Below are 53,054 nucleotides of genomic sequence, written 5' to 3' on the forward strand. Positions count from 1 at the left end.
GCCATGAACAGCTCCTTGATGGGGGCCACCTTGGACATCAGGTCATCACTATGAACCGATTTGGACACTATGAGCCCCATCAGGAAAGCCCCGATCGCGATGGAAAGGCCGAGCGATGAAGATATCAAGGCCATGGTAAAGCACAATCCTACCGATAGGACAAACAATATCTCCATGGAATAGGTGTTACCTATCGCATCGAGCACCCTTGGCACGATGGCTATGCCGACCATTATGGTAAGGCCAAAGAAGATCGCTAGGCCGATGACCATGTTCACTGTGGAACCCAGAGCTGGCGAATCTCCCGCGAGGAGGGGCGCCGCCATCGTTAAGATGATCACCTGGCCAACATCCTCGAACACGGTGATACCTATGATCATGCTGGCTTGGGCTCCATCGATGGCACCATTCTCCTTCAGAACGCTGACGACGACCGCAGTGGATGTTCCGGATATTATCGCGCCAAAGAATATTGCCTGGGTGTTGGGCATTCCGAGGGCCAGACCTACGAGGTAACCGACCACCACCATCAACGTCATCTCCATTGTGACGATGATGATGAGGACCGACCCTGTCCTTTTTAACTTGGCCGCGCTCTGCTCGAGCCCTATCCAGAACATCAAAAGGACGATACCGATGTTGGAAAGGATGACGACCGTCGCCTCCTCCACCCACAGATCTGGAAACATCGTCGGGCCAAGGATGAGGCCTGCGGCAAGATAGCCTAGTATAGGCGGCATCTTTATCCTCGCAAATACAAGCGAACAGATGCCAGAGATAAGCATAAGCAAGGTCATGTCGACGATAATCCTGCTCTCTTCGCTCATCGACAGATGATTAAACAACTCTGATAATTAATGATTGGCCGAGAGATGGGAAAATCGTTGCGTTGATAATATGGACCGGATAGACGTTTTGGACCTGGAACGACAGTCATATAATGTTTGAAAACATCGTGATCAATCGACCATAAGCATCCTCCTGCTACCTTCTTCAGAATTCTAAGCCAGGTTGATATGGGAGAATTATTATCGTTTGAGAATCGAAGCAGCTCAATCTCCATTAACATATCAAGCTTATCACCGCTCTTGCAAAGAGATAAAGTTCCATATAAGGGTCTAGCGGAGTGACAGCCACTAGAACGGACCTTACGCTCATCCAGCATTATTTAAGAATTGGGCATAAAAAATTACCTGCTGGTTTATGAACACATACGGAACCATCTGAGAGATCGGGAGTGAACAGACATCGTGATGATCGACCATCGTTTACCAAAATATTGCTCCATACCTCATCCTCCCAACTTTTTATTTTTTTTCTTTTTATCAATCATCTTGGTCGCTGCGAAAAACTGATGAGACTTCCTGAGCAAACAGTAATTTGGTCATTCCATTCGATTAATATCTAGAATGGCATCTTCATCCTTCTGCCCAAAATCGGGGAAGGAGGCGAATGAGATGGCTGACAAGAAGCAGAAGAAGGCCGACGCCTCAAAGACCGAGAACAAGAAGTAATGTTCCCACTTATTCATGCGGTCCTATGACCGCCCATTTAAATCGTCTTTCTCTCAATCTTTTTATTTTAGGATATCAGGAAAATTCTACATTTCCAGCATATTTTGCACCATGACAATCCGCCAACCTTCCGGCGGCGCATTCCCTCACAGCCTCCTCCACAGAGCCCTTGCAACCTCCCTTGATGCTTATCCCTGCCCTGCTCAGAACCTCATGTGCACGCTTACCTATCGTTCCAGTGATGACGGTACCGATCTCCTTTGAAACCAATGTCTCTGCGGTCTTGACGCCCGGCTCATTCCGTGCGTCAATATGCCTCTCCTCAATGACAGAGAATTTGTCAGGCGACCCCTCGAAGACAATAATGTAAGGGCTTCTTGCAATGGGCCCGACCCTGCTTTTGAGGTCCCTCCCCATACTTGTAACAGCAATTCTGCATTTCTTGTCCATGGCCTTTCCCTCATCATGTTCTAGTGTCAGAGCCCAAATTAATACCTTGCATCCGACCTCACAACTTTTTTGGGATTGTTCTGATTTGAGACATAGGTCATTTCAGCAAAGTCCGCATGTCCTCGATCATCCAATAAACCAAGCCCCATCAGTTATTATGACCAGACGTTTGAACGTTCGATATGGCGCATCTATTGCTCGGTCCTGCCGACCACCCCGCCGCCTGCTGTTCATCAGCTTGCGCTGTTCATCGGCCCAATCCGCATAAGAAACGAGGAGCTCGAGGGCCTTATCTGACGGTTTACGACCTTCGGAAGAAAAGTCCGAACTGGGATCTTTATCAGGCCAGGAATTGGAGTGGGCCCGACCGGATATTAACAACCAGTAACGCCTGTATAACCCGAATAACCCTGCACATCTACAGGTCATGCCACTATCCTCCCGGAAGGGGGCCTCGGGACCGCCCCCGTGAGCCGCATCCGCTCCTTCGTCTCGCGCAGAAGGTCCGAGACGCTCGCGTGCATCCTAGCCATGTCATCGATCGTCATCGCACAGTACCTCCTTGTCTGGGTCTCCGACTCGTGCCCCAAAGCGTCCACCAGGACCGGCATGTTCGCCGGGTCCGCTTGGATCACGAACCTCGCCCCCGACCGCCTCAGCGTATGATTTCCGATCGAGCGGGTTATCCCCGCCCTCCTCGCGGCGTTCGCCACGAGCTTGTCTATCCCCGCGTCCGAGTAGGGGCTCAGCCTCGGGCACTTCCTGTTCCTGCTATAGATCAGGAACTCCTGAGGTATCGTGGCGTTCGGGTTCAGGGACAGCGCCTCCTCGACCATCCTCGTCCTCGTCTCCTCCCATTCCCTCAGAACATCCGTGGTCTCGTTCGCCCATGCCAGCGTCCTCCATTTGCCGCCGTAGCGTCCTTTTCCCCTGACGTCAAGGACCCCTTCCTTGACGTCCCTGACCGTGAGCCTCTTCACCTCGCACCTCCTCATCATGAGGCGGAGCTCGAGGTGGATGACCAGCCGCTCGGGCCCTTCGGCGGCCTCCATCAGGGCGACCGCCTCCTCGAGCGACAGCCAATCAACCCTGACGCGCGAGTCCTTGGGCCACCCAAGGTGCATCTCCTCGACCACGTGGTTGCCATAGGTCCTGAGATAGCCAGACAATATGCCGACGTACCATCTCCGCGTCTTGACCTTGAGGTGCCCGGCATACTCGTTGATTATGTAGTCGATCTCCCTCTCCCCTATCTTCGCGGGCGTATGGTGCAGGCCCGCGTTCTTGAGCGCCTCGGTCATCCTCCACAGCTCGCGCCTGTACTCCTTGATCCCGAGATCGTTGACCCTCCCCCTCCTCGCGAGCTTCTCAAGATGCCCCTCGATCTTTGCATGGACCCATTCCCTCTCATGCTCCGTCAGCATAGGGACCGCTCCCGCCGCATCGAAAACAATAAAAGCCCGCCGCGGGAACAGGAGGAAATACCGGAAGGGGAAGGTCCGGGGAAAGCGCGGCGGGCGGGTTCATAGGCATCACAGATCACGCTTGGGCAGGGGCCTTGAGCTTGGCCATGCAGACCTTTCCGTTGCCGTCGTCGTACAGCTGAACCAGGTCGCCCTCCTCGACGTCCAGGGCGGACATGGCCCTGCCGAGGGAGATCCTGCCGTTCTTCGTGATCTTGGTCACTTGGAGCACTTGGGGCATGTTTTCACCTAGTAGTAATGACTAAGAACTAAATGGTAAAGCAGGTATTTATGGTTATCCATTATGACTAAGGACTATGTAATTAAAATTATTCAAGATATGACTGAGTCCTTATGGATATGTGAACAAGAACCGTGTTCCGTTTGCGGAAATTCCCGATAACATTTCCATTCAGATACTGTACTGTCTTCATCAAAATGGACGCATGGTTAAGTCGGTACTTTACTCAAGATTAGAGAAAAGCAACAAAACAATCCAACCTCGGGTTGATGAAATGGTTGCAACGGGATTAATAAGTGAAACAATTGAGGAGAGACCCCCCAAGCGCAAATGGGTGGAGCTGACGGAGAAGGGGAGGAAGGTCGCGGAGAAGCTCGAGGAGATAGAGGGGATTTTGGGGGGATGATGTGGATTTTTTTGAAATCGTTGCCTTAATTCTCATTACATTGATTGGAGCTTCAATACCCGTCATACTCAATGAGCGATCAAAGAGGAGATGGTCTCAATCAGACAAGATGTGGGATTTGAAGCGTAAATATTCTTCAGAATTGTTATTGAAAATGTCTGAGATGGAATTGGCATTAATTGGAATGCAGCTTTATTTTTCACAAAACAATCAAATGAAAAAAACCTACTCGATTGACCAAGAATTTAGTCAGGCATTAATGAGTTGGTTTGTCATAAACAACAGGTTATTTGGGGGAAATATTAAATTGGAATGTTTAAAAAATGGAACCCCTTCGAAAATAACCGAAAAAGATCTTGATACGCTAAAAATCGAAATATTTTGGTTGTCGTTATTTCGATTCCAGATGTTAACACATGAAGCATTGATTCCAATAACTATGATTAGGGGGATACTAATAGATGATAAAATCACTGACCATTTTTACGAATTTCAAAAAACAATTCAACATTACATAAATCAAGATTCACACACCCCATCAAATTACGAAGATGTTATTAAAACACTTTCATCAATAGTTAATGAATATAATCATTCTATGAAATTAGAGCTTGAGCGAACGAAAGATCCTGGATGGAACTCGATATGGAGAAGACAATTAGATGGCATAATTAAGGTAGGGTAGTGATGAGTGGTGGGGAAAATGAAGGTCACAGCCAAAGTAAAAAAGCTCGATGAAAATCTAGCATATCGAAGCACGCACATTCGTGTTGGAAGCGAAAAAACGATCATATCTCCAATTTGTGCAACTACAAAGGGCGTTCCTGCAAGCGAAGTAACGGAGATTTATCGGAATTATACAAAAGACGGTCTAACCAGAGCTGTCAATAATTTCGATGAAGAAAAAAGGCTGAACTCAGAATTAAAATCAAAAAAAACTGATAATTTGAACATATGTTTTGTTGACTACAACGATTCCGCCGAGCTAGAAAAGGAGGAATTTGAACTCCTGATGGACCTGCAATACCAGAACAGCGATATCGCTATGACCCCCATCTGGAGCGGCCTTATCAAAACCAAACAAGAAAGCGACGCGCTCCTTGAGACTGTTTTAGCATGGAACAAGAAGGCCATCGAAATAATCGAGACGCTGAACAACAAATCTATCATGGGAACGCTGTCAATGGGCATGCCGAGGACAATGATCGGCGATGTAATCAACTCATATGTGGACCAGGGCGTGACATTGTTTGCGATCGATGCAAGGAATAAGTTCGTAGATGGTCACGATACATGGATGAGGGATGTTGTCAGGAAAATTAAGGACTACAAAATGTTCGATGAAACCTGTTTGTATATGGTGAACCCAAGGGCCGGGAACTTTTCCCACAACGCAGAGATAGTCCTAGCCAGGGATTTTCTCAGTTCAGGGTACGGTTTCGACATATTGGGCGGGGGCCATATTCCCAATAAAGGAATCGGTTTGGCCAAGAACAAGATGAAAGAACCTTTCTGCAGAAGATTCGATGAAAAGACCTATGGTTATATTAAAGTGCCAGAGAAAGAGGCTGCCGAATCCTTAAAAGTCTCACCATCGCAGGTAAAGGACGAGATGAAGAAATATAACATGACAAGGCAGGCGGATGAAGCATTCAAAATTGCCGAGATGTTATTGAATGAATCGACCCTTGAATCATATCTTAAAACCAAGGATATGGTCAAAGGAAAACATTTGGAACATATGAAAAAGTACAAAAAAGAGTTGTTCGAGGATAAGAAAAAAAGGTCTGAATGGTTCGTTTGATCAACCTTTTAACCGCTTCAAGAGATCTTCCGAGCAATAGAATGTACTTTGTTCCAGATCTTCTGCTATCTGGAGCCTCTCCGAAGAACTGATTATACCCTTGTTGCACAAATGCAACAAGAAGCCGATAGTTCCAGTACATGAAATGATCACATTACCAACGAATTCTTGAAAGACGGGGTCTTTCTCAATCTTTTTCAAGGATTTCCTCATCAGGTTGTCGTCTGTGATATAATAATATCTCTGCGGTCCATTGGCATACCGTGATGCTGTCAAGATTAGAGCCGACAATTCACCAGAATGAAGCCCTGGATAGCGTGCGGACAGATAAGCGAGAAGTTCATTTTCTTTCTCATTCAATTCGATGGGTCTTACAAGCCCCGACTTTCTTCTCAAGCCCTTCATCGACGAGGGCGTCCTCTTTATTTCATCAGATACTACTTCCGTCGTTATGAAATCATATGATTTCTCGCACCTTTCAAATAAATCCAATGATGAGATGTCGTAAATGAATGACGAGATAATCGTTGCATCCAGTATCTTTACTGTTCTATTCTCCACTTGATTTTTCTCCTTTTCAATAATTTTTCAAAATCATTTAAATCCAGACCAGCCATCTCTGATGCCTTTGAATAGCTGATCTTCCCCTTCAACAGCATCTTGATCGAATATTCGATACGATCTTTCTTCAAATCATCCCACTTAGCAGATTCCGAAGTGTATTTTGGATAGAACGTGTAGATGTAAGTCATTATCTCGTTGTCACTGAGGTCGTTCAAGAATAACTTGAAGTCTTGGATGACATCTTTCAATTCTTGTTTTGGTTTGATGTTCTTGAAAATTTCTTGCCCTTTCCTAGTGAGGATATAAACTCCACCTTCAGAATTGGTGACGAGATTCAGTCTTTGCAGGTCTTGGAGAATGTAATCAATCTTGTCGCTGTATGGCCCAAGGAGATTCGGTTCGAAACGAAATAGGTCTTGCAGATTTGGGAATACGTTGGTAACGAGGAACAATATCTTATGGAGCTTTAATTTGCTGCGTAATGGACTTTGAAGTGAACCTATGCAATATAGGACGATCTTTTCCTCGTCATTCAATTGGTCCCAAAGCTGCGCCATCATTTGTCTCCAAAGACCGAATTATAATATTTTTATCCGATGATGGGATATTCTATCTTATCGATAAGAGGTTAACGAAATTGACCCAAGGCAGACTCCTTCAATCGACACAAACGATCAATGTTTTTCCAGACACGCTTTGCAACCTGAAATTTTATAGCACATCGTAGAACCGAAACAACCTCCGATCTGCCGAAGGACCTCGGAGTTGTTGGAGCTCTTGAGCTCCAACATGATTGTCTCAAGCCGCCTGAGGACATAACAGTCCTTGGCCGCGGGGCCCATGTCGTTCGTGATGTCATCTATCAGCGCCTCAAGCACCTTCTCCAACCTTATATCGTCCATACCTCTCCCCCGTATGGTGCCGTCGCGAGCCGCCGGGGCGAATAAATCGGTGACGGGGGGACGGGGGCGAAAGTGGAGGGGGATGAGAACGCAAATGTTTATTGTCAAATGTGGAAGGAAAAGGTATTGAAAGGGTTTGACGGCCTAGATCCGTCAGCCCACTTTGCGCCCGATCCTAGCTACCAGGCTCAGCACGACCATGAGCATCAGCAGACCCCAGAGCGGACCGAGCCAAGCATAGAAGGCGTCGGCCATCGTCTCTTTGTCCTCGAACAATACCGTGACAGCAGCTGACGCATCGCCCTCGCCGTATTGGTTGATGGCCGACACCTTATAGCTATAATTCGTCCCAGCGACGAGGCTATCGTTGTCTGTGTATGTCAGGACCGCGCCCAAGGTGGCCAAGAGCGCATACGCGGAGCCGTTGACACTGCGATACACTTTATAGCCGGTCACAGGACTGCCGCCATCGTCAGCGGGCGGGGACCATGTCAGGACGATTGCGTGGGACGATATGATCGCGGTGAGGCCTAGGGGAGCACTTGGCGGGTCAGGATCCTCGGGAGCTGCCGTGTAGTTATAGTACGGCCGATAGCCATACTCCTCGCAGTAGATGTAACCCCAGAGGTCGTCATTGGTCAAGTCGGAGTTATCAAACTCGCCGAATACCACTTCATGATTCGGACCATGCATCACCATCTCGATGCCGTTGCATCCCTCGCTCGACCGTTGAGCGACCTGTTCGATTGACATGATCACTCCATCGCACTCCCACCCATGGACCGCATCCCATTGCCATTGCTCTACTCTTCCCACAGGGTCCTCTGCCGACGTGCCGTTCACGAGCCACAGATGGATGTTATAGTTCTCGATGTACCCCGCCGAATCGTAATTGTACAGTGCGGAGCCGTCGCAGATCGTGTCCGCCATCCATGTGCTCGAATTCGAGTAGTAGATATGCTGCCATACCGTGTTACCGGAGGTGTAATTGGCCACGGTGACGTGAGGCCTTCCACTATCATCTAGCATCAGGTTTAGGTTCCACATCTTTGTCTGGGTGCCGGGGATGTCCTGAATACAGTAGGTTCTGAGCTCAGTGGCGTCTGCGACGGTCCCCAGATTAGTGCCGCCGAACGAGTATATGTTACCATCAGCATTGTATCGTATTATCGTCCAATAATCAGTGTAGCCTAGTGTTGGGTCCCTCCGATCACCGCAGATCCAGAAATCAAGATTATTGCCAGTGTATCTTGGTACGACCGAGAATATATAGAACAGATCTGTGCCCATATCGATGAACTCATGGGATGTCCATGTCAGACCGCGGTCCGAGGACTTGAACATGATCCAGTTACGTCCCGCAGTTCCATGGTTTGATCTGAGCAGGAGGTAAAGCACATCGTGGACGTCGTCCCAGTATGGCATGGGGTAGGTCGTTCCGATCGAACCGTCGACATCGGGTCCCAGCGTCCAGGTGCTGATGTCCCCACCGGCCCCACTGTACATGTAGATCGTATTAGAGTCGTGCGATCCGAAGAACGCATGGATCCTCCCATTGTCGTCTATGGCGATCTTGACCGCTCCATGACCGTCCCCAGATCCCTCGCCGATCTTGACCGGGGACGACCATGCCCGAGTCTTCATATCGTATGTGACGATGTAAGCGCTCAGATCTACCCCGTCCTTATAGCCATTAAAGGCATAGAAGACCTTACCTTGGTAATACACGGCCTGACCCAGCCTGCCCGGTCCCCCGGTCGTGAGCCATGAGCCTTGTTTCAGGCCCGTGATCTCGGTAGGCGTGTACACATTCAAGGTATACCGTTGGACAACGCTCGCGGTCTCGTTGCTAGCCGTGACGTTGACATAGAATTGCCCGCTCGCGTTCGGAGTGCCACTGAGGACCCCTGTTGTAGAATTGATCGTCAGCCATGTAGCATTAGATGCCAGTGCATAGGTGTCTGCACCGGGACAGGATGCCGTATACGAATAGGTCGTACCTGTGACCGCAGTAAGGACAGGATAGCTGGCGAATTCTGAGCCCAAGGCGGCATCGGATAACACGACCGGGAAGTCGCCCTTGTAGACGATGATGTCGTCGTACCAGACCGTGCCATAGTTGACGCTTGAACTACCATCGCCCAGCATCAGCTTGGTGGCAACATTATCATAGGTATATCTCCCAGGGTAGCTGGCTGTCCATGACCCTCCATCCATGCGATACTTCCAATAGTTGGCGCCAGAGCGGTTCGCCTCGAAGTGGTGCCACGCGTTGGCCGCGACCGATGTCCACAGGTTGGCATACGAACTCGTGGTCCTGTTGTATGTCCTTACCGTCGTCCCATCGATCTCCAGCCAGGGCCCGATTGCATTGCCGGAGTTATCCGCAAAAGAAAACACTCTTATCGCCGAGACAGTACCGGTGAAACGGAACCATATGGAGATGTTTGTGTATCCATCAAGCGCGGAGGCCCATGTGTATACTGGGTAAGCATATGCCGAAGCACTAGGCACACTAACCTTGAGCGAGTTTGGTGAGCTGTGATACTGCGCTGAGTCCAATCCCACCGTGCCAGAGCTCTCAAACTCGGTCCAACCCGTGGTCGGCCATGTCCCCTCATCGAAATCTGCATAGAGGTGCACCGTGCCCGCCGCCGATACTTGTGACGGCACCAAAACCATCAGAGCCGCGATGAGCATCATGGCGATGAGGCCGATGCTAATTGTCCTGTGTATCGAAACCTTGAATCTCATCTCTTTCCCTCCTTTGGGGGAATGAAAAACCGGAAGGGGTTTCGGGGTCCGGCCCATCTCAGGTCGCCTCCCTTTCAGACCTGCCATTTCTCGAACAGCTTGAAGATGACCGAGACCACTGCCAGCGTGACCATCAGGCCCATGATCGCAGGTATCCAGGCGCTGATGACACCGCGCGGGGCGTCCGAGCTTATCGGCAGCTCGTAGGTGTAAGAGTCGAGGACCGTGGTACCTGACTTGAGCTGGACGGTCAGAGTCGCATCGGACTCCGTCAGCGTGGCGATCTGCAGCGACGAGAACGACGCATTTGCGTACTGCTCGGTCAGGACGGTGCGGACGACGCTCAGCGTGGAGACCTTCGAGACGGAGGTGCCATTGCCATCGACGATGGTGATGGTCACCGTGTAGGTCCCCGAGGCCGCCGCGCCGGTGCCGTTGACCAGCAGCGCGTAGACCTCAAAGTTCCATGTCTCGGCGTCCAGCGCCAGGTAGTCTGGCGTGCTGACGTGGAACTTCCAGTCGGTCGCCGAGGTGACCGCGCTGCCCCCGTCGTTCAGGAGCCACACATGGTCTGCCGCCACCACCTCGGCGGAAGCCGGAGCTGCGAGACAGAGGGCCATGGCCACCACTGACATCATCATCGTCATGTAGGCCATGATCTTCTTGTGCATCCAGACCGCCCCGCTCAGTCTCCGCCCATCTTCCTGGTCATCTTGAAGATCAATCCTATGATCACGGTGAACATGGCAAGCTCGATGATCATCGGCAGCCAGCTCTCAAGGCTCGACGCGACGTCCGTCACGAGCGGAGAGAACCCGATACCGAGAGCAGCAATGCCTGGCGCTATCCCATTTACCTTCTCGATCCCCCGGAGGTCGACAATCTCGACCTCCTTCGCCCTTGCTTCGGCTTTGTGCTTGAACAGGTGGAACATCTATTCACCTGTCACAGGTATCGATGTCATGATTTTTCTGCAGGGACCGTCCTCCTTATATACTAGTTCGGGGGGCGGGGGCTTCTCAGCCCTTATTGTTCATCCTATCTACTTACTGTCCTTCGGACAAATTTAGAATAAAGCTCAAACGTCGCCTCCGGAGGAAGTGCTCAGGCCCGCGCAGACCTGCCGGGCGAGACCGTCCGTGAGCTGATACTCGTAGGCTATGCGGTCCCTTGACCATGTCCCACGAGAGCTGAGCAGCTTTGCCCGCTCGGCCTCTGGGAGCTTCAGGATCTTCTCGACGATGGACCTAGGGTCCACGTCCTGATGCTTCGCCCTCTCCTTCTCCACCTGGTCGATGTAGCGCTGCACCCGCTCTATGCCCCGCTTTGTCTTGATCTTCACATATGCCTCCCTGATCGCGGGTGGTAGTGGCTTGAAGTAATAGATGTGCTGCAGGTCGAAATAGGGCTCCGACTTCTTTCCGTAGCGTGGGATGACAGGCACGTGCCATAGCGATCGGCCCCTGCGGAAGTTAGGTGCCTCCGATATGACGAGGGTCTTGAAACGGCGGCGGAGAGCCGAATCGAGCAGCTCGAGGGCCGGTAGGTTAAAGATGACGTGCAGGTTGCGGTCCCTCATCTGCTGGCTCGCCTTGATGATCGCTTTGTTCATCTCCGTGTTGAAGTCCCTGCTGAACGCGGCCTCGCCCGCCTCGTCCAGCACGATGGAGCCATACCTAGGGGCGTCGTCGATGAGGCGGAGCAGCTCCTCGGGGTCGTAGATGACGTGCTCCTGCAGGACAAAGAGCTCCCTCCCCACCTTCATCGCATTGTGTATGCTGAGCGAGGACTTGCCGGTGCCCTCAGCCCCCTCGTTGCAGGTCCACCAGTCCCAGTCGTCCCGGATGACCTTGCGGACGAAGTTCGAGTGCCGGTCAAGGAAGTCCTCATGCTCGTCCCGGGGAGGCCTTTCGGGGCAGAGCGCGCGCACGTTCAGCTCATAGAGGTCCGTCGCCATCATCATCCTCCTCGGTCATCCTAGACACTGCCGGCTCCTTGTAGAGCAGCTTCATCTTCGACAGCACGTCCGTCAATATCTGCTTCTTGCGGAGACCGCGCTCCTTGTTCTTCCTGTGGCTCGCCATCTGAGATGGAGGAGTGTCCTTTGGGGGCATGATCTCGCATGCCTTCCGCCATTCAAGCAGACACGGCTCCTCCTTCGACATGTCTGCTGTCCAGACGCGTATCCTGGCCTTTTTGTCCGTAGGGATGCTGACCCAGAGGGAGTCGATGACGTCCTCGAACTCGGCCAGGAGGCCCTGGTCGCTCGCCTCCTTGTCCGAGAGCATGAGGCCCTGAATGATCATCTGCTCATAGGACTGCTGCGCCCTGAGACGCTCCATCGGGACGTCGTCAGCCATGGTATCCCCTCCCCTTCCTCGCCCTAAGTGTGGTCAGCAGCTCGTCCACCCAGGCCCTGAACTGTGGGACATAGATGGTGCCCTGCTGCTCGAGCTGTCGCCAAGGGATGACATCCGGCTTTGGGGCCGGGAGAAGGCGGTCGCCCGCCCTCCTCCTGCTTACCCAGATGTCGATGATCTTGTAGGCGTCCTCGTCCTCCTGGCGATCGAGATAGGCCTGGCATCTGCGCTCGAGCACGTCCATGATCGGCTCGGAGACGAGGATGCGGCCCTGCCCTTCAGCTGCCATCCGCCGCTCCCTCCTGGGCCTTTTTTACTTCCTCGATGAAGTTCGGCGGCGCCACCAATGAGGACTTTCTCAGCTGCTCCTTCCGGATATGCGGGTTGGCGAGCGCCACGGTCTGCGTCTGCGTCAGCAGTTTGGCCTGCCGCCTGTCGAGCTCACCCTGCGTCTCCTCGAGGGGGATCGGCCCTGACACGTACTGCTCGTCGGTCGTGGCCATCTTGTCGTGATCGATGAGGTATCTCCTCGGCCGCTCATGGACGACCAGCTTGGTCATCCCGCGCTTGACCGCCTTCTCCTCGGGAGAGAGCTTGAGCAGCACCATGCTCAGCTGTGGGTTGAGCGGGTTTATCCACCATCTCGTATGGAGCCAGAGCTTCAGCTCCTTCCTCTCGGGGGAGCGGTAGACACGGTCCCACCACCTCATGAAGGCGTTGCCGTCGTACCAATATGCGCGGCCCTCAGGATATTCCTTCATATGCACATGCTTGACATAGTCTGGGAACAGGGACTTCCAGACCATTTCATAGAAGGCGAATATCGCGGCGATGATCAGCACCACCACTGCTATGATGATGACATAGTACCGCTCGAACCAATCGACGAGCAGGTCCTGGTCGGTCAGGAGATGGAACATGGACTGCAGCCACCAGGTGCCCCTGTACCAGTCCAGGGCGAAGTCGTAGTTGGCATGCTGGATGATCTCGACCCATCCCGCGAAGTAGAGCAGGAGGAACAGCGGCACGTAGATGTGCAGGCGCGGGAGGATGGTCGTCAGGATGCCGTAGATCCTGGGATGGGCCTCGGAGAAGAACTTGTCCCTGCGGGGCCTCTCTCTGTGGCCCTCCTTGCGCTTCATCAGCCCGAGGTCCTCTAGGGATTCTTCTATCCTGTCCTTGTCCGGGACCATCGTCTCGACCGTCCTGGGTGCAGGTCCCGGCTCAGGCATAGGCGCGGGACCGGGTGATGCAGGAGAGGTATGAGCGGGAGGTTCTGCGGGCGGGCCAGGGGGCGGTGATGGGTCCACGACGGCCACGGTCTCCACTGGCCGCTCCTGCTCGGGAATTTCTTTCTTTTTCTTGGTGGATCTCTTGCTCTTTCGCTGCTCGGTCATCATACCGCCTCCGCTGGTTCCTTGTTGCGCTCGGTGAGCTCCTTCCTTCCGCTCGCCTCCAGGGTGTCCTCACGTGTGGTCACGCGCTCAGCGGGCCTGTTGCAGCCTATCGCCTCGATCGTGCTGTCCACCGACTGCTCCTTGATCTCCACTATCATCTCGTCATCGATGAGGAACTGCTCGTAATCATTGACTATGCGGTCATACCTGGCGGCCTCCTCCTTCGTCAGCTCGCTCACGTAGACGGGCACGTAGAAGTTGCCCTTGCTGCGGAAGCAGGCGCACCTGACCCTCAGTACCCTGCCGAGGCTGTCGTCGCAGAGCTCCTTGGGGATGATGGCCCATCGATAGCTGCTGAAGCGGGAGAACTGGAAGAACACCTGCACGCAGTCGCGGCCCCAGATGATGCCGCGGACCCTCGCCCACTTGATGGGCCTCGTGTCCTTGTTCCCCGTGCAATATAGCCAACGGACGGACGAGCCCCTCAGGTTCGCCTTGGCGACGAGCTTGTTCTTCTTCATGATGTTGCCGTGGAGGTCCTGCTGGCGCCAGATGATGAGCATAGAGCGCCTGTGCAGGAACTCTACTATCCACTGGATAGGCTTCCAGAGAAGCGCCATGACCATTATCACTACGATGAGCGGAATCATCAGCTCGAGCATGTCCATGCCATCACTTCCTGCCGAAGAAGCCTAATGCCTTGTCCATGAACCGCTCCAATGTGGCCCCGCTCGCCTCGATGATCTTCGGGATGAAGATCACCGCCATCAGGAGGTTGATGAGCGGGAGCAGCATGATGATCATGAACCCCCACATCCATTGGGCGATCGCTATGAAGTCCATGTCACTGCACCTTCCCGATGGCGCCGCTGATCTGCCCCGCCAGCTCCGACCCTTGCTTAGCGGCCCGGTCGAACCTTCCCTGGGCGATGGACAGGCCTATGGACCACAGCCTGAGGGGGAACCAGATGCCGAGGAAGAAGATGACCAGGATGATCATGATCGCCAGGACGCCGAGCGCTATGGAACCGTATTCCACGATCGCATCGGCGAGCCAATTGAGCGCATCCCATAGCCCCTCTCCGATGGATATGAGGAATTCCCCGACCGCCTCGAAGAAGTCCCTGACCTTGTCGAGAGCGTTCTCGAGCCATCCCGGCAGATCGCCGTTGTCGATGAGCTTTCCGCCCTTTGCCACATCAGCCACTATCATCGCGGTGCCCATCCCGGCGATCACCGCCCCGACCGGAGCGAGGAAGCCGGTGGCGATCATCGCGCCACCGACGATGACCATGCACACGCCAATGATGGTGCCATACCAGTTAGCCCTGTCCTCCTGAACCGGCTGCATCGCGGGAGGGAGGTCCGACGGGTTCATGCTCGGCGTAGTGACCGGGACTATGGACGGCTGGTATGAGTTCCATAACCTGGCATATACGGTATGCTGCACTCCCTCTATGAGAATGTCCGTTCTGTCATAGCCATAGTCCATCATCGTCCCGCTCGGGGAATCGGAGAATACCCAGTTGACCCTCTTGTCCTCGTGGACCGTGATCGTGACCACCAGGGGCGACCAGTCGCCAGCGGCGATGGTCGAGTTCGAGCAGGCAAGGATGTAGTCGTTCCATACCCTGGTGACAGAGGTCCAGAACGTCACGAGGGACGAATAGACGTATCTCTTCACGGTGACGGTGGCGTTGAGGGTCCCGTCGGCCGTCCCAAAGGGGACCATGATCGTATGGTAGGCCTCAGGCACGTGGTCATTGGTCACCACGAACGACACGCTGTCCCCTGCATGCATGTAGAAGGAGTTGGCGTAGACGCCGTTGCCCAGCCCGGTCAGGCAGTCGAAGCTTATGCCCGGATCCACGGCGAAGGACCTGACGAACTCATTGAACACATCTGGGGACGGTCGGGTGTAATAGGACACCTGGGTCTCCATTATGCCGTCGTTAACGATGTCCTGTCCTGACACGTAGATGGTGAAGGAGCTGTCGGCAGCATAGACCGCCTGCCAGATGAAGGCATAGCTGATGCCCGAATAGATGGGGCATCTGACAAGCACATATGTGCGATCGTCAATGGTCCAGCAATCATCGCCGGTGGTGATCGAGGTATCTGCCATATTGATCTGGATGAATGCGATGTATGTCCCATTGCTGAAATCGGTGGCATAGCGGGGCCTGAGCTCGTAGCTCGCGTTTCCATAGAATTGCACGATGGCTAGCGATTGGCTCACGACACCTGTAGCACTGATCGGGGACCTCACGATGAACTCGGAGACGCCGTTCATTATCTGCGTGCGGTTGAATCTGACGATCGAGCCGACCTGCAAACGGTTGTCGGTCGTCGCGACAGCGTCGAACTTGAACTTGCTCTCCTGCGTGGACGCCCCTATCCAAATGCCTTGTGGCGCGGGGTTCCAGGTATCGGGGTTCTTGATCGACGATTCGTTGGCGACGTTCACCACCTCGTCGTGCTCGTCCTGATATTTCGACTCGATCTCGAGATTGATGCTGCGCCCCACGTATTCTGCCGCACTAGCGTATTGCGGCAGAATACATGCTGCGATCATGAGGACCGCCATAATCTTAATTGCCAGACCTTTCATTGTGCTCCCTCCAGAACATCACCTTCACGCTGCGCCCCTCCAGCTCTTTCGCCTGCAGGCCGTACATGGGACGCCTCACCTGGTCCTTCAGCGCCATTGCGGCGCGGAAGATCTCCTCGGGCGGTGGCCTGGGACGGCCGATGATGCCGCAGACCTTGCGTGCGAGATTGGGCGCGTCGATGATCAGCGGGACGCCATCGACCGTCCTGAGGATGCGCTCGAGCTCCTCACGGTGCGCTCTCATCGTGCTCATCCGCATCCTCCGCGGCCTTCAGCCTGCCCTCCAGGATCCGAAGGACCTTTGCCTCCCTGCCGGTCGCATAACCGAACGTGTATGCGGTCATGGCCACGGCCACCATCGAGGTGACGATCGCAATCGCGACCAACAGGATGTCAATCATGGTCCAGCCCCCTGAGATAGATCAGACGGCCGAACGACAGGACAATGACCGTGGAGGCCAGGGCTATCGCTGAGTACAGAGCTTCCGACAAGTGCATCCCAATACTTCCCGGCGGGGGCCACCGGTGAGGTGATGGGACCGGGGCCGCACCGCCTGGATGATAATTACGGAAACGGATATAAGCCGACCACGGAAGTGGCTGTAGCGTAGGGATTTTTATAATAGAACTAACTGGACTCTTTTTAGATAATCATTTCAATTTTTACTTCCGATAGTTTATTAAATTTAAATTATTGTGTCTTTGGGGGGGGTTGTTGGGAGTGATTGATAAGGATGACGTTGAGAATCAACAATTTCATGATGCCATGTTGACAATGCTCGATGTAGCAGGTAGGCGAATCGAGGCATTGGATAGGTCAATGATGGTCATACGACAGCTCTTTTTCGTGGTTCTTGGCATTCTTGGAGCAGGATTCGCGACAATTGCAAAGGAACTAGAATTTGAATCGATAACGATTTTATTGGGAGCGGGTTCATTCATAATATCTGGAATTGCATGGGTTCTTTGGAGGCTAGACAATCATTATCACCAGTACCTCATTGAATCTGTTAGGACAAGTATGATTTTGGAGAAGAAGTTGGGATTCAATAAAAAAAATAAGTTGGGATTAGCAACAAATCTTGAAAGTTATAGAGACCATAACGTTTCAGGTCAATTGATACCAGCAACAATCTATCTCCTGCCCACAATTTTCGGTATGTGTGCAACATTGATTATGGGTTTAATTCACGGAATCGTCTATGGTCCATCCAACATAATTTATCAAGTTAGCATCTTTTCTACTTTGATTATCTTGTTCATCACTATTGGATTTATAAATGAGGTTAAAAAAGAAGCAATTAGGAATACATCTAAAAAATCTACTCCGAATTAAGAAGCTCACTTATTTCCTTCCTCTGGTTTATATCTTTATCGATATTTTCTTTCCATCTTTTCTTCATGAAATGAACAATAATATATCCAACCGTTAAACCACTTAGAATTGGTGTTGCATACAAAATTATCTCAATAAAGTTATAAGCCATTTGAATCCCCCTCAGATTCTTGAATTGTCATCCTGGTATTTGTCATTATTGCAATCATCCCATGTTTTGTATAAATGTGGTTTCCAATAAAATTGTGTGAGAGAGCAAGTTACCATATTATTCTTGGATGTTCATATAGTATTGAATCTGATGAGGTATAAATTCCGAAACGAAATTGAAATTAATAATTTTATATCCGATTGTTCAAATCGCAATATCGAGATTTTAAATTCAGTGAAAACCTTATTTGAGAATAATACTGATAAAAAAAATCTAACTGGTAGTTGGATATTGCTACTGTTCTGCATTGAGGAATCTGGAAAGCTGGTTAAGCTGATAAATGATCTCCACAAATCATCAAATTATACTGGCATGGATTTTGAATACCATCATATTTCAAAGGCCAAAGAATGTAAGAACCTTTTCGAAAAGATGAACAAGCTCATCAAGAAGAACCAAGCATATCTTCAATCGCTAGAGATTGAAACGGACCCTATTAGGATAAATGACCAGCTATTAAATGAGTTTGAAAATAATTTTATGGAATTTCGTGAATCGATATTGTATTGTGACCCAGGGCAAGTCAAGCGTTCAATTCCTGACAAAGATCAATTGTTGCTGGTTTGGACAACGTTATATTTATTCAACACGATTCTAAATAATAGGGCAAAGAAGGATTTATCTGTTGAGGAAAAGATAAAAATAACGTTCCTAAGAATATAATTAAAATATAGTAAGTACACATCTGGCAAGTAATCATATAAACTTCAGTTTGCCCGAGCGGATGAACTCCTCCAGCGCGATAGTGATTATCTCAGACTTGCTCCTCCCCTTGAGGCGCTTCGCCTGCTCGAGGATGTTGTTCTGCCGTTGAGGGATACGTGTCCTGATCTCAGCGACGTCCTGAGATCCTGATGAACGGCCACGACCGCTCGAACCAGACATGGACCACCTCCTTAGTTCTCTCCCTTGGCTGTCTAGATGCGTACCACAGCGCAACCTGGAGCTCGGCATAGAGCGAAGCTGCGAGCAGGAACAGGCCAGCAATGGTCTCCACGGGGTCGCCGAGGATGACGCACATCAGCGGGTCCCACCTCCCCTCCGGGCATCGCTCTCGATGACGCAGGCGATAATGTAAATCAACAACAGATAGGCCAACCACACCACGACCGTGGCGATCGCTATGATCCCGAGGTGATATGCGAGCTCGCTCATCGGTCACCCCCTGAAATCAAACGCTCGTTTTCTGTCGCATCGATCTTGGTATCGGAGTATTTAAGCAACGAGGCTTCCGCGGGGATACCCTTTGTTTTCGCTCCCCTTGTCGGCGGTGAGACAAGATGAGCTAGGCCTGCCTGCCTAAGCCTGTTGTTGAGTGTGGCCCGATTCGTGCCTAGCATCTCCGCCACCTTGCTTTTGGGGATACCTTGTGTTATGAGGTGGACTGCGCGCTCTACATCGACCTTGACAGCCCTACGGCCGAGGACGACACCCTCGGCCCTACGCCTCTCGAGGCCTTCCTTGGTCCTGGTGGAGATCAGCTCCACCTCGAACTCGGCCACCTGTAAAAGCACACCCCTTACGAGCTTGCCGATGGGCGTGCCATAATCGAGACCGTCGCTTGTGCAGATGATCCTGACCCCGTAAGATTCGAGCAGGTCGTTCAGTCCGATGAAGTGCTTGACACTTCTCATCATCCGGTCAATCCTTACGCACAGGACGGCCTCCATCCTCTTCTCCCTGGCCATCCTAACGACCATGTCTAGGCCCTTCCTTATCGGGGTCCGGCCTGAGCACTCGTCGGAGATCTCTCCGACGACTGTTAAGCCTTGTGCCTCGGCATATCGTCTGAGCATGACAAGCTGATTCTCGTTCTCCTGATCTGCCGTTGAGACCCTGGCATACAGGACGACCCTCAGATGCACCACCTCATGCTACCTGTGCCCGGCCGCCGCCTCACTTTGCTGCTGGCCCTCACATGGATCCAAGTTGCGGAGCAGTCGAAGCAGTAACCCATCTCCCTGCCGTCCTGCTTGATCGTGTACATTGTCCGGTCGCCGAGGCAGTCGGGGCACCCGGCGCCAGAATGAGTCTTTACGGTTGCCATATCACACCTTCCTGAGGTCCCATTCAATCTCGTATGGGCGTCCTATCGGGCATGGGAATGGGATATCAATGCCTAGATAGTGCTTGATGTGCCACTGGAACCAGAATCTCCGCCTTATAGTCCTGTCAACCTGTTCGAAGAGCGGGATGTTTTCGAGGGTGCGCCTGTCCTCGGCAGAGTAGCGGTCTTTGATAAAGCCGTCCAGTGTGTATGGGTAGAACTGCCTTACATGGCCTGTGTAATAATTTGGTGCATGCGGGACGATGATCCGGAGCCTCCCTCCCGATTTGAGGACGCGATGGAACTCAGGCATCAGATGCTCCCATTCGGTGATATGCTCGAGGGTATGCGAGATATAGATCTCGTCAACAGTCGCATCCTCATATGGGAGTCCCTGAGTTATATCATGGACCAGATCTACTCTTGGGCCTGGCATATGGTCGATGTTCACGTAGCCATCGATAGGTGAGGTGCCACATCCGAGGTTCAGTTTGAGACTCATCCCACCACCCCGATGAGCAGGGCGAGGAAGGCCGCCCAGATGAACGCCTGTGTGCACAGCAGGACCTTGAGGCCGAGCTCGTAGTCGTCGTCGATCGTCATGCCACCCCCATCCTCTCGAGGTCCCTCAGGGCGGCGAGCCTGCCCCTCGCGTGGGCAAGGCCGCGCACCTGCATCGGCTCCCTCGGCAGCCTGTAGATCCTCGACCTCAGTTCGTAGGCGTAACCGGCGAGGAACATCGAGTCATAATCACGCAGCCATTTCTCCAGGCCGAGCTCGGCGGCCTTGTCCAATGCCAGCCTAACGACGATGTCGGCGTGCTCCCGGAGCATGACCTCGGAGGCACGCTTGGCCCTCAGAATCCTGTCATTCATGGAGGACCTCCTCGAACAAAGGGCCTTCATAGGGATGCTCTTGCCCGGGCCAGAACGGCCCGCGCTCCGAGACCTCCTCGGCGATCGTCTCAGGGTCTTCTTCGGGCAGCATGCGGAACCTGTGGACCCATACCATCTGATCATGCCGGTATCGCCGCCTTGGATGGAGCATGTTCCAACAGTCTATGAACGCCTGCGGGGAGTCGAACCCCTCGGCCTCGTAGTAGAGATAGGCAACGGCGACCAGGCACTCCTTCCTGACGGAGATCAATCGGAACCTGCGGCCTTCGATGCGGAAGGTGTCCCCGGGCCTGCCGTACCTCCTCGTCCTCGATGTCATGGTCTTGCGGCCGGAGAGGGCGGCGGAGGCCATCTCGTCGATGAACGGAATGAAGGCCTCAGGCATCAGTATCACCCCGATTTCGAAGCTCGACCCGTCTCCATTCTGCGTCCGGAGCCGCAATCACATGACCGTAAAATCGCCCGGGAGTAACGTGGTTGACACCATCCTGCAGGGGACACCATTTTGGGAAGGGCCCGCGCTCGACCCTGCGCATATTTCCATTCACTTTTTCACAGATCTTTGGGTAGTATCCCGCTTTACTTGTGAAGCCCTCAGCAGCTGTCCCCTGCATCATAACTGATGGGTTGGCGCAGTAACACTCGCTCATCCCCTTTTCGGAGGCGTGAAAGGGGCATTCCTCGCACCGATCAAACGCTAGTGCTCTCATTTTCCGCCACCTACTCTTCCCTTATGCATGGCCTCCCATTGATGCTGGCAATAGGAGGAGCATATCGGCATCTCCCTGTCGTTCGCGCGCATCTTCGCCCCGCAGACCACGCACCTGGCGATCGGTCTCTTCGGCTCCCCGTAGGACGGGTCGATCAGCGGGCGCAGCGTTGCGGGGATCCCCTGAAAATAGCCGGGGTCCACGCATCCATATCCTTGCCTTGCGGCGTTGCTCATTGATACATCACCTCGTTGTCCTTGTCTGCGTCATTGTCAAGACGCGCGACGGCCGAGTCCTTCGGGACCTTCTCCTTCAGGGACTCCACCTCCATCTGCGCGAGCTTGGCCTTGACCTGGATGAGCTCAGCTGTGAGATCCTCGCTGAGCCTGCGGGATGCGTTCAGCGCCTCGGCCATGGCAACAAGGGCGGCCTGGACGTCGCGCATCTCCATCTTGACGCGGATGACCTGGCCCGGAAGCTCGACGAGGAGGGCCCCGTACTCGGGGTCGCTCGCCTCTAGCTCGGCGTTGCCCTCGGAGTCCGAGAGCCAGACCTTGCCATCCTGCGATTTCGTGAACATCGCGTCCGAGAAATTCTTGAAGACGGGGGAGCGGAAGGCGAAGTGAGGCTTCCAGGACTCCACGATCTCAGGGAGGCCGAACTGCCAGCCCCCGTGCCTCTGCACATAGGCGGAGATCTCCATGCACACCGTCTTGGCGATCTCGTCCCACCTCCTCGCCCTGACCTCGTCGGGGGTCATCTCCATCTCCGGCGGGTAGATGTAGAACCATTGGACCTTCGGGGTCCGCTCATACTTGACGGTGACGAACTTGTCGTAATAGGGCACCTGCCCGTGCCAAAGCTCGCGGTTGTGATGCTTCCTGCCCTCGGGGCGGAGGAAGGGGCGGACCAAGGTCCTGCCGTCCGGGAGCTTCTCGGAGATCTGCGGGATGTCGCCCTCCTTGACGACGTGCAGGCGGTAGAGGAGGTGGTGCACGAGGACCGTGTTACGCTCGGGATCGAGGGCAACAGGCGTGACGCTCCTAGCGTCAATTTGCAACTGCCTGCTGAGAATGAGCTGGTCCAGTATGCTCCCGTTCGGGCCTTTCGTGTAGAACTTAACGCCCTTTGACAACTCCTCGACGAGATACTTGCCCTCGACGAGCTTTTTCACTATGCGGGAGACCCTGCTCTTGTCGATCTTGAGAGCCTTCGCGATGGATGTCTGGGGCACCTTCTCGAGGAGCAGTCCGTAGACCTTGAGCTCGGTGTCCGAGAAGGTCGGTTTCATGCGATCGACCTCCGGGGGGAGTTGCAACAGGAGTTGCAAATCAGTTGCAAGTTGCAACAGGTAGCGTCATTTTTTGCAACTCGATTTTTGCTGGCTAGGAGTTGCAAGTTGCAACAGGTAGCGTCAATTCCCGAGGGTGTTGCAACTGCGCAGCTGCAGCGGGATTCGCCCCTTATCCGAGGCGTAGCGGGGCACTCGAGCCCGGGCTTTAGGGGGCACATCACGAGCTCGCCCTCCTTGATGCTACGAGGCGCCTCTGCGCCTCGACGTCCATCCTCTCATAGAGGGTGGAGAAACCCTCTATTGGCTCGAATTTGAAGCACTGCTTACAGGCGTGGCACCTCTCCTCTACATCCTTTACGTCGGGCCAACAGCGCCTGTAGAAGCCTAGGCATCTGTCAGAGATCCGGCAGAAGTCGCAACAGTCGATGCGGCGGTCCCGTCGGTCAATCGTGCCGACCACCCCGCCGCCTGCTGTTCATCAGCTTGCGCTGTTCATCGGCCCAATCCGCATAAGAAACGAGGAGCTCGAGGGCCTTATCTGACGGTTTACGATCCTCGGAAGAAAAGTCCGAACCGGGATCTTTATCAGGCCAGGAATTGGAGTGGGCCCGACCGGATTTGAACCGGCGACCATCGGGTTATGAGCCTGACGCTCCACCAGACTAAGCTACGGACCCTATTGGTTGCACCTTATTCCGACGCCTCATATATAATTTTTGAATTCTAACCACAAAGCAGGCCCGCTCGTCCGAACACCTAGAAATATGGAGATCGGAATCGAGGTGAGGGTCGATGGTATCGCATGAAAAGGCACGATCCGAACCTCAAGGTCCCATCAAAGGTCAAATGGCTCATCATTCTGACGTCGTTCGTGGCCATAGGTCATGGCTTCTTGATCACCGCGGTGTCGGCCTACCTTCCAGAGATGGGAATAAGCTCTGAACAGGTCGGGGCGATATTGGGCGCTTCTGGACTTGCGATGGTAATCTGTGCCATCCCCTTCGGGATATTGTCCGACAGGATAGGTCGGAAGAAGGTGCTCATGGTGGGCCTCGTCACCACCCCACCAGTGTTGCTAATCTGCTCCATTTCCCATTCTGCCGAGCTCTTCCTCGTTGCCAACATTCTCATGGGGATCTCCGAGGGTGCATTCCTCTCAGCTTGGAATGCAATGATAGCAGATCAGACCACTGTCGACAACAGGGACCTTGCCTTCTCCATGTCCTTCATCGTCTATGGTGGATTCACAGGCCTTGGTTTTGCCCTACCGGTCTCCTTCCCTTTTATCCAGGACATCACAGGGCTTTCGTCGGTCGAGGTCCACTCATATGCCTTTCTGGTCCTTGGCCTTCTTTCCGTGATCTCCCCCATAACGATCTGGCGTCTTTTAAGGGACTATAAAGAAAGAGCACCATCGGTCAGGGTCAAGAGGGGCCTATTGAAGCCGAACAGCAAGAGGGCATTGCTGAGGTTCTCAGTGAACAACATGCTGATCGGGCTCGGTGCCGGGCTCATCATACCCCTGGTCCCTACCTGGCTATTTCTTGAGTATGGGGTTCCAGATACTTACTCAGGCCCTCTTCTGGCATTATCAAGCATCACGATAGGGTTCGCCGCGATCTTCAGCGCAGGCATCGCGCACAAGCTTGGGCCCGTCAAGGCGATAGTCCTCACCCAGGCCTCATCGACCATCTTCATGTTCGCAATTCCGTTCATGCCAGGGGCGACAGAGGCGGCGGCCGTGTACCTGGTGAGGGCAGCGCTCATGAACATGGCAGGGCCCATTATGGATGCATACCTGATGGGGATAATCGATAAGGATGACAGAGGCATCGCGAGCGCGATCAATTCGATAATATGGAGGCTCCCTAACAGTGCAACCACGATCATCGGAGGGATACTTCTCGCCTCTGGTTATTATGCACTGCCATTCATCTTGGCCTCGACGATATATCTCATAGCGATAACCGCCTTCTACATTAATTTCAAGGATGTCAGTCCAAACCGCGACATTCAGGTGGCATGAGACATAAGTACATTAACAATACCCCCTGGCCACATCAATTTTGAAGGCAGCCGGTCAGGAGGCTCTGTTCTAATTCCCGCAGCTGTTCTGAAAAAATGAAAATGGCCATTTCATCATGGGTTTGACGAACATGGTATTGGGCGCCTTCAATGGGACGAGAGGGTCTCGGCCAATAAAATTAGTGATGGCTCTCCGCTTGATTTTCTGGATTTGAAGAATTTACTGGGATGCCCCATCCTCATAATGTGCCTTGCAATCAAACGGGCAAAGATTGTATAAATGCCGACCACGATCGTGAAATGGAAATGTCGGCTGATGAACGTGATCTGAGGAAGCTGGTGGAAAAAGCGCTAAATGACGGGGCTTCAAGAGCGATCGCGGTCCCGGCGTCCGCGGTCACCATCGACCCGAGGGCGAGGATGAAATGCCAGGTCCCGGTATGTAAAAATTATAATCACAACCTCATGTGCCCGCCCAACGTGATGACACCCACAGAGTTTGAAGGCGTTCTGAGCAGGTTCTCGGACGCCATCCTAGTTCAGTATGTTTTTCAGCGCGATATAGAGAAACCGGTCCCCTTCAATACCATTAAAGAAAATGACGTTTACGGTCAGGAGGGGAACGATGGTCATGAAAAAAGCCACCGCCATGCCTTCAAGCAGATTACGGCCAAATTGAACGAGCTCGAGGCCGAGGCCATGCGAATGGGATATAGGTTCGCGACCGCGCTTACTGGTGGTCCATGCTCGCTCTGCGATGAGTGCGTTGGCATCGGAGGACGGTGCAGACACCCGTTCCAAGCCAGACCGAGCATGGAGGCCATGGGCATCGATGTGATAGCCACGGCCGGGAACGCAGGTCTACCTTTGGAATATCCTGCAAGGAAGAAAGCACTGTTGACAGGGTTGCTTCTGGTGGATTGAACATGGACAGTTTTTTCTTGGACTATTGCGTCCTCAACGACGGAATGAGAGATGCGGCCGTATTGGCCAAGCTTAGACATCTGGTAAGGGGAGGGGCCGAACTCTACACAGGGACAACGGTCCTTGGTGAGGCGATCGAGGTGCTCATGGAGGGACCAAGGGAGGGACAGTACATGCTGATAGACCTGGTAAGGGACCTGAATATCAAGTGCGTCCATCCTACTAGAGATTGGATAAAGGTTCAGAACGAGCTCGCAGTAATCTTGGAAAGGGATGGGAAGGGCCTCATACCCGCAAGCGAAATGGCGCACTTGTCCCTAGCGATCACAAAAGGGATCAGCGCTTATGTCACGAGCAGGCCAGAGGCCAGAAAGCTATCTGGAATATCTGGCCTAGGTTCTTTGATAGCGGTGGTTGATATAGATATGGCAGTTGCGAGGATAACAGACCGATTAGCCACGATGTCGTAAGTATTTAATATATGTTAGTTAGTGCTAACAAATATATGTGTGAGAGGAAAAGAAAAGGTACACGAGAACGCCAAAAACAGATCATCGACATATCGTTGAAGGTCATCGATAAAGAGGGCATCCAAGGCCTCACATTGAAGAGGATCGCATCTGAGATTGGGATATCTGACGTCGCGCTCCTTCGCCATTTCAGCAGCAAAGAAGAGATCCTCGAGGCATTGGCACAGAAGGTATTCTTTGAAAACGTTGTCACTGAAGAGGAAGGGTGGTCCGAGGACGTCCTTTCATCATTGAGGTCATTGACAAAAAGGCAGTTCGAGGCCTTCGAACAATGCCCACAAGCGACAGCGGTCCTTTTCCAGGAAGAGATTTTCCGCGAGTATCCCAAGATAAGGGAATGGTTCATAAGGAGAAGGTCAGAAAGACACGCCAAGATCGTAAACATGGTCTTGAAGGGACAGAGCACTGGACGGATATCTCCGTCGGTCGACCCCTCGGCCTTTGCGACCATATACATGGGCGCCATCAGGATGACCGTCATGGAATGGAGGGACTCTGGATATGTCTGGAGCCTCGTTGACCGCTCCGGGCCTCTTGTTGATATGCTCCTGAGGGTCCTGAGGTGATATGGATGTCTGAGATCATGACCATGGTAGGGCTTGTTTATGCCATACTGATGATAACGATCTCATTATGGTTATTGAGGTCCGGAAGGATGACTAGGCTCTTGGTCATTACGATATCGGTCGCGACGTCAGCCATCGGTTTCATTCTCGTCTCCCCGCTCGTTCCGGTCCAGATGCAGGCATTGGTCCTAGGTCAAAGAGTTAGCGGTCCCAATGCGACCATATCCATTGTCATCATACTGATCTTAATTGCTTCTTCTCTTATGTTCGGTAGAGCGTTCTGTGGTTATGCCTGTCCGATCGGTGCGGTACAGGAGATGGCATTTATGGCCCCCTTTAAAAAGGTCAAGATCGGCGGAGAGAAGGTCAGAACGGTCCACGCTCTTTCTTCGCTCGTCTTTTTCTTGGGAGGGCTGGTGTCCTTCAGCTTCCTTGGGCCCTTCGGGGTGAAGGAGTTCTTCAACCTGGATATGATCTCTCCTTGGTACTATGTCTTCGTGGGGGTATTGGTTATAGGGATGTTTGTCTACAGGCCGTTTTGCAGGACCGTTTGCCCATTTGGGTTTTTCTCCTCCTTGTTTGCAAGGAGGTCCAGGGTTGGCATGGGGAGAAAAGATGGATGCAGGTCATGTCGCGCATGTGAGAAGATATGTCCTGTAGAAGAGGCCAAATGCCATCAGGATGGGAGCGGATGTTTCCTTTGCCAACGTTGTTCCGATATTTGCACAAGGAGCGCGATAGGATATGCAAGGAGAGAGGGGATAAAAGATGACTAAGATGAAGACGGCAGTCTACGATTCCTTTTCGGAGAGGCCGAACCCGCATGGGGCGAGCGTGAGGACGATCTATGACCACCCTGAGGCCCAGGTCACCCACATCTCATTAAGGCCAGGTTCCTCATTGAAGAGACACGTCACCCCTGTCGATGTTTTCTTCTACATTCTAGAGGGGGAAGGTGAGGTGGAGATCGGTGATGAATGGGAAAAGGTGACAAAGGATATGATAATCGAAAGCCCTGCAAAGATCCCTCATCGTATCCTCAACAATGGAGATTCCGATCTGAGGTTCCTTGTGGTCAAGACCCCAAGACCTGAACAGAGATCAGTGCTGATATAAGGTGGTGGAAATGAAAAAGGAGATAACGAACATCGTCGACCTCGAAGGTAGGAAGGCCGACTTAAAGGGCAGGAAGTTGGTCATGAACGAGCTGTTGGCATACCAAGAAGGGGCCGTAGTATCGAGGACATTGATAGATAAGAAGGTCGGGACGGTCACGGTGTTCTCATTCGATGAAGGACAGGGTCTTAGCGAGCACACCGCCCCCTATGACGCCATGGTCATGCTCCTTGATGGGGAGGCCGAGATAACGATCTCCGGAAGGTCCCAGCTGTTGAGGTCCGGAGAGATGATCATAATGCCTGCGAACGAACCGCACGCACTCAGGGCGGTCAGACCGTTCAAGATGATGTTGATAATGATCAGGACGTGAACATAACGATGGACCGTATGGCGCCGTCGATCGGGATCGAACCGATGACCTTGTGATTAACAGTCACACGCTCTACCTACTGAGCTACGACGGCATTGGCTTTTGGCACAATAGTCCACGCTTATTTATCATTTATCCTTTGGGCCTTACCGCCTGAGCATCCAAAGACTCCCTGAGCGCATTTACCGTTGTGTCCATCTTCTTCAGGATCTCATTGAGCTCATTGAAGAATGTCTGGACCTTATCGGTCGTGACGGCCCCCTCTGGCGAAGGGAGGATGAGACCTTCCTGCTCCAGGATCCTTAGGGAATATCTTACCTTGTGCTGCGGTATACCAAGAAGCTCAGATAGCCTGATTATCCCTATCGGCTCGTTCGCCACGATGGTGTTCAACATCATCACGTGCCTTTCGAGCAGACGTATCTCAGATTCAATCTTATTTGTAAGGGCGCTCCTGCCTCTCATCTGACCGCCTCGACCATGATACTGTATACCATGGGGATGGGGCCATGATAACATTTGTACGTATTTGAAACCTATCGGCCATCTTCCATCTTCGCTGAACCAGCCCAGAGAGGTTAAATATCTGGCGTATGGATGGGAAATGGCATGGCACCGATCGTGGTACGGGACGTAAGGAAGAGCTATGGAGGCCTTCTGGCGCTCGACGGCATCAGTTTTGAGGTGCAGGAAGGGTCCTTCTTCGGTTGCTTTGGCCCCAACGGCGCCGGTAAATCAACGCTCTTGAAGATCATGACAGGTCAGACAAGGGCCACCTCGGGGGATGTGACCATCCTGGGGGTGGATCCCGGCATCTCTCCTTTGCAGGTAAAGGCGTCGGTCGGGATAGTGCCTGAGGTGGAATCCCCCCCTTCATATCTTACGGCAAAGGAGTTCCTTCAATTCGTTGGCTCGGTCAGGAAGGTAGATGATCTCGAAAGGAAGGTCGAGAGCTGGCTTTATTTCTTTGACCTCCAGGGCTCTGAGGGCACCCTGTGCAGGGACCTTTCAAAAGGGATGAGACAGAAGCTCATGCTCTCAGCGGCCCTTATCCACGAGCCGAAGCTGCTGTTCCTTGATGAGCCCTTCATCAACCTCGACCCGATATACCAAAGGAAGCTCAAAGACCTACTCATTGAGCTGAAGGACAAAGGGAGGACAATATTCCTGAACTCGCACATCCTGGATATAGCACAGAAGCTGTGCGATGAGTTCATTATCTTGAACAAAGGGAAAATAGTCCATAAAGGAAACGCGGTGTCGATGAACGAAAAAGGGGAGGATCTCGAGACGGTCTTCTTGGAGATGGTGGCCGGCGATGCGAGAGATACTTAAGTTGATGATGTTGGAAGAGTATCGGCTCCATGTTTCCTACTCTTCGAGGAGGGTTTTCCTCACCCTGCCGTTGTACGTCATAATATTCACTGTCTTCTTCGGGTCCACGGTCGGAGTGATAAGAAGCATCTCGATCGAGGAGATGGTCGTCATGGCGCATGGAGGCATGTTCCTTTACGGCATGAGCGTCGGCGCTTTTGGCTTCCTTGGGAGGACATCCCTAGAAAGGAGGTACGGTAAGAACAGCTACCTGGTCACAACACCGTTCCTTTTGCCGTTGAGCTTCAGAAGGGCATATTTTGCGATGTTCCTTCGCGACCTTGTTTTTTACTCGGTCCTCATTCTTGTACCCGCCCTCTTCGGACTGACGATCTCGGCCCTGATCGCTGGTTACCGCCTTACATCGGTCTTTCTTCTCTTTATGGCATTATTCCTCAGCTTCTTGTTGGGCATATCATTCAGCTTCTTTGTCAGTGTTGTGTACACAAGAAGCATCGCAGCTTTCCTCGCGGTCATCCTGGTCACACTATCTTCGCTCATCGCATACGGTGTTTTTGACATCCTTTCGATCGACATCCTGATACCCAGCATCGGCCTTCAAATGAACGTCCAACCGTTCGGAGAGGATGTCGGGATGGCGCTTTTGTTCGGTTCATTGAGCATAACGGCGTCTCTCATCTTCGCCGCAATGGCCGTGGTGTTGGTCTCTGTCGAGAGGGAGGGAAGGACCAGTTCTTATGATGATCAGTTCTCCATATATTCGAAGAGGTTGAAGGTTTTCAGGCCATATGACGCATTGTTGGCGAAGGAGCTCGTGGACATATTGCGGTCCGGGCTGGCCAGCAAATTGGTGTTCGCATATGGCGTACCCTTGTTGTTCCTCGGTCTTTCCACATGGTATATCAACACTGGCCTAAGGATACCAGTGGGGTTCAACATCGTCTTCTATGCGGGCATGGTGGGGTTTTTCGGTATAATGGTCTACAATTGGCTGACGAATACCGACCTGAACGACTATTTTGAGACCATGCCCGTCTCAGTACCGACGGTGATCAAGACCAAACTGATGGCTTTCCTGTTGATCACAACAGGGACATCGGCGGCGTTCGTCGTGCTGATAGCTATCATCAATGGCGAGACAAGGTTGCTATGGTTGGCGCTGCCCGTGCTGTTCGTTACATCTTTCTACATGGTGACCGCGACCGCGTATCTGACAGGTCTGAGGACAAGCTCGTTCCTGTTCGACCCTTCCGTGGTGGCCAAGTTCGCGATGTTGGCCATGGTCCCTGACATAGCGATCACGATACTTTCCTTCAGTGTTGACAGCTCACCAACCTTGGCGGCGGCAGGCATTTTGCTGGCGCTCCTGTTGCTGGGCGTTGCGACCAGGTTCTTCTACACCTCCATCGATAAGAGGTGGTCCTCGGAGCCCTTTGCCTAGGGCCAAGGTTATTATGCGTACCGCACAATTCATGGCAGATGTCCATCGGCCATAAGATCAGAAGGGCGGTCCATGTTGCAACCCCCCTTTTCCTGGTCTATTACTGGATCCCCTCTCCTGTATGGGAGGGTGGGCCAGAGAAGGAGACAGGGCTCGTTATTTTCTTGGCATCGGTATTGGTCTTCGAGATGGTCAGAAGGTTGACAGGTCTTGATATCGTGGGTCTCAGGAAATATGAAAAATGGAGGATGGCCGCTTATGCCTGGGCGGCAATAGGCCTGACCATCGTTTTCCTTACCATGCCTTTCGAGGTGGCCGTCCCTGCGGTCATTGGGATGGCGTGGGTCGACCCTTTGATAGGCGAGCTGAGGTCTAGAAGAGAGGACCTCTACCCTCAATTCCCGATGGCCGTCTATTTCTCTCTGACACTGATCTCTCTTACGGTCCTGGTAGGTCTTGACTTAGCGACCTTTATAGCCGCGGCGATCAGCGCCCCGTTCGCCATCTGGGTAGAGAGGCAGATGTTCTGGAGGTTGGATGACGATCTGACGATGATGGTGTTCCCCGCGCTGTTGATATGGGGCATCCTTTCGGTCACTGGCTCGCTCTGATGATGCTGACAGGTTATAAAACGCACAGAGCTGGAGCGCTCAATTGCCAATGAGCCCCTTTCTTTTGCTGAAACGCGTATATCCTTTTTGGAAGGCCTGGATAGGGGCCTCATGGCATTTAAGGGCGGCCTCCTCAGTGTCGTGGGCCTTCCCACAGTCCAAGCACTGGTAAACGATCTTCATCGACATCCTGAACATATAACGTGAATATAACCTTAATGGAACAGGGGGCTCAAAAGCCGTTCGTTGAATTCGTCAAAATGACGTTATATGATGACACCGGTATGGGGCCAGCATAATTAAAAAACCCACTATCAAATTGGTAGTGACTTAGATATTTATATGCATCATAACCCTTTACTTAGTAATGAACAAGATAAAGGTGATCAACGAACCTTCAGAGCTCGTTCCTATGCTGAGGGCCGTTGATACCCCCGTGAAGAGGGACGTTCTCAAAGAGGTCACCATCGAATGGAAGACGCTCAAAGAGATCGAGGAAAAATACGGGGCGGAAGGGAAGGACGCATTGAAGTTCTTCGAGAAGATGAAGCTTGTAGAGACAAGGTGGCAGCCTTCTGGAGGGGCAAGGCCCGAGAAGGCATACCATACCTACTATAGCCAGTTTCATATCAACGCCTCATGGCCTGTCTACGAGATAAGCGACGTGCTTTCCGTTGCAATGATGCCCGAAGAGGAGTTCCAGGAGCTTGAACATAAGATCCTGGAGCAGGTCGGAAAGGAAGGCAAGTTCGCGGGGGACGTCGCGGAGAGCATGGGACTTACGTCGACGATGCTCAAGAGCATTGTCAAGCGCTCAGTGAAGCTTGACTATAGAGGACATCGTCTTGAGCGTGTTAAAGAATGACCGTCCGGGATCCTGATGGCTGAGATATGGATTCTACGATTGGGGCATAGGCCGGAAAGGGACAAGAGGATCACCACGCATGTCGCTCTCACCGCAAGGACCTTCGGTGCAAAGGGGATTTTCATCTCGACAAAGGACCAGGGTCTAGAAGAGAGCGTCTCCGATGTCGTGGACCGCTTTGGGGGGGACTTTGAGATAAGGAGCGGAGTGGGCTGGCGAAAAGTACTGGACGAGTTCAAGGAGAAGGGCCGCATAGTTCACCTGACGATGTATGGGATGCCGGTCGACGAAGTTACCAAGAGCGTCCCGCTCGACAAGGACCTTTTGATAGTGGTCGGCGCGGAAAAGGTCCCGGCAGAGGTCTATCAGATCGCCGACTACAACATTTCCGTAGGGAACCAGCCGCACTCTGAGGTCGCCGCTCTGGCGATCCTATTAGATAGGCTGACCCAAGGTTCCTGGGTCAACAAGGAGTTCCCAGGAGGGTCGATAAAAGTACTTCCAAGTGAGAGGGGGAAGCATGTCGTCAACCCTACCGAACGAGAAGGCATGTCTTGAGATATTAAGGGAAGAGGGATGCTCGGACAAGGTCGTCCGGCACGTATGCGTAGTGAACACGGTCGCAATGACGATAGCAAAGGCCTGCAATGCCGATCTGGAACTGGTCAACGCAGGTTCCTGGCTGCATGACATCGGAAGGTCCAGGACGCATGGCGTTAGGCATGTGTCAGAGGGTGTGGCTATCGCGAAGGCCAGAGGTCTGCCGGAAAGGCTGATCAGGATCATATCGACCCACGTGGCGGCAGGCTTCACCAAAGAAGAGGCAGAGGGGATAGGCCTTCCACCTGGCGATTATATGCCGTCCACGCTAGAGGAGAAGATAGTCTGCCATTCTGACAACCTTGTAGGGGATAATGAGATAATGACGTTGGCTGAGGCGGTGGAGGACATGGAGGTCAGAGGCTATAGGACCACCGCCGAGCGTATGAAGGTCATGCACCGAGAGCTGTCTGAACTATGTGGGATCGATATCGACCTTCTCCTTGAGGATGCGGATGTAAGGCAGAGGGCCATCAAAAGATGTGCCGCTTATACATCCCTTTAAGGTGCTTGTCCCTCAGGTCGGCATAATCGCGGGCCGAGCGTCTCGCGGTCTCCAATATCGTCTCGTCATCGGTGCGGACGATCCTGCCCGGCACACCTAGGACGAGCGATCTTGATGGTATGACGGTCCTTGCAGTCACTATGGCGTTGGCCCCGATGATGCATTCGTTCCCTATGACCGCACCATCAAGTATGGTGGAGTTGATGCCTATAAGACAATCATCCCCGACCACCGCACCATTGATGACCGCCCCATGACCGACCGTCACCCTCTTACCGATCTTCGTAGGGTTGTCATGGCTCGCATGGAGCACTGCCGTGTCCTGAACGTTACTGTCCTCCCCGATCTCGATAGAATTGACGTCGCCACGTATCACTGCACATGGCCACACGCTCACGCCATCGCAGAGCACCACTTGGCCGATGACGATGGCCGAGGGGTCGACATAGATGTTGTTCAAAGGCATTGTCCCTTTATGGTACCAGAGTATAAGCCGGTCTCACTCTGGCCTGGGGGCCGCTGCCTTTGGTGGTGGGGCCGCCTTCTTTGCTGACGTGACCCTCTTAGGGAAGTATTTCAATATGACAACGTCCCCGATCGCCTGGATCCAGCGATATGGAACATTGACTGCCTTGGAATCCTCGACCAACAATGGGTTGGTCTCGTCGATGAACAGACCATCGATCCTCTTGTTCTCCAAGTCGATCACAAGGTTGTTGACGGTTCCCAGATGTAGACCAGCAGGGGTGTATACTTCAAGACCGATAATTTCAGAGGCTTCCTCAAGCATCGCCTTCCCTCTGGGGCTATATGGCCGAACATCATTAAAAAACTTCGTGGTTTTTTAATAATCAGGACCCTATATAACAACATCTCAGACCCTCTACGATACGCACACCCTAGGACCTCTGATGGCTGGTCTACGAATCATCCGCACTTTGGAAGATTGAAGGAGAAAGTTATATAAGCATGAGGGGACTACGATTTTGTAATCACAGCGCACAACCGAACGGTGACCTCTGATGGCAGAAGATGAAGAGTTGGAGATGATCCGGGCGAAGAAGCTAAACGCGTTGATGGAACAAGCGAAAAAGAAAGGAGATGTGAAAATGGCTGGGAAGGTTGAGGTCGTCACTGATGCGGGATTTGACAAGTTCATCAAGCAGGACAAGCTGGTCGTCATCGACTGCTGGGCACCATGGTGTGGACCATGCAGGGCTCTGGCCCCGAAGATCGAGGAACTGTCGGTGGAGATGGCAGATAAGGTCGTCTTCGGAAAGCTGAACACGGATGAGAATGAAGGAGTCCCTATGCGGTTCAACATTTCGGCCATACCGACCCTTCTTATCTTTAAGAACGGCAACTTCGTCGACAGGATGGTCGGGATGAGACCTAAGGAAGCGATGAAGCAGGCCTTCGAGAAGTATTTATGAAAAACACGGATGCGATGAGCATCCTTTCCCTTTTGTACCAAGAAAAACCCTTTAAGGTAAGGAGCACCTCTTTTCCTCGGTGGTGAGGATGGACTACGATGTGTTGATCATCGGTTGTGGGGCGTCAGGTATCCAGGCGGCGGTCCATGCGGCAAGGAAGAAGGTCAAGGTAGGGGTGGTCGGGAAACCTTATGCATCAGCCCTTGTCAAAGCCCACATCGAGAATTATTTTGGCATCGAGAAAACCGATGGAACATCCTTGATCAATGTCGGCCTATCTCAGGCCAGGCGTTTTGGGGCCGACATTGTGGAAGAAGAGGTGATATCGCTCGAGATGGTGGACGGCGCCTTCAAGGTCAAGACCGATGGGATGAAGGAATTCTCGTCCAAGGCGTTGATCATTGCTTCGGGCATCTCCAGGACCAAGCTCAATGTAGAGGGAGAAAAGGAGTTCTATGGGCTCGGGGTCAGCTACTGCGCCAATTGCGACTGTCACTTCTTCAAGAAGAAAAAGGTGGCGGTTGTTGGGAATGGGAGCAATGCCGCGGTCGCGGCGCTGCTTCTGAAAGAATATGCGGAGAAGGTCTATTGGGTGTCCCAAGAAATAACAGCTTCAAAGGAGCTGATCGAAAAGGTCGATTCAACCTCGATAGAGAAGGTGACCCCAGCATGGCCCTCTAAGATCGTTGGGGAAAAGACCGTCAGTGGTATGCATTTGAAAGATGGCAGATATCTTGAGGTCGACGGCGTATTCATCGAACTTGGTGCCAAGGGGGCCGCCGACCTTGCCGTTGAGATCGGCATCGTCGCGGATGAGACAGGGTCCATCCCGGTCGACCGTGATTGTAGGACCGAGGTCGAAGGGGTTTTTGCCTGCGGGGACGTCACTGGACAACCTTGGCAGCTGGCCAAGGCGGTGGGAGAAGGATGCGTGGCCGGCCTGTCCGCCGCCGCATTCGTCAGGAAGGAGAAGGAATGAGATGACCTTTGTCGACGAGCTTATAAGCGGGATCCTCAGGAGCGAGGAAGGGTTTGCAGAGGCCTTAAGGAAGATCCTCGATGAGGACCTGAAGATATCGGTGCCGGAATTCTGCCAGCTAACTGGTCTATCCCAGAGCACGGTCTACAAGATATTGCAGGACCAGAGAGAGCCGAACCTCAGGACCGTGAGGGCGGTCATAAAGGCGGTAAGGAAGCTCGACAATTATCCGGGAGGCGAGTTCATCGGCATAATCGCTGCAAAGCCTGTGCTCGTCAAAATTGAAGAGCGCATCGTTCAGGTCGGTGAAAGGCAGGTACGGGTCAAGGAATATCCGGCGGCCACCATGGAGGAGGCGATCATAGCTGCGGTAAAGGCCGAAAGAGATGGTGCCTTGGCCATCGTCTGCGCTCCGATAATCGCACCTACCATCGAAAAAATATTGAAAATACCGGTTCAGGTCGTGATCCCCAAGGAGAGCGTCGTGAGGGCGATAGATCAGGCGGCGCAAAAGGTATTCTGACCTTATGCTCTGCGGGCCTGGACGGATTCCTGCTCAAGCTCTGCAAGTATCCTCTTCCTCAATGCAAGGAACTCGGGGTCTGCCCTGTCCCTCGGTCTTTCGAGCTTTATTGTGAATATCTCCTTCACCTTGCTCGGTCTGTTCGTCATGACGACCACCCTATCTGCCAGGAAAACGGCCTCGTCGACCGAGTGGGTGATGAAAACGACGGTCTTCTTTGTCTCTTTCCAGATCCTCAGAAGCTCTTTTTGCATCTGGTTTCTTGTCTGCGCATCAAGTGCCCCGAAAGGCTCGTCCATCAAAAGGATCGCGGGGTCATTGGCCAAGGCCCGTGCGATGCCGACACGCTGCTTCATGCCTCCAGACAGCTCATACGGATGTGAGTTCTCGAACCCCTTGAGCCCAACCAGCTCGATGTACTTGTCGGATATCTTATGTCGTTCCACCGCGGGGACGTTCCGGATCTCAAGCCCGAACTCGATGTTCCTCCGGACGGTCCTCCATGGGAATAGGGCGAACTCCTGAAATACCATCCCCCTGTCCGACCCAGTGCTCTTTATCTCCTGACCTTTAAGTTTTATGACGCCAGATGTGGGCTTGTCTAGCCCCGCTATCATCCTGAGGAGGGTCGTCTTTCCGCAACCCGAGGGGCCCAGCACACATACGAACTCCCCTTCCGCGACATCCAGGTTGAAATCCTCGATCGCAACGAGGTCCCCCTCTTCTTTGGGGAACCGTTTGACAAGGTTTTTTATTTCCAGGAGCATCATCTCGCCCCCATCCATTTTGACACCTTGTTCTCGATGTAGAAGGCGGCCTCTGTCGTCACGAGACCAAGGACAGCGATGACAACCATTCCCGCGAACATGTATTCATAGCGCCCTATGTTCGCCTGATTCAAGATATAGAGGCCGACCCCGCCCCCCTTCGCACCTATCATCTCTGCCGCGACAATGCACATCCATCCGATGCCAAGGCCTATCCTGATGCCGGTCATCAGGAAAGGGATGGTATATGGAAAGACCACCTTTGCAAATATATCGCTCTTGGATGCCCCAAGTGTCTTCCCAGCATCGATTAGCTGTGGATCGACGCTTTTCACTCCGAAGATGACATTGGAAAGGACCGGGAAGAACACGCCGATGAAGATGGCAATTATCGGTCCCCAGACCATGCCCATCACCACGAACAGAAAAGGCACCCAGGCTATCGGAGGTATGGGACGGAACACCTCGACGACAGGCTTACCGAGCGCCCCTATCCATTTCGAGAAGCCCATTATCAGGCCAAGAGGGACCGCGATCCCCAACGCCATGCAGAACCCGATGACAAAACGTCTCAGGCTCGCTCCGATGTTCTGCCACATGTCGACACCAGAGGCAGGGTCTGGATTTTGGAACGAATCGACCAAGGCATCCCAAACGACCAATGGTGATGGAAGATATGTGGTGTCCAAAAGGACCGAACCGATTTCCCAGACCACAAGGAAGATCGTGAGCGAGACCACGATGATCGCGAGGTTCTTAGCAAAACCTCCTCGTCCTATCCATAGGCCCCTTAAAAGGTCCCGCAACGACTTCATGGCAACCCTTTTCCTGATGACGTCCCATATAGTAATAATTTGTTTCAGAAAAAATACAAAAGAGGCCGGACTGCCCGGCCTTAAACGTCTTCAATCGGCGGCGTCCAGGTATTCGGTCTTGACCAATGCCTCAACATATTCGGTGACGTTCGAGTAGCCTCGGTCGGCCAATTTCTGCTCTGCTATAAGTTCCAGACCGATGTAGGACTGGGTGAAGTCCTTAAGATAATCATCGAAGTTGGCATCGATCCTATAATCAAGGTCCATGTGCGCCAACGCGCTCAGGACGACGCTCTCGTTCCTTCCGCTGAACTGTGTTGCCAGCTCGATTATCCTATCGTAGGTCGGGCCGCTGCCCTCGGACATCGCTTCGTCTATCAGCTCGTTCGCCTGGACATGCGCCCTTAAGAACATCTTGACGGTCTCCGGGTTGGTCTCTGCGAACGACCTCTTCACTGCGATCACGCAACAAGGGTGGTCCGGCCAGACGTCCCCAGACCACATCAGGAGCTTGGCCGCCCCTGATTGCAGGACATCAGAACCATATGGCTCCCATCCGACGGCTCCCTGGACCTGGTCGGTCTCCAACGCCGCCTTCATATCTTTCGGGGCTATCTGGACGAAATAGACAGTATTCGCATCACCAGGAGTCCCCGACTGTTTCACATTCATGTTGTTCTCCTCGGCCACCTTCAGGAAAAGAAGATGTTGGATCGATGAGACCCCAGGAGTGGCGACGGTCTTCCCCTTGAGATCTGTGAAACTGTTTATGCCATCCTTGACCACGATCGACGAACCTTCAGAATTCACCTTGGAGACGATGATGATGTCCGTCCCAACATTCAATGACTTCAATATGGCTGGAGGAGCTCCAAGGAAACCGATATCGATCTCGCCTGCCGCAAAAGCGTCCATGACCGCTCCCCCATTTAGATAACCCGACGGATTTGGGGTAGAGATGTTCAGACCGTTCTCTTTATACAAGTTGGTCCCCCCGTTTATCTCGTCGTCGCTAGCGACCACCCTGGCCAATTGATGAAGGTCGCCCTGCAGATATCCTACCCTTACATCGTAGGTCTTCTTCTCCCCCTCGTCATCAGAGCTGAGCAGAACATATGCTCCTCCAGCTCCAATCAATATGACCGCAATGATGATGACCACCAAAACGCTCCTGTTCATTGAAACACCTGGGTTTTTAACAGCCATGATGATATTAAATAATTACTCCCTAATGTGTTATTTTAATCCTAAATGTACAATTTTCTTAAATAATTGCCCTGTTGTATCCACCATGCGCCGGTCGGACCATCCGTGAGGAGTTGTTTTCATCAATCTTTGATATACTAGACTAATAATAAAAAAATGAGTTCCATAAAATATAATAGCTGTCACCTAAGTATTTTAAGATCCTACACCATTAACGTATCCCTATGTTCGAGATAAATATCGTAAGCAACACACCGCTCACCCCTATAAAAGATGCCGACGAGGTCGCACTACTTTTCTTACAGCAGGTCGGCTACCTTCCCAAAGGATATGACCCAAAGACCGCGGCCAGGAACGTCGAGGAATCTGTCCCCTACCAGATGTTCATGGACTGTTTCCTCAGGAACATGAAGAGGGTGTGGTTGGTCGAGGAGATGGCCGTCAAGTTCGACACCACAAAACCCACGATCTACCGCCATTTGAACAAGTTGAAATCGATGGACATACTGGAAGAGGTAGATGTCGAGAGGGACGGGAAGATCAAGAAAGGATATAGGATACGTTATGGTGACCTGAAAAAGGCCTGGTCCTTCACCGAGGCCAATGTCGAGATGGCCATGCAATCCTACCGTCAAACGGTCGAGCATCTTCAATCGCTTGTGGAGGAATGAGATTGACCGAGGTCAGGACGATAACAAGATTGACAAAAGGTTCGAGGTACAGGGTCGTCAGCAAAGGCGACCTGAACTCGTCGATAGTCTCGGAAGGAGATTTTCAAGGGTTCGTGCAGTTCGGTCAGGACTCTGGCCTCTGCATGTTGCTGGACCAAAGGACCGGAGAGGAAAAGATGACAAGGATAATACCTTCTGCGAACGTCCTGTATATAGACGTCATTGATGCGAAGGAAGAGGAGGAGGTCAAAAGGAAGGACGTCCCCCTCGTATCGTACGGTTGATTCAAGTACTCGGGGCCGATGAGGACCACACGATGCCTGAGGAAGAATATCATAGGCGCCTTGTCGAGATGATGCTGTCCGGCGAGGTGAGGGACAAGGCAGCGCTGCAGAGGGCGAAGGTCCGCCTATGCAGGGAGCTGGGGCTCGATTCGGTCCCCCCAACTCCGAGACCATAAGGCGATTGGACGAGGATACCTTTCGTAAGGTCGAGGGGATAATAAAAAGAAAGCCAGTAAGGACAATGAGCGGGGTTGCCGTTGTGGCAGTGATGACCTCCCCCGCGCCATGCCCTCATGGGAAATGCATCTACTGTCCAGGGGGGGTCGAGAACAATTCGCCGCAATCCTACACTGGGAAGGAGCCTGCGGCGAGGCGCGCGTCGTACAATGATTATGACCCCGTCAGGCAGACCATGGCAAGGATAGAGCAGTTGAGCGCCATAGGCCATGACACGGACAAGATCGACCTGATAATCATGGGCGGGACCTTCACCTCAAGACCGCTCGATTATCAGGTGGGCTTCGTCAAGGGATGTTTCGATGCCATGAACGGTTCGCGGTCTGAGGACCTGGAGGAGGCACATCGTTTGAACGAGACGGCACAGCATCGATGCATCGGCATGACGGTCGAAACAAGACCGGACAGCTTCGACGATGGAATGGCAGAGCATGTAATGTCCCTCGGGACCACCAGGGTGGAGTTCGGGGTCCAGCTGCTCGACGATGACGTCCTGAGGGCGGTCAACAGAGGGCATGGCGTCGAGGAGGTGGCCAAGGCGACAAAGGTCGCCAAGGACAAAGGCCTCAAGGTATGTTATCACATCATGCCAGGTCTTCCCGGCTCCTCGCCAGAAAAAGACCTTGAGAGCTTCAAGAAGATGTTCATTGATGAGAGGTTCATGCCTGATATGCTGAAAATATATCCAACATTGGTGGTCGCTGGGACAAAGCTCTATGATATGTGGAAGGAAGGCAGGTATAGACCATACTCAACGTCCGAGGCAAGCGTCCTGGTGGCAGAAATGAAGGCCTCAGTACCGAAATGGACAAGGATACAACGCATCCAAAGGGACATACCCGTGGAGCTGATCGAGTCGGGCGTCGACAAGAGCCATCTGAGAGAGCTGGCGGGCGAAGAATTACAGAAGACTGGAAGAAAATGTGCCTGCATCAGATGCCGCGAGGTCGGGCTCAAAGGCATCAGAGCGTTTTCCAAAGATGATGTAAAGATGAACGACATGACCTATAGGGCATCGGGAGGAGAAGAGCATTTTATCTCATTCGACCTGGAGGAAAGCGATGCCCTGGTCGGATACGTGCGGCTGAGGCTGGGGGACGATAGCGATCATGCCAACATCCGCGAGCTCAAAATATTCGGCCAGATGGCCAGGATAGGAGAGACGGGAAGGGATGCCCAGCACAGGGGGTTCGGGAGGGAGCTGATGGCCCGGGCTGAGGAGTTGGCCTTGGGGAAAGGTTATGCTCGCGTAAGGGTCACGAGCGGGGTGGGGGTGCGCCGTTATTATGCTTCCATGGGATACTGCAGGTCGGGGCATTATATGGAGAAGGCGCTCTTATAAAATTACAAGGTAAATTATATAAATGAATGGCAAATGATTTATCCGCTCAGGGAGATACGCACCTGGGATGTACTATGGTATGCTTGGTCTGCGGTTCAACGACGTCGCCCGGCTCATACATGTGCGGACGATGTTTCAAGCGCGTCAGCAACACCCTGTTGTTAGGAGCGACCGCGATCGACCCCATGGCCGACCAGAGGATGCTGTCCCATGGAAGTGTGATGCTCATGATCGGCCCATCGTTCATAGGTGAGGTCAGATTGGGAAAGGGCCCTGACCCCGGTCTCACCTTCGAGAGGATGATGGCGTCCGAGGACAGGTCGCATGTCCCGTCTTTCATTGACAGGTATCTTGCCGACCTTGGGATCGAGACGGTCCTTCGGGGTGACGAGATGGTGCCTGGAAGAGAACTGATCCCAAGGATGGTCAATGCAGCGGCGGTCATGGACACCTCTGATGAAAGATGGGCCAGGCCATGCCTGAGGATGGCCAACCTGATCTCCTTGGCAGTAAAGGAGGCGGCATCGCTGCCCATCGAGCCATCAGATTCGTTCCAGTTGGTAAACGAACTTGCGACGATGGCGGAAAAGTTCTATTCCAGGGCCATGAAGGACCCGAAATTGGATAGGACCGCCCGGGGCAACCGTGCCCTGATGTTGCATTGGATAGGACGCTCGGAGGAGGCCCTTGTCGAACTCAAGGACCTTTCAAGGACCAGTACTGACAAGGCAGAGAGAGCGGAGACCTCGATAAAGATGGCGGTCGTCCAGAGTGCAGTAGGAATGAAAGCAGAGGCGTTGGCATCCCTCTCGGAGGCCGACCCGGACGACCCTAGGTACATGGCCATCAGGTCTGAGATTGGGGGGTCGGCATGACGGACCTCGGAAGACTGCTCGACGAAAAATATGACGAAAGGATAATCTCCGCGATCAATGACCTTGATTTCCAGCAGTTTCAGGACCTAGTGGTGGACCTTTTAAAGAGAATCGGTGTAATCGTCGCCTCCAAGGAGGAGCTGGGCGATGCGGTCATGTTCCGTGGAGAGGGGGCGGAGGGCCGCTATCTGGTCATGGCCTCAAGGCTTTTCGACCATGCATCCCCGGCGAACATCCGGAGGGTCAAGGCGCTTGCGGTCTCAGAGGGCAGGAGCCCCGTCCTGATACTCACCAACGACCTTGAACCTGAAGCAAAGGCCTACGCGGAGAAGGAAGGGGTCTCGTTCGCGGACAAGAAGAAGCTCCTGCTGCTGCTCAGAAAATACAAGCTGGCGGATGCCTTGATACAGGAGATCGACCGCAGGGTCCTGGAGGCGGAGGGCGAGAGGGTCCTGCCCTCAGCTGGAAGGTTCGATCACCATATGGTCACAGCGATCGAGCACATGGGCAAGGGAAGGTTCAAGGATGCCATCTATAGCTTGGACCGGGCATTGGAGCTCAAACCCTCGAGCGACCAGGTCTGGCAGGCAAGGGCCAACGCGCTCTTCAACCTAGGGCGGCTCGAGGAGGCCCTGGAATCATGCAAAAGGGCGACCGAGCTGCGCCCTACAGACCGCTCTTCATGGTACCTCATGGGCCTCATACTGGGACAGATGGAGGACTTTGAGGGAGAGGTGAAGGCCTATGACACCGTCCTTAGATTGGACCCAGGGAACAGGTCGGCGTTGCTGAACAAAGGGACCGCCTTTTATCGGATGGGCAAGTTCGAAAAGGCCCTCAAAGTGTACGAGCAGATGCTCAAGCTGTACCATGATGACGTGATGGCGTACAACAATCTTGGGATAGTGCTCAAGGCCATGGGCAGGACGGACGAGGCCCTGTCCGCGTTCCAAAGGGCGGCGGCCTTGGACAGGGGCTATATCAACCCGATCATCAACATGGGCCTCGTGCACACAGAGAAGGGTGAACACGAGCTTGCGATCGAGGCCTGGAAAAGGGCACTGCAGCTGGAAAGGCGGCGCGCTGACATATTGATGTCCATGGGGGCGTCATATCGAGCGTTGGGGGACCTGGACTCAGCGTTGAACGCCTACAGGGCAGCGCTCGAGATAGACCCCGGCTCCAAAGAGGCAAAGGCCCAGGAAGAGGAGCTGTTGTCATTGTTGGGGGCTCACGAGCTATCAGTGGCCGAGAGCAAAGATGTGGTCGCCGTTGAAGGAAATGCCCAATTGCCAAATGTGATGGAGGAGCCCCTCCCCCCAACGAAGGTCGAGCACCCCGGTAAGCTTGTCAGCAGGGAGCGGTGTGAGGACATCGCAGTGGTGAATGGTGCCGGTCTGCCCTCGGAGATCAAAGGGGAAAAGGCTTTGGCAGAGCCGGCGAAAGAACTGCAGATGACCGTAAAGGAAGGCAGGTCAGAGGTGGTGGCCATCGAAACCCCTGGAAAATTGGCGGAGGCAGAAACCTCTCGGCCTCCAGAGGTCATTGAAGGGCCCTCTTCACCAGCGATGGTGCCCTTGACCATGGGCCCCGTCCGAACACACGAGCTCACGGTCAAGATGCTCATGATGACAGGTGACCTATCAAAGGCGGTGGCGGAGGCGGACAGGGCGCTTGCTGAGCACCCGGGCGAGAGCAGCATCATGAGGGTGAGAGCGAAGGCCTTGGCCATCTCAGGAAGACATGATGCCGCCTTGGCACAATTGACCGAGCTATATGCGAAGGAAAAGGACGAGAGCCTGCTGTACGATATAGAGGCGATCTCTTATCTCTTCGGCCAGAGGAAGGAAGGAGCCCAGATCCTTTCCAGGGTGAGGCCGACCAGGGAGTCAGTGGCCCGAGAGCTCATCGACCTTTTGGAGACTGGACGGCTGGAGGAGCTCATGGTGAGAGCGTCAAAGGCGGGCCGCAGCGCATCGGGCCTTAGCATGCAGGCACAGGCATTGGGACTTATGAAGAGCGGAAGGTACCGTGACGCAGCAAAGATATGGAAGGACATACTCGGGGAGTTCCCTGCGAACGCCGAGGCGCTGAACGGGCTTGGTGCCTGCATGAGGTTCATGGGCGAGTATGGATACGAGGAGCCGATAAAGTTCATGATGCTCGCGACGCTCATAGACCCTATGTATTCGGACGCTTACAACAATGTCGGTTGCGCTTACTTTGCCGCGGGCGCCTATGATCAGGCCCTCGAGCACTTCAACAAGGCCATCTCGATCGACAGAAGGCCTGAGTACTATCTCAACATGAGCAGCGTTCAGCTGGCCTTAGGGGACATCGAGGGGGCCAAGGCCTCTTTGACCTCTGCATTGAAACTGGAAGAGAGCCCTGAGGTGCTCTTCATGTTGGCCGTGATCGCTGAAAGGGAAGGGGATCTGAAATGGGCAGCGCGTCTTTATGAGGACGCCATCGCGATAAAGCCAGACTTCAAGGATGCTATGTTCAACCTTCAGAGGATAAAACTTCAGCTGAAGTATCAGAAATGAGGAATTACCTCAGATTGAACAAAATAGAAGGTCTATAGAAGATGTTTAGCGAGATATGTTCATGACGACGACGTCACGGACATCACGCATCTCGCTGAACGGTAATATGAGACGTCCCTGCGCATCGCTCTTGAACAACCTGGTATCGATCTCCTCGGCAGGTATCACCAGCACATGGTTGATGTCCCCGGTCGCCGTATTGAGAACGAAATTGTCGATCATCCCGAGGATCTGGCCATCATTTGTCATGACGGTCTTTCCCTTCAGTTCCGTGATAAATTTTCTCATTTGAAGCCACCCCTTCAGATGCCCATCTGATTGATGCCGTTGTATATTGTTGTGCATATATATTGATTTTTAAAGGCCTCCAGGTCATCAGCCTCTATATTCCCCGAAATATTTACAGCGACAGAAGGGGGAGGCCTTAGGCCCCATCTTCTTTGTGCATCCGGGATGTGGGAGTGGCATGTCGATGAGGGCCTGGTCGATGCTCACCACCTTGCCATTCTGCTTCCTGCATGCAGGGCAGGCCAGGTCCTTGCACATTATGGAGACCCGCTCGAACCCTATGTCCTTGAATATTTTCAGCTCCATCTTATGCATCTCGGCAAGCACCGGTCTAGGGTCCCTCCCAAGAGCGCTCAGGTACTCGGCCACCGATTCCATGAGCCTTGCCTTTATCTGAGGGTCGTCCGCGTTCCTTATCATCTCCGTTAGCAACGCCAGGACCGCCTCCTCATCACCTATCGCCCTTCCTTCCATACGGAGGACCCGCCTTTTCGCCATCTCCAGGTCCATCTCCCCCATATAGAACCTGGCCAGTATCTGGAGCCCAAGCTCCCGCATCTTGGCATCCTTCTTCATTATTTTAATAGGGGTGGCCCGGTCTACCTTCCTTGGAGGGGCCTTTGCCTTCTCGGCCGAGGTCGAACGCACGGCCTTTGGCCTTCCATCTTCAGCCTTCATCAAGTTCACCTTCTCATCTATAAATGCCTAGGTCGTCCATCCCGAGCCGGACCTTTTCAAGCGCCTTGCTGATGTTCTCATATTGTTTCATGACATCCTTGCTCACTGAGGGCTTAATGACCTTCAGCGCCTCCTCGAAATGACGCCCTTCGACATGCTTGACATGCCTGTCCTCCCTGAGCGCTATCATCGCCGCCTCCCTACATAGGTTCTCAAGGTCCGCACCTACATATCCATCCGTCCTGGCCGCGATGTTCTCTAGGTCCACTCCCTTCAGCGGCATCCTCGACGTGTGCACCTTCAGGATGCTCAACCTGGCCTCGATGTCTGGTTGTGGGATCAGTATCAGCCTGTCGAACCTTCCTGCACGAAGGAGCGCAGGGTCAAGGATGTCAGGCCTGTTCGTGGCAGCTATCACGGTCACACCGTTCAACGACTCGGCACCATCAATGGATGTCAGAAGCTGGTTGACCACACGCTCCGTGACGTTGGTATCTGAACCAGAGCCTCTTCTCGGAGCGATGGCATCTATCTCGTCCAGGAAAACGACGGCCGGCGCGACCTGCTTGGCCTTCTTGAACGCTTGGCGCACCGCCTTCTCGGACTCCCCCACCCATTTGCTCATTATCTCAGGCCCTTTTATCGAGATGAAGTTCGCCCTCGACTCCGTGGCGACCGCCTTTGCCAATAGGGTCTTGCCCGTACCAGGAGGCCCATAAAGGAGCACCCCTTTGGCAGGACGTATACCGAGCCTCCTGAAGGATTCGGGGTTATCAAGCGGCATCTCCACCATCTCCTTAAGCTGTCTTTTCACATCCTCAAGCCCGCCGACATCCTGCCAGGTCACATGAGGCATCTCGACCAGCACCTCTCTCATCGCGGAAGGCTCCATCTCCTTGAGGGCCTCCTGGAAATCGTCCATCGTGACCCTCATCTTCTCAAGCACGGACGGTGGTATGGCCTTGTCGAGCTCAAGGTCGGGGGCATATCTCCCGAGGCATTTCATGGCAGCCTCTCTGGCCAGAGCTGCCAGGTCCGCGCCTACGAAGCCATGGGTCAGGGACGCGAAGTGGTCGATGTCAAAACCATCTTCTAACGGCATCCCCCTCGTGTGGATCTCCAGTATCTCTCTTCTTCCTGACCTCGAGGGCACTCCAATCTCGATCTCCCTGTCGAATCGGCCCGGCCTTCTCAAGGCGGGGTCGATGGAATCCTCTCGGTTCGTTGCTGCGATGACTATCACCTGGCCTCTGCCTGACAGTCCGTCCATCAGCGTCAACAGCTGCGCGACCACCCTCCTCTCCAGCTCGCCTGTTACATCTTCCCTTTTTGGTGCTATCGAGTCTATTTCATCGATAAATAATATCGATGGCGCGTTCTTTTCGGCCTCCTCGAACCTCTCCCTCAGTTTCTCCTCGCTTTGACCATAGTACTTCGAGATGATCTCAGGCCCTTGGATGGAATAAAAGCTAGCTCCCGCCTCATTGGCCACCGCCTTCGCCAGCAGCGTCTTGCCGGTCCCTGGAGGACCGTATAAGAGGACGCCCTTGGGAGCGTCTATCCCCAGCCTATCGAACAGTTCTGGATGCTTGAGGGGGAGCTCTATCATCTCCCTGACCCTCTTCAGCTCCTCATCGAGACCTCCGATGTCATCATAGGTTATCGAAGTGATGCTGGCATCCTTGGCCTCAGTAGGTTCGGTCTTGACGATGAACTCTGTGTGGTCGCCCACTATCACTATCCCCTGAGGGACCGTGTTGAGAACCTTGAAGGGCAACCAACCTCCCATCAGGGCTATGTTCGGAATGATCAGCTCATCTCCCTTCAGGAGAGGTCTCGATGTTAGACCTTTTTTAATGAGCTCTTCCACCCCTATTCCGAACCTTATCTGCTTCCCTTCGGGGACCTTTGGCGCTATTGTGATCTTGATCGCTGGCTGAACATCCGCCTTCTGAACGGTGACCTTTTCTCCCATCGAGACGTTCGCATTTGACCTCAGTATACCGTCGATCCTTATGACCCCTTTGCCCTCATCCTCCTGGGTGGCCCGAAATACCTTCGCCGCCGTCGAACGCTTTCCGATGATCTCGATTATATCGCCCTGCTCCACTCCCAATGCCTTTCTTGTCTGGGTATCGATCCTTGCCCTACCAAGCCCTACCTCGGACTGCTGCTGCGCCTTAGCGACACGAAGGACGATGGATTCAGCCATAATGCTCGCCTCTCCGAATCTTTTCCGAGGATAATAATCTTCCTTGATGGAAATCCTGGCCTAGGTCAGGGGGCAAGACTTATCCAAGGGTCCCTTTATACCCTAAAGGATGCGATTCACTGCAGATTGTGTGCCCTGTCTGCTGAACAGGGTCATCTATCAGACCGATCTTGTCGACCCTTCTAGACGGGAGGCCGCTGTGAAGGAGGCCTTGAGGTTGATCGCCGAAGGCTACCCTCAGGGCATTAACTCGGCGAAACTGGCGACAAAGGTCCATAAAAAGGCGTATGAGGTGGCCGGGACGAAAGACCCATACGCCGACCTGAAGAGAAGGAGCAACGAGGTCGTTAAAAAGATGATGCCACAGGCGAAAAGTTTTGTGGAATCGTCAACCGACAGGCTGGAGGCCGCCTGTCTGGTTGCCATAGCGGGCAACGTCATGGACTTCGGCATAAAGGTAGGGATAGATGGTCCCGAAGGTTTCGAAGAAAAGTTCAGCAGATTGTTGGGCGAGGGGTTGCAGGTGAACCAGGTGCCTAGGCTCAGATATCTTCTTGAGCGCTCGAAGAAGGTCCATTACCTTCTCGATAATTGCGGAGAGGTCGTCCTTGACAGCTTCCTCATTGAAGAGATTAAGGAGATGGGCGTGAAGGTCGTTGGCGTGGTCAAGGGAGAACCCATCCTGACAGATGTCACTCTCGAGGACCTGAAGGAGACAGGGTTGGACAAGCTCTTCGATTCCTTGACCACGACCGGTGTCTTCGCAGTAGGGTTGGACCTCGATATGTGCGGTCCGTTGAAGAAGGAGCTCAGCGCCTCTGACCTGGTGGTCTCCAAGGGAATGGCGAACTTCGAGGCCCTTTCGGATGAGCGATTGCCAAGGGTGGCCTATCTCATGAGGGCCAAGTGCAGGCCCGTGGCCGAGGCCATCGGGGCAAAAAAGGATGACAATGTGGTGAAGATCGTGGAGCTAAATATGGAGGCTGGTCCATGTCATTGAAGGTCAGGCAGGCGGTCATCATGGCAGGAGGGGAGGGCACCAGGTTGAGACCGCTCACCAACACAAGGCCCAAGCCCCTGCTTCCAGTCCTAGGAAGGCCATGTATCGAGTACACCATAAGGTCCATGGTAAATGCGGGCGTAGAGGAGGTGTTCCTTGCCCTTGGTTATAGGGCCAATGATATCGTCGCGGCCCTCGGTGATGGTGAGGAACTGGGGGCGAAGATAAGATATAGCTTTGAGGAGGAGCCTATGGGCACGGCCGGGGCGGTCAAGCTGCTTGAGGACAGGCTCGATGATGTATTCATGGTCGGGAGCGGTGACACTCTGACAGACGCAGACCTCAGCTCTCTGGTGGCCATGCATTTTAATAGATCTGCGATGGCGACAATGGGACTGACCGAGGTCGAAAGACCGGAACAGTTCGGAATCGTCGGAATATCGTCAGATGGCAGGGTCCAGAGGTTCAAGGAGAAGCCGAGGCCCGAGGAGGTCTTCTCTAACGTCATCAACTCCGGCACCTATGTACTGAGCAAGAAGATCCTTGAGCTTGTGCCAGAAGGCCGAAAGTATGACTTCTCGAAGGACCTGTTCCCCGATGTCCTCGCAAGGGGCTTGCCCCTATATGCAACGAGGCTTGAAGGATATTGGAAGGATATTGGAAGGCCCCACGACCTCCTCGAGGCGAACCTGAAGATGGCAGAGATGCAGGGCGAGCCGACCTTCATACCTGGCCTGACAACGGAGGGCCCCATCGTCGCCAGGGACGCCTCGGGCGAAGGGGGCATGGTGGTCGGTCCGTCCTTCTTGGATGATGGGTCTTGGATAGGGAAAGGTGCGACGGTCGCCTCTTCTTGTCTTGGCAAAGGCGTCTTGATCGAGGGGGCAGCGGTCGTCAGGTCCTCCCTGTTATTGGATGGCTGCATCGTCTCCGAAGCCGCATCAGTGACAGACTGTGTGATAGGAAAGAACTGTGTGATAGGAAAAGGGGTTTCCTTGTCAAACTCGGTCCTCGGAGATGATGTGGTCATCGAAGGGCCACAGAAGCTCGAAGGGGTGACCAGACAGACCGAGGATCCGCAACGCTCTTGTTAAATAATGCTTGGCCATACGAGGGGCGTTGAAGCTGAGGGACATAGGCACCGAGGTGCCATTGCTGGCCGCGGGAGTGATCTGGGGCTCGTCATTCGTCAGTGGGAAGATCGGGGTCGAGCATATGGACCCCGTTCTTTTCTCACTGTTAAGATATCTTTTCGCTTCTCTTTCCGTCTTACCGATCCTTCTGTTGTTCAAGGAATTTGATAGGACGGTGATGAGCTCTCCAGCGGTCATTGGGATCAGCATACTGAACGCGATCGCGATCAACATGCAGAACATAGGGATGACAATGACCACGGCCACGAACGCCGTTCTCCTGATAGACATAAATGTGGTGTTCATCGCCGTCCTTTCGGTCTTCGTCCTCAAGGAGAAGATGAGCAGGAGGTTGGTGATCGGCCTGATGCTCGGGCTCATAGGGGTGTTCATCACCTCGACGGATGGGGACATCTCCTCCATCGGGGGAGGGACGTTGCAGGGAAACCTTCTCGCTTTCTTTGCTGGCATAATATGGGCATTCTATGTGGTGTATCTCGCAAAGACATTGAGGTCCGGGACGGCCCTGGTGTCTGCCACGATGGCCATCATCATTTGGACCACGCTCGTCCAGGCCCCGCTAACCCTTCTTTACGCCCCTGATATGAACGTGGACAGCACTGGTTGGGCCATGGCGATCTACACGGGGGTCATCTGCACGACGATAGCTTTCACACTGTACAGCTATGGTCTCCGGGCGCTCGGCGCCACCACATCTTCGGTCATATTGCTCATAGAGATCGTTTTCGGGATGGTGTTCGCGGTATTACTGCTCGATGAGACGCCCACGGCCGGTACCGCGATCGGTGGTCTGTTCATCCTCCTTGCGGTGATCACGATCTCCTTCAAAAGAAAGAAGGAAAAAGAGGATGCCACGAAGCGGGATCAGGAGTAGTCGAGTATCTCCTTCGCCTGCTCTACCTTGTCAACCGTCATGGCGACCTCTTCAACCGGTAGCCTCGCACCAAGGATGAACATGGATTCGATGTTTACCCCGCCCCTCTCGAGCTTCTTTGTTATCTTATGGAGCTCACCTGGCTTATCCAGGACCGCCATGACGATGATGTCCTTCTCGATGAACTCTATCCCGGCCGCCTTCAGCGCAGACCTGGCGGTCGCATCATCATCGGTGATTATATGGATCACTGGTTTGCCATGGCCAAGGTCCGTTGCTATGCCTCTTATGTTGACGGCCTTCTTCGCCATGATCTCCGTGATCCTCGCGATCTCCCCTGGCTTGTCCTGTGCAAAAACATCAAACTGCTTTAGGGTCATCGGATCCTCCAAGCACTGATTATTGTTGGACCTAACACTTATAACTAACCCAAACCTCTAAGGAAATGGACAAGATTGTACGGGAGGGAAATACGGAATCCGCATCCGTGAAACGATCATTTCTTAAGAGAGACCACCAAGGAATCCCAAACGAACCCTATTCCAAATCCCAGGAACAAGGAGAACATCTGGACCTGTGAGATGTCTGAGAATAAGGTATAAAAAACATATAGGCTGGCCAGATAGCCTGTGAAGCCTGAGAAAACCAATTTGGCCCCTCTTACGATCCCATGCCTGCTCCCGCTCATGAAAAGCAACTTGTTGGCAACGACAAGATACCCTATCGCAAGCAGCATCGCCACCACGATGGAGTATGTTAGCTCGTTCGTAAGGAAAGTACCTGTCATCTGGAAGACGCCGAACGTGAACACAAGACCTAACAGCAGCGCCGCGATATACCTGCCGAAAACATTCATCAAAAAGAAGGAGGTGGTGATGGCCAACGCTTTTCCACCGATACCGCATTGTCGCATTATGGACAGTATGATGGTGGAGCTAAGCTTCGACTGTCCGCTCCTCCTCGAATCGAATTTGAACTCGACCTCGGCGATCTTTGAGCCCTTAGGTACGAACCTTAGGAGATCGAACAGGCCTTTGAACCCTTTCATCTCGAACTTGTCGCCCTTAGTCTCTATGACACGCTTGCACAGCTCCGTCCTTCCACCGAAGAAGCCGCTCATGGTGTCCACTGAGGTGGGCTGACCTTTGAACCTTAGGTAGGTCCTTGCCATCGTGTCCGCCCCCCAGGATGCTAACCTCCTCATCGATGATAGCTTTCCCCGGTCCTCCCTGACACCTATGACCAGGTCATTGCCGTTCTGTAGCTCTTGTACAAGCCTGCCTACCGATTCTGGTGGATGCTGGAAGTCAGCGTCCATG

General features: G+C 53.1%; 70 protein-coding genes, 2 tRNA genes and 1 pseudogene (2 of these 73 running past the window's edge). 30 read left to right on the top strand and 43 right to left on the bottom strand.

Annotated features, from left to right (window positions below):
* From HPY73_05630 to HPY73_05645, 4 genes are all read right to left on the bottom strand, one after another.
* Positions 1-827, bottom strand: the 5' end (the start) of a protein-coding gene (locus HPY73_05630; protein ID QLH74967.1) for a cation:proton antiporter. Its footprint begins 946 nt before the window's first position; 827 of the gene's 1,773 nt are visible here — the first part of the coding sequence; its start codon is at positions 825-827; the stop codon falls past the left edge of the window.
* A 762-nt stretch (positions 828-1,589) separates the two neighbouring features.
* Positions 1,590-1,964 carry a NifB/NifX family molybdenum-iron cluster-binding protein gene (locus tag HPY73_05635; GenBank protein QLH74968.1) on the bottom strand — a complete coding sequence of 125 codons (375 nt, stop codon included), beginning with the start codon at positions 1,962-1,964 and terminating at the stop codon, positions 1,590-1,592.
* Positions 1,965-2,389: 425 nt separating this feature from the next.
* Positions 2,390-3,388 carry a tyrosine-type recombinase/integrase gene (locus HPY73_05640; protein ID QLH74969.1) on the bottom strand — a complete coding sequence of 333 codons (999 nt, stop codon included), beginning with the start codon at positions 3,386-3,388 and terminating at the stop codon, positions 2,390-2,392.
* Positions 3,389-3,503: 115 nt separating this feature from the next.
* Complete coding sequence (locus tag HPY73_05645; GenBank protein QLH74970.1) at positions 3,504-3,668, bottom strand: AbrB/MazE/SpoVT family DNA-binding domain-containing protein; 165 nt, start codon at positions 3,666-3,668, stop codon at positions 3,504-3,506.
* Positions 3,669-3,789: 121 nt separating this feature from the next.
* Between HPY73_05645 and HPY73_05650 the strand changes: the two genes are divergently transcribed.
* From HPY73_05650 to HPY73_05660, 3 genes are read left to right on the top strand one after another with little or no spacing between them, the layout of a single operon-like run.
* Positions 3,790-4,074, top strand: coding sequence for a hypothetical protein (locus HPY73_05650; GenBank protein ID QLH74971.1), 285 nt, complete (start codon positions 3,790-3,792; stop codon positions 4,072-4,074).
* Position 4,075: 1 nt separating this feature from the next.
* Positions 4,076-4,759: a hypothetical protein gene (locus tag HPY73_05655; protein QLH74972.1), complete on the top strand. Its 684-nt coding sequence runs from the start codon at positions 4,076-4,078 to the stop codon at positions 4,757-4,759.
* Positions 4,760-4,777: 18 nt separating this feature from the next.
* Positions 4,778-5,878, top strand: coding sequence for a hypothetical protein (locus HPY73_05660; protein QLH74973.1), 1,101 nt, complete (start codon positions 4,778-4,780; stop codon positions 5,876-5,878).
* On the opposite strand, the gene HPY73_05665 is transcribed toward HPY73_05660, so the two are convergent.
* The 5 genes from HPY73_05665 to HPY73_05685 all read right to left on the bottom strand — a co-directional run bounded on the left by HPY73_05665 (position 5,879) and on the right by HPY73_05685 (position 10,499).
* Positions 5,879-6,439, bottom strand: a complete 561-nt coding sequence (locus tag HPY73_05665) for a hypothetical protein (protein ID QLH74974.1) — start codon at positions 6,437-6,439, stop codon at positions 5,879-5,881. It lies immediately after the preceding gene.
* On the bottom strand, positions 6,421-7,002 hold the full coding sequence (locus HPY73_05670) for a UPF0175 family protein (GenBank protein ID QLH74975.1): 582 nt from the start codon (positions 7,000-7,002) through the stop codon (positions 6,421-6,423). The genes HPY73_05665 and HPY73_05670 overlap by 19 nt, the downstream gene beginning before the upstream one ends.
* Positions 7,003-7,116: 114 nt before the next feature.
* On the bottom strand, positions 7,117-7,344 hold the full coding sequence (locus HPY73_05675) for a hypothetical protein (GenBank protein QLH74976.1): 228 nt from the start codon (positions 7,342-7,344) through the stop codon (positions 7,117-7,119).
* A gap of 153 nt (positions 7,345-7,497) precedes the next feature.
* On the bottom strand, positions 7,498-10,098 hold the full coding sequence (locus tag HPY73_05680) for a BNR-4 repeat-containing protein (protein ID QLH74977.1): 2,601 nt from the start codon (positions 10,096-10,098) through the stop codon (positions 7,498-7,500).
* Positions 10,099-10,172: 74 nt separating this feature from the next.
* Complete coding sequence (locus tag HPY73_05685; protein ID QLH74978.1) at positions 10,173-10,499, bottom strand: hypothetical protein; 327 nt, start codon at positions 10,497-10,499, stop codon at positions 10,173-10,175.
* 97 nt (positions 10,500-10,596) lie between these two features.
* On the opposite strand from HPY73_05685, the gene HPY73_05690 reads away from it, so the two are divergent.
* Positions 10,597-10,749: a hypothetical protein gene (locus HPY73_05690; GenBank protein ID QLH74979.1), complete on the top strand. Its 153-nt coding sequence runs from the start codon at positions 10,597-10,599 to the stop codon at positions 10,747-10,749.
* 34 nt (positions 10,750-10,783) lie between these two features.
* Here the strand turns inward: HPY73_05690 and HPY73_05695 are convergent, their stop codons facing one another.
* The 10 genes from HPY73_05695 to HPY73_05740 all read right to left on the bottom strand — a co-directional run bounded on the left by HPY73_05695 (position 10,784) and on the right by HPY73_05740 (position 16,867).
* Entirely contained in the window at positions 10,784-11,032 is a 249-nt protein-coding gene (locus HPY73_05695; protein ID QLH74980.1) for a hypothetical protein, read from the bottom strand.
* A gap of 144 nt (positions 11,033-11,176) precedes the next feature.
* Positions 11,177-12,061 (bottom strand): hypothetical protein, encoded by an 885-nt coding sequence (locus HPY73_05700; GenBank protein ID QLH74981.1) that lies wholly within the window; start codon positions 12,059-12,061, stop codon positions 11,177-11,179.
* Positions 12,036-12,458, bottom strand: a complete 423-nt coding sequence (locus HPY73_05705; GenBank protein QLH74982.1) for a hypothetical protein — start codon at positions 12,456-12,458, stop codon at positions 12,036-12,038. Before HPY73_05705 ends, HPY73_05700 begins: the two co-directional genes overlap by 26 nt.
* Positions 12,451-12,747, bottom strand: coding sequence for a hypothetical protein (locus tag HPY73_05710; protein QLH74983.1), 297 nt, complete (start codon positions 12,745-12,747; stop codon positions 12,451-12,453). Before HPY73_05710 ends, HPY73_05705 begins: the two co-directional genes overlap by 8 nt.
* Complete coding sequence (locus HPY73_05715; GenBank protein ID QLH74984.1) at positions 12,737-13,858, bottom strand: hypothetical protein; 1,122 nt, start codon at positions 13,856-13,858, stop codon at positions 12,737-12,739. The genes HPY73_05710 and HPY73_05715 overlap by 11 nt, the downstream gene beginning before the upstream one ends.
* Positions 13,855-14,523 carry a hypothetical protein gene (locus tag HPY73_05720; GenBank protein QLH74985.1) on the bottom strand — a complete coding sequence of 223 codons (669 nt, stop codon included), beginning with the start codon at positions 14,521-14,523 and terminating at the stop codon, positions 13,855-13,857. Before HPY73_05720 ends, HPY73_05715 begins: the two co-directional genes overlap by 4 nt.
* 4 nt (positions 14,524-14,527) lie before the next feature.
* A complete protein-coding gene (locus tag HPY73_05725; GenBank protein QLH74986.1) occupies positions 14,528-14,698 on the bottom strand; it encodes a hypothetical protein in 171 nt (56 codons plus the stop codon).
* Between the two features lies 1 nt (position 14,699).
* The gene (locus tag HPY73_05730) at positions 14,700-16,466 is read right to left on the bottom strand and encodes a hypothetical protein (protein ID QLH74987.1); all 1,767 of its coding nucleotides are present in this window, start codon (positions 16,464-16,466) and stop codon (positions 14,700-14,702) included.
* Complete coding sequence (locus HPY73_05735; GenBank protein ID QLH74988.1) at positions 16,447-16,710, bottom strand: hypothetical protein; 264 nt, start codon at positions 16,708-16,710, stop codon at positions 16,447-16,449. Before HPY73_05735 ends, HPY73_05730 begins: the two co-directional genes overlap by 20 nt.
* The gene (locus tag HPY73_05740) at positions 16,694-16,867 is read right to left on the bottom strand and encodes a hypothetical protein (protein QLH74989.1); all 174 of its coding nucleotides are present in this window, start codon (positions 16,865-16,867) and stop codon (positions 16,694-16,696) included. Before HPY73_05740 ends, HPY73_05735 begins: the two co-directional genes overlap by 17 nt.
* A 314-nt stretch (positions 16,868-17,181) precedes the next feature.
* Between HPY73_05740 and HPY73_05745 the strand changes: the two genes are divergently transcribed.
* Entirely contained in the window at positions 17,182-17,802 is a 621-nt protein-coding gene (locus HPY73_05745; protein ID QLH74990.1) for a hypothetical protein, read from the top strand.
* Here HPY73_05745 and HPY73_05750 read toward each other — a convergent pair.
* Positions 17,789-17,953: a hypothetical protein gene (locus tag HPY73_05750; protein QLH74991.1), complete on the bottom strand. Its 165-nt coding sequence runs from the start codon at positions 17,951-17,953 to the stop codon at positions 17,789-17,791. The two genes, HPY73_05745 and HPY73_05750, sit on opposite strands and share 14 nt — an antisense overlap.
* 150 nt (positions 17,954-18,103) lie before the next feature.
* Here HPY73_05750 and HPY73_05755 point away from each other — a divergent pair, with 150 nt between their 5' ends.
* Entirely contained in the window at positions 18,104-18,676 is a 573-nt protein-coding gene (locus HPY73_05755; GenBank protein ID QLH74992.1) for a hypothetical protein, read from the top strand.
* Positions 18,677-18,709: 33 nt separating this feature from the next.
* Here HPY73_05755 and HPY73_05760 read toward each other — a convergent pair whose 3' ends face one another.
* From HPY73_05760 to HPY73_05805, 10 genes are all read right to left on the bottom strand, one after another.
* Positions 18,710-18,898 carry a hypothetical protein gene (locus HPY73_05760; GenBank protein ID QLH74993.1) on the bottom strand — a complete coding sequence of 63 codons (189 nt, stop codon included), beginning with the start codon at positions 18,896-18,898 and terminating at the stop codon, positions 18,710-18,712.
* The gene (locus tag HPY73_05765; protein QLH74994.1) at positions 18,846-19,034 is read right to left on the bottom strand and encodes a hypothetical protein; all 189 of its coding nucleotides are present in this window, start codon (positions 19,032-19,034) and stop codon (positions 18,846-18,848) included. Before HPY73_05765 ends, HPY73_05760 begins: the two co-directional genes overlap by 53 nt.
* Positions 19,035-19,164: 130 nt before the next feature.
* Positions 19,165-19,878, bottom strand: coding sequence for a recombinase family protein (locus tag HPY73_05770; protein QLH74995.1), 714 nt, complete (start codon positions 19,876-19,878; stop codon positions 19,165-19,167).
* A 183-nt stretch (positions 19,879-20,061) separates the two neighbouring features.
* Positions 20,062-20,562 carry a methyltransferase domain-containing protein gene (locus tag HPY73_05775; protein QLH74996.1) on the bottom strand — a complete coding sequence of 167 codons (501 nt, stop codon included), beginning with the start codon at positions 20,560-20,562 and terminating at the stop codon, positions 20,062-20,064.
* 97 nt (positions 20,563-20,659) lie between these two features.
* On the bottom strand, positions 20,660-20,935 hold the full coding sequence (locus HPY73_05780; protein QLH74997.1) for a hypothetical protein: 276 nt from the start codon (positions 20,933-20,935) through the stop codon (positions 20,660-20,662).
* On the bottom strand, positions 20,928-21,341 hold the full coding sequence (locus tag HPY73_05785; protein ID QLH74998.1) for a hypothetical protein: 414 nt from the start codon (positions 21,339-21,341) through the stop codon (positions 20,928-20,930). Before HPY73_05785 ends, HPY73_05780 begins: the two co-directional genes overlap by 8 nt.
* A 321-nt stretch (positions 21,342-21,662) precedes the next feature.
* Complete coding sequence (locus tag HPY73_05790) at positions 21,663-21,902, bottom strand: hypothetical protein (protein ID QLH74999.1); 240 nt, start codon at positions 21,900-21,902, stop codon at positions 21,663-21,665.
* A complete protein-coding gene (locus HPY73_05795) occupies positions 21,899-22,957 on the bottom strand; it encodes a hypothetical protein (protein ID QLH75000.1) in 1,059 nt (352 codons plus the stop codon). Before HPY73_05795 ends, HPY73_05790 begins: the two co-directional genes overlap by 4 nt.
* A 220-nt stretch (positions 22,958-23,177) precedes the next feature.
* On the bottom strand, positions 23,178-23,420 hold the full coding sequence (locus tag HPY73_05800; protein QLH75001.1) for a hypothetical protein: 243 nt from the start codon (positions 23,418-23,420) through the stop codon (positions 23,178-23,180).
* Positions 23,421-23,563: 143 nt separating this feature from the next.
* Positions 23,564-23,637: transfer RNA gene (locus tag HPY73_05805), tRNA-Ile, on the bottom strand.
* A gap of 125 nt (positions 23,638-23,762) precedes the next feature.
* On the opposite strand from HPY73_05805, the gene HPY73_05810 reads away from it, so the two are divergent.
* From HPY73_05810 to HPY73_05840, 7 genes are all read left to right on the top strand, one after another.
* Complete coding sequence (locus tag HPY73_05810) at positions 23,763-24,986, top strand: MFS transporter (protein QLH75002.1); 1,224 nt, start codon at positions 23,763-23,765, stop codon at positions 24,984-24,986.
* A 305-nt stretch (positions 24,987-25,291) separates the two neighbouring features.
* Entirely contained in the window at positions 25,292-25,909 is a 618-nt protein-coding gene (locus HPY73_05815) for a DUF2284 domain-containing protein (GenBank protein ID QLH75003.1), read from the top strand.
* Positions 25,910-25,911: 2 nt separating this feature from the next.
* Entirely contained in the window at positions 25,912-26,379 is a 468-nt protein-coding gene (locus HPY73_05820) for a hypothetical protein (GenBank protein QLH75004.1), read from the top strand.
* Positions 26,380-26,414: 35 nt separating this feature from the next.
* Positions 26,415-27,005 (top strand): TetR/AcrR family transcriptional regulator, encoded by a 591-nt coding sequence (locus HPY73_05825; protein QLH75005.1) that lies wholly within the window; start codon positions 26,415-26,417, stop codon positions 27,003-27,005.
* Between the two features lie 5 nt (positions 27,006-27,010).
* Entirely contained in the window at positions 27,011-27,781 is a 771-nt protein-coding gene (locus HPY73_05830; GenBank protein ID QLH75006.1) for a 4Fe-4S binding protein, read from the top strand.
* Between the two features lies 1 nt (position 27,782).
* A complete protein-coding gene (locus HPY73_05835) occupies positions 27,783-28,121 on the top strand; it encodes a cupin domain-containing protein (protein QLH75695.1) in 339 nt (112 codons plus the stop codon).
* A 10-nt stretch (positions 28,122-28,131) separates the two neighbouring features.
* Entirely contained in the window at positions 28,132-28,494 is a 363-nt protein-coding gene (locus tag HPY73_05840; GenBank protein ID QLH75007.1) for a cupin domain-containing protein, read from the top strand.
* Between the two features lie 18 nt (positions 28,495-28,512).
* Here HPY73_05840 and HPY73_05845 read toward each other — a convergent pair.
* Both HPY73_05845 and HPY73_05850 read right to left on the bottom strand, forming a co-directional pair.
* Positions 28,513-28,588: transfer RNA gene (locus tag HPY73_05845), tRNA-Asn, on the bottom strand.
* A 38-nt stretch (positions 28,589-28,626) separates the two neighbouring features.
* Positions 28,627-28,959: a hypothetical protein gene (locus tag HPY73_05850; GenBank protein ID QLH75008.1), complete on the bottom strand. Its 333-nt coding sequence runs from the start codon at positions 28,957-28,959 to the stop codon at positions 28,627-28,629.
* A 144-nt stretch (positions 28,960-29,103) separates the two neighbouring features.
* On the opposite strand from HPY73_05850, the gene HPY73_05855 reads away from it, so the two are divergent.
* The 3 genes from HPY73_05855 to HPY73_05865 are packed head-to-tail and all read left to right on the top strand — an operon-like array spanning position 29,104 to position 31,881.
* Positions 29,104-29,829, top strand: a complete 726-nt coding sequence (locus HPY73_05855) for an ABC transporter ATP-binding protein (GenBank protein ID QLH75009.1) — start codon at positions 29,104-29,106, stop codon at positions 29,827-29,829.
* A complete protein-coding gene (locus HPY73_05860; GenBank protein QLH75010.1) occupies positions 29,813-31,270 on the top strand; it encodes a hypothetical protein in 1,458 nt (485 codons plus the stop codon). The genes HPY73_05855 and HPY73_05860 overlap by 17 nt, the downstream gene beginning before the upstream one ends.
* A gap of 38 nt (positions 31,271-31,308) precedes the next feature.
* Positions 31,309-31,881: a hypothetical protein gene (locus HPY73_05865; protein QLH75011.1), complete on the top strand. Its 573-nt coding sequence runs from the start codon at positions 31,309-31,311 to the stop codon at positions 31,879-31,881.
* Between the two features lie 39 nt (positions 31,882-31,920).
* Here the strand turns inward: HPY73_05865 and HPY73_05870 are convergent, their stop codons facing one another.
* Complete coding sequence (locus HPY73_05870; protein QLH75012.1) at positions 31,921-32,064, bottom strand: hypothetical protein; 144 nt, start codon at positions 32,062-32,064, stop codon at positions 31,921-31,923.
* 184 nt (positions 32,065-32,248) lie between these two features.
* Here HPY73_05870 and HPY73_05875 point away from each other — a divergent pair, with 184 nt between their 5' ends.
* The 3 genes from HPY73_05875 to HPY73_05885 are packed head-to-tail and all read left to right on the top strand — an operon-like array spanning position 32,249 to position 33,851.
* Entirely contained in the window at positions 32,249-32,746 is a 498-nt protein-coding gene (locus HPY73_05875; protein ID QLH75013.1) for an ArsR family transcriptional regulator, read from the top strand.
* 15 nt (positions 32,747-32,761) lie between these two features.
* Positions 32,762-33,304 (top strand): tRNA (cytidine(56)-2'-O)-methyltransferase, encoded by a 543-nt coding sequence (locus HPY73_05880; protein ID QLH75014.1) that lies wholly within the window; start codon positions 32,762-32,764, stop codon positions 33,302-33,304.
* Entirely contained in the window at positions 33,267-33,851 is a 585-nt protein-coding gene (locus tag HPY73_05885; protein QLH75015.1) for an HDIG domain-containing protein, read from the top strand. Before HPY73_05880 ends, HPY73_05885 begins: the two co-directional genes overlap by 38 nt.
* On the opposite strand, the gene HPY73_05890 is transcribed toward HPY73_05885, so the two are convergent.
* Positions 33,820-34,317, bottom strand: coding sequence for a gamma carbonic anhydrase family protein (locus tag HPY73_05890; GenBank protein ID QLH75016.1), 498 nt, complete (start codon positions 34,315-34,317; stop codon positions 33,820-33,822). The two genes, HPY73_05885 and HPY73_05890, sit on opposite strands and share 32 nt — an antisense overlap.
* A gap of 33 nt (positions 34,318-34,350) precedes the next feature.
* Entirely contained in the window at positions 34,351-34,641 is a 291-nt protein-coding gene (locus HPY73_05895; GenBank protein QLH75017.1) for a PRC-barrel domain-containing protein, read from the bottom strand.
* Between the two features lie 319 nt (positions 34,642-34,960).
* Between HPY73_05895 and trxA the strand changes: the two genes are divergently transcribed.
* The 3 genes from trxA to HPY73_05910 all read left to right on the top strand — a co-directional run bounded on the left by trxA (position 34,961) and on the right by HPY73_05910 (position 36,786).
* Entirely contained in the window at positions 34,961-35,284 is a 324-nt protein-coding gene (trxA, locus tag HPY73_05900; protein ID QLH75696.1) for a thioredoxin, read from the top strand.
* An 88-nt stretch (positions 35,285-35,372) separates the two neighbouring features.
* Positions 35,373-36,263 (top strand): FAD-dependent oxidoreductase, encoded by an 891-nt coding sequence (locus HPY73_05905; protein QLH75018.1) that lies wholly within the window; start codon positions 35,373-35,375, stop codon positions 36,261-36,263.
* Position 36,264: 1 nt separating this feature from the next.
* Positions 36,265-36,786 carry a helix-turn-helix domain-containing protein gene (locus HPY73_05910; protein ID QLH75019.1) on the top strand — a complete coding sequence of 174 codons (522 nt, stop codon included), beginning with the start codon at positions 36,265-36,267 and terminating at the stop codon, positions 36,784-36,786.
* 2 nt (positions 36,787-36,788) lie between these two features.
* Here the strand turns inward: HPY73_05910 and HPY73_05915 are convergent, their stop codons facing one another.
* The 3 genes from HPY73_05915 to HPY73_05925 form a co-directional block, all read right to left on the bottom strand.
* On the bottom strand, positions 36,789-37,556 hold the full coding sequence (locus tag HPY73_05915; protein QLH75697.1) for an ABC transporter ATP-binding protein: 768 nt from the start codon (positions 37,554-37,556) through the stop codon (positions 36,789-36,791).
* Positions 37,553-38,368, bottom strand: coding sequence for an ABC transporter permease (locus HPY73_05920; GenBank protein ID QLH75020.1), 816 nt, complete (start codon positions 38,366-38,368; stop codon positions 37,553-37,555). The genes HPY73_05915 and HPY73_05920 overlap by 4 nt, the downstream gene beginning before the upstream one ends.
* 90 nt (positions 38,369-38,458) lie before the next feature.
* On the bottom strand, positions 38,459-39,547 hold the full coding sequence (locus HPY73_05925) for an ABC transporter substrate-binding protein (GenBank protein ID QLH75021.1): 1,089 nt from the start codon (positions 39,545-39,547) through the stop codon (positions 38,459-38,461).
* 251 nt (positions 39,548-39,798) lie between these two features.
* Here HPY73_05925 and HPY73_05930 point away from each other — a divergent pair, with 251 nt between their 5' ends.
* The 5 genes and pseudogenes from HPY73_05930 to HPY73_05950 all read left to right on the top strand — a co-directional run bounded on the left by HPY73_05930 (position 39,799) and on the right by HPY73_05950 (position 45,529).
* Complete coding sequence (locus HPY73_05930; GenBank protein ID QLH75022.1) at positions 39,799-40,245, top strand: helix-turn-helix transcriptional regulator; 447 nt, start codon at positions 39,799-39,801, stop codon at positions 40,243-40,245.
* Positions 40,242-40,529 carry a hypothetical protein gene (locus tag HPY73_05935; protein QLH75023.1) on the top strand — a complete coding sequence of 96 codons (288 nt, stop codon included), beginning with the start codon at positions 40,242-40,244 and terminating at the stop codon, positions 40,527-40,529. The genes HPY73_05930 and HPY73_05935 overlap by 4 nt, the downstream gene beginning before the upstream one ends.
* A gap of 32 nt (positions 40,530-40,561) precedes the next feature.
* Positions 40,562-42,108, top strand: a pseudogene (locus tag HPY73_05940) (tRNA uridine(34) 5-carboxymethylaminomethyl modification radical SAM/GNAT enzyme Elp3).
* 74 nt (positions 42,109-42,182) lie between these two features.
* Positions 42,183-42,983 (top strand): hypothetical protein, encoded by an 801-nt coding sequence (locus tag HPY73_05945; GenBank protein QLH75024.1) that lies wholly within the window; start codon positions 42,183-42,185, stop codon positions 42,981-42,983.
* Positions 42,980-45,529, top strand: coding sequence for a tetratricopeptide repeat protein (locus HPY73_05950; protein ID QLH75025.1), 2,550 nt, complete (start codon positions 42,980-42,982; stop codon positions 45,527-45,529). Before HPY73_05945 ends, HPY73_05950 begins: the two co-directional genes overlap by 4 nt.
* Before the next feature lie 45 nt (positions 45,530-45,574).
* Here the strand turns inward: HPY73_05950 and HPY73_05955 are convergent, their stop codons facing one another.
* The 3 genes from HPY73_05955 to HPY73_05965 form a co-directional block, all read right to left on the bottom strand.
* Positions 45,575-45,817, bottom strand: coding sequence for a PRC-barrel domain-containing protein (locus HPY73_05955; protein ID QLH75026.1), 243 nt, complete (start codon positions 45,815-45,817; stop codon positions 45,575-45,577).
* Between the two features lie 87 nt (positions 45,818-45,904).
* On the bottom strand, positions 45,905-46,495 hold the full coding sequence (locus HPY73_05960) for a hypothetical protein (GenBank protein ID QLH75027.1): 591 nt from the start codon (positions 46,493-46,495) through the stop codon (positions 45,905-45,907).
* Positions 46,496-46,508: 13 nt separating this feature from the next.
* On the bottom strand, positions 46,509-48,707 hold the full coding sequence (locus HPY73_05965; GenBank protein ID QLH75028.1) for a CDC48 family AAA ATPase: 2,199 nt from the start codon (positions 48,705-48,707) through the stop codon (positions 46,509-46,511).
* Positions 48,708-48,816: 109 nt separating this feature from the next.
* On the opposite strand from HPY73_05965, the gene HPY73_05970 reads away from it, so the two are divergent.
* From HPY73_05970 to HPY73_05980, 3 genes are read left to right on the top strand one after another with little or no spacing between them, the layout of a single operon-like run.
* Positions 48,817-49,707 (top strand): DUF89 family protein, encoded by an 891-nt coding sequence (locus HPY73_05970; protein ID QLH75029.1) that lies wholly within the window; start codon positions 48,817-48,819, stop codon positions 49,705-49,707.
* Positions 49,698-50,801, top strand: a complete 1,104-nt coding sequence (locus HPY73_05975; protein QLH75030.1) for an NDP-sugar synthase — start codon at positions 49,698-49,700, stop codon at positions 50,799-50,801. Before HPY73_05970 ends, HPY73_05975 begins: the two co-directional genes overlap by 10 nt.
* Positions 50,802-50,826: 25 nt before the next feature.
* Positions 50,827-51,735, top strand: a complete 909-nt coding sequence (locus tag HPY73_05980; protein QLH75031.1) for an EamA family transporter — start codon at positions 50,827-50,829, stop codon at positions 51,733-51,735.
* Here the strand turns inward: HPY73_05980 and HPY73_05985 are convergent.
* Both HPY73_05985 and HPY73_05990 read right to left on the bottom strand, forming a co-directional pair.
* Positions 51,726-52,115 (bottom strand): hypothetical protein, encoded by a 390-nt coding sequence (locus tag HPY73_05985; GenBank protein QLH75032.1) that lies wholly within the window; start codon positions 52,113-52,115, stop codon positions 51,726-51,728. The genes HPY73_05980 and HPY73_05985 overlap by 10 nt on opposite strands.
* 116 nt (positions 52,116-52,231) lie before the next feature.
* Positions 52,232-53,054, bottom strand: the 3' portion of a protein-coding gene (locus tag HPY73_05990; protein QLH75033.1) for a glycosyltransferase. 281 nt of this gene lie beyond the right edge of the window; 823 of the gene's 1,104 nt are visible here — the last part of the coding sequence; its start codon lies beyond the right edge, outside the window; the stop codon is at positions 52,232-52,234.

This window comes from Methanomassiliicoccales archaeon, assembly GCA_013415865.1.
Taxonomy (GTDB): Archaea; Thermoplasmatota; Thermoplasmata; order Methanomassiliicoccales; family UBA472; genus MVRC01.

What these genes read in the sequence shown, in the direction of transcription:
- HPY73_05710 (QLH74983.1), bottom strand. Translation starts at nt 12,747, where the DNA reads ATGGCAGCTGAAGGGCAGGGCCGCATCCTCGTCTCCGAGCCGATCATG.
- HPY73_05975 (QLH75030.1), top strand. Translation starts at nt 49,698, where the DNA reads ATGTCATTGAAGGTCAGGCAGGCGGTCATCATGGCAGGAGGGGAGGGC.
- HPY73_05880 (QLH75014.1), top strand. Translation starts at nt 32,762, where the DNA reads ATGGCTGAGATATGGATTCTACGATTGGGGCATAGGCCGGAAAGGGAC.
- HPY73_05890 (QLH75016.1), bottom strand. Translation starts at nt 34,317, where the DNA reads ATGCCTTTGAACAACATCTATGTCGACCCCTCGGCCATCGTCATCGGC.
- HPY73_05810 (QLH75002.1), top strand. Translation starts at nt 23,763, where the DNA reads ATGAAAAGGCACGATCCGAACCTCAAGGTCCCATCAAAGGTCAAATGG.
- HPY73_05920 (QLH75020.1), bottom strand. Translation starts at nt 38,368, where the DNA reads ATGAAGTCGTTGCGGGACCTTTTAAGGGGCCTATGGATAGGACGAGGA.
- HPY73_05910 (QLH75019.1), top strand. Translation starts at nt 36,265, where the DNA reads ATGACCTTTGTCGACGAGCTTATAAGCGGGATCCTCAGGAGCGAGGAA.
- HPY73_05715 (QLH74984.1), bottom strand. Translation starts at nt 13,858, where the DNA reads ATGATGACCGAGCAGCGAAAGAGCAAGAGATCCACCAAGAAAAAGAAA.
- HPY73_05830 (QLH75006.1), top strand. Translation starts at nt 27,011, where the DNA reads ATGTCTGAGATCATGACCATGGTAGGGCTTGTTTATGCCATACTGATG.
- HPY73_05735 (QLH74988.1), bottom strand. Translation starts at nt 16,710, where the DNA reads ATGAGAGCGCACCGTGAGGAGCTCGAGCGCATCCTCAGGACGGTCGAT.
- HPY73_05790 (QLH74999.1), bottom strand. Translation starts at nt 21,902, where the DNA reads ATGAGCAACGCCGCAAGGCAAGGATATGGATGCGTGGACCCCGGCTAT.
- HPY73_05675 (QLH74976.1), bottom strand. Translation starts at nt 7,344, where the DNA reads ATGGACGATATAAGGTTGGAGAAGGTGCTTGAGGCGCTGATAGATGAC.
- HPY73_05680 (QLH74977.1), bottom strand. Translation starts at nt 10,098, where the DNA reads ATGAGATTCAAGGTTTCGATACACAGGACAATTAGCATCGGCCTCATC.
- HPY73_05640 (QLH74969.1), bottom strand. Translation starts at nt 3,388, where the DNA reads ATGCTGACGGAGCATGAGAGGGAATGGGTCCATGCAAAGATCGAGGGG.
- HPY73_05950 (QLH75025.1), top strand. Translation starts at nt 42,980, where the DNA reads ATGACGGACCTCGGAAGACTGCTCGACGAAAAATATGACGAAAGGATA.
- HPY73_05850 (QLH75008.1), bottom strand. Translation starts at nt 28,959, where the DNA reads ATGAGAGGCAGGAGCGCCCTTACAAATAAGATTGAATCTGAGATACGT.
- HPY73_05670 (QLH74975.1), bottom strand. Translation starts at nt 7,002, where the DNA reads ATGATGGCGCAGCTTTGGGACCAATTGAATGACGAGGAAAAGATCGTC.
- HPY73_05635 (QLH74968.1), bottom strand. Translation starts at nt 1,964, where the DNA reads ATGGACAAGAAATGCAGAATTGCTGTTACAAGTATGGGGAGGGACCTC.
- HPY73_05985 (QLH75032.1), bottom strand. Translation starts at nt 52,115, where the DNA reads ATGACCCTAAAGCAGTTTGATGTTTTTGCACAGGACAAGCCAGGGGAG.
- HPY73_05965 (QLH75028.1), bottom strand. Translation starts at nt 48,707, where the DNA reads ATGGCTGAATCCATCGTCCTTCGTGTCGCTAAGGCGCAGCAGCAGTCC.
- HPY73_05865 (QLH75011.1), top strand. Translation starts at nt 31,309, where the DNA reads ATGTCCATCGGCCATAAGATCAGAAGGGCGGTCCATGTTGCAACCCCC.
- HPY73_05930 (QLH75022.1), top strand. Translation starts at nt 39,799, where the DNA reads ATGTTCGAGATAAATATCGTAAGCAACACACCGCTCACCCCTATAAAA.
- HPY73_05820 (QLH75004.1), top strand. Translation starts at nt 25,912, where the DNA reads ATGGACAGTTTTTTCTTGGACTATTGCGTCCTCAACGACGGAATGAGA.
- HPY73_05740 (QLH74989.1), bottom strand. Translation starts at nt 16,867, where the DNA reads ATGATTGACATCCTGTTGGTCGCGATTGCGATCGTCACCTCGATGGTG.
- HPY73_05840 (QLH75007.1), top strand. Translation starts at nt 28,132, where the DNA reads ATGAAAAAGGAGATAACGAACATCGTCGACCTCGAAGGTAGGAAGGCC.
- HPY73_05730 (QLH74987.1), bottom strand. Translation starts at nt 16,466, where the DNA reads ATGAAAGGTCTGGCAATTAAGATTATGGCGGTCCTCATGATCGCAGCA.
- HPY73_05870 (QLH75012.1), bottom strand. Translation starts at nt 32,064, where the DNA reads ATGAAGATCGTTTACCAGTGCTTGGACTGTGGGAAGGCCCACGACACT.
- HPY73_05705 (QLH74982.1), bottom strand. Translation starts at nt 12,458, where the DNA reads ATGGCTGACGACGTCCCGATGGAGCGTCTCAGGGCGCAGCAGTCCTAT.
- HPY73_05815 (QLH75003.1), top strand. Translation starts at nt 25,292, where the DNA reads ATGTCGGCTGATGAACGTGATCTGAGGAAGCTGGTGGAAAAAGCGCTA.
- HPY73_05915 (QLH75697.1), bottom strand. Translation starts at nt 37,556, where the DNA reads ATGATGCTCCTGGAAATAAAAAACCTTGTCAAACGGTTCCCCAAAGAA.
- HPY73_05895 (QLH75017.1), bottom strand. Translation starts at nt 34,641, where the DNA reads ATGCTTGAGGAAGCCTCTGAAATTATCGGTCTTGAAGTATACACCCCT.
- HPY73_05785 (QLH74998.1), bottom strand. Translation starts at nt 21,341, where the DNA reads ATGCCTGAGGCCTTCATTCCGTTCATCGACGAGATGGCCTCCGCCGCC.
- HPY73_05835 (QLH75695.1), top strand. Translation starts at nt 27,783, where the DNA reads ATGAAGACGGCAGTCTACGATTCCTTTTCGGAGAGGCCGAACCCGCAT.
- HPY73_05775 (QLH74996.1), bottom strand. Translation starts at nt 20,562, where the DNA reads ATGAGTCTCAAACTGAACCTCGGATGTGGCACCTCACCTATCGATGGC.
- HPY73_05970 (QLH75029.1), top strand. Translation starts at nt 48,817, where the DNA reads ATGCGATTCACTGCAGATTGTGTGCCCTGTCTGCTGAACAGGGTCATC.
- HPY73_05750 (QLH74991.1), bottom strand. Translation starts at nt 17,953, where the DNA reads ATGGCTTATAACTTTATTGAGATAATTTTGTATGCAACACCAATTCTA.
- HPY73_05925 (QLH75021.1), bottom strand. Translation starts at nt 39,547, where the DNA reads ATGAACAGGAGCGTTTTGGTGGTCATCATCATTGCGGTCATATTGATT.
- HPY73_05660 (QLH74973.1), top strand. Translation starts at nt 4,778, where the DNA reads ATGAAGGTCACAGCCAAAGTAAAAAAGCTCGATGAAAATCTAGCATAT.
- HPY73_05795 (QLH75000.1), bottom strand. Translation starts at nt 22,957, where the DNA reads ATGAAACCGACCTTCTCGGACACCGAGCTCAAGGTCTACGGACTGCTC.
- HPY73_05725 (QLH74986.1), bottom strand. Translation starts at nt 14,698, where the DNA reads ATGGACTTCATAGCGATCGCCCAATGGATGTGGGGGTTCATGATCATC.
- HPY73_05720 (QLH74985.1), bottom strand. Translation starts at nt 14,523, where the DNA reads ATGGACATGCTCGAGCTGATGATTCCGCTCATCGTAGTGATAATGGTC.
- HPY73_05945 (QLH75024.1), top strand. Translation starts at nt 42,183, where the DNA reads ATGGTATGCTTGGTCTGCGGTTCAACGACGTCGCCCGGCTCATACATG.
- HPY73_05645 (QLH74970.1), bottom strand. Translation starts at nt 3,668, where the DNA reads ATGCCCCAAGTGCTCCAAGTGACCAAGATCACGAAGAACGGCAGGATC.
- HPY73_05780 (QLH74997.1), bottom strand. Translation starts at nt 20,935, where the DNA reads ATGAATGACAGGATTCTGAGGGCCAAGCGTGCCTCCGAGGTCATGCTC.
- HPY73_05695 (QLH74980.1), bottom strand. Translation starts at nt 11,032, where the DNA reads ATGTTCCACCTGTTCAAGCACAAAGCCGAAGCAAGGGCGAAGGAGGTC.
- HPY73_05765 (QLH74994.1), bottom strand. Translation starts at nt 19,034, where the DNA reads ATGTGCGTCATCCTCGGCGACCCCGTGGAGACCATTGCTGGCCTGTTC.
- HPY73_05760 (QLH74993.1), bottom strand. Translation starts at nt 18,898, where the DNA reads ATGTCTGGTTCGAGCGGTCGTGGCCGTTCATCAGGATCTCAGGACGTC.
- HPY73_05860 (QLH75010.1), top strand. Translation starts at nt 29,813, where the DNA reads ATGCGAGAGATACTTAAGTTGATGATGTTGGAAGAGTATCGGCTCCAT.
- HPY73_05935 (QLH75023.1), top strand. Translation starts at nt 40,242, where the DNA reads ATGAGATTGACCGAGGTCAGGACGATAACAAGATTGACAAAAGGTTCG.
- HPY73_05700 (QLH74981.1), bottom strand. Translation starts at nt 12,061, where the DNA reads ATGATGATGGCGACGGACCTCTATGAGCTGAACGTGCGCGCGCTCTGC.
- HPY73_05955 (QLH75026.1), bottom strand. Translation starts at nt 45,817, where the DNA reads ATGAGAAAATTTATCACGGAACTGAAGGGAAAGACCGTCATGACAAAT.
- HPY73_05755 (QLH74992.1), top strand. Translation starts at nt 18,104, where the DNA reads ATGAGGTATAAATTCCGAAACGAAATTGAAATTAATAATTTTATATCC.
- HPY73_05825 (QLH75005.1), top strand. Translation starts at nt 26,415, where the DNA reads ATGTGTGAGAGGAAAAGAAAAGGTACACGAGAACGCCAAAAACAGATC.
- HPY73_05885 (QLH75015.1), top strand. Translation starts at nt 33,267, where the DNA reads ATGTCGTCAACCCTACCGAACGAGAAGGCATGTCTTGAGATATTAAGG.
- HPY73_05875 (QLH75013.1), top strand. Translation starts at nt 32,249, where the DNA reads ATGAACAAGATAAAGGTGATCAACGAACCTTCAGAGCTCGTTCCTATG.
- HPY73_05855 (QLH75009.1), top strand. Translation starts at nt 29,104, where the DNA reads ATGGCACCGATCGTGGTACGGGACGTAAGGAAGAGCTATGGAGGCCTT.
- HPY73_05960 (QLH75027.1), bottom strand. Translation starts at nt 46,495, where the DNA reads ATGAAGGCTGAAGATGGAAGGCCAAAGGCCGTGCGTTCGACCTCGGCC.
- trxA (QLH75696.1), top strand. Translation starts at nt 34,961, where the DNA reads ATGGCTGGGAAGGTTGAGGTCGTCACTGATGCGGGATTTGACAAGTTC.
- HPY73_05905 (QLH75018.1), top strand. Translation starts at nt 35,373, where the DNA reads ATGGACTACGATGTGTTGATCATCGGTTGTGGGGCGTCAGGTATCCAG.